At 35.7% G+C, this 57,671-nt stretch carries 56 protein-coding genes, 1 other RNA gene and 2 pseudogenes (1 of these 59 only partly in view); 42 read left to right on the top strand and 17 right to left on the bottom strand.

Annotated features, from left to right (window positions below; all coding sequences use genetic code 11):
• The 14 genes and pseudogenes from FD31_RS14560 to FD31_RS04500 all read left to right on the top strand — a co-directional run.
• A pseudogene (locus FD31_RS14560) lies at window positions 1-861 on the top strand (leucine-rich repeat protein) (its annotated part extends 2,356 nt beyond the left edge of the window); the annotation flags it as partial.
• A gap of 1 nt (window position 862) precedes the next feature.
• Window positions 863-1,213, top strand: a pseudogene (locus tag FD31_RS14385) (hypothetical protein); the annotation flags it as partial.
• Between the two features lie 113 nt (window positions 1,214-1,326).
• On the top strand, window positions 1,327-2,061 hold the full coding sequence (locus FD31_RS04555; protein ID WP_057891582.1) for a YebC/PmpR family DNA-binding transcriptional regulator: 735 nt from the start codon (window positions 1,327-1,329) through the stop codon (window positions 2,059-2,061).
• A 75-nt stretch (window positions 2,062-2,136) separates the two neighbouring features.
• Entirely contained in the window at window positions 2,137-3,105 is a 969-nt protein-coding gene (gene comGA, locus FD31_RS04550) for a competence type IV pilus ATPase ComGA (RefSeq protein ID WP_057891581.1), read from the top strand.
• Complete coding sequence (locus tag FD31_RS04545; protein WP_057891580.1) at window positions 3,071-4,084, top strand: type II secretion system F family protein; 1,014 nt, start codon at window positions 3,071-3,073, stop codon at window positions 4,082-4,084. Before comGA ends, FD31_RS04545 begins: the two co-directional genes overlap by 35 nt.
• Entirely contained in the window at window positions 4,084-4,464 is a 381-nt protein-coding gene (locus FD31_RS14515) for a prepilin-type N-terminal cleavage/methylation domain-containing protein (protein ID WP_057891579.1), read from the top strand. The genes FD31_RS04545 and FD31_RS14515 overlap by 1 nt, the downstream gene beginning before the upstream one ends.
• Complete coding sequence (locus FD31_RS04535) at window positions 4,451-4,894, top strand: prepilin-type N-terminal cleavage/methylation domain-containing protein (RefSeq protein ID WP_083483584.1); 444 nt, start codon at window positions 4,451-4,453, stop codon at window positions 4,892-4,894. The genes FD31_RS14515 and FD31_RS04535 overlap by 14 nt, the downstream gene beginning before the upstream one ends.
• On the top strand, window positions 4,881-5,159 hold the full coding sequence (locus FD31_RS04530) for a hypothetical protein (protein ID WP_057891577.1): 279 nt from the start codon (window positions 4,881-4,883) through the stop codon (window positions 5,157-5,159). Before FD31_RS04535 ends, FD31_RS04530 begins: the two co-directional genes overlap by 14 nt.
• The gene (locus FD31_RS04525; protein WP_057891576.1) at window positions 5,137-5,574 is read left to right on the top strand and encodes a competence type IV pilus minor pilin ComGF; all 438 of its coding nucleotides are present in this window, start codon (window positions 5,137-5,139) and stop codon (window positions 5,572-5,574) included. Before FD31_RS04530 ends, FD31_RS04525 begins: the two co-directional genes overlap by 23 nt.
• Before the next feature lie 265 nt (window positions 5,575-5,839).
• Window positions 5,840-6,853: a class I SAM-dependent methyltransferase gene (locus FD31_RS04520; protein ID WP_057891575.1), complete on the top strand. Its 1,014-nt coding sequence runs from the start codon at window positions 5,840-5,842 to the stop codon at window positions 6,851-6,853.
• A gap of 10 nt (window positions 6,854-6,863) precedes the next feature.
• Window positions 6,864-8,060 (top strand): acetate/propionate family kinase, encoded by a 1,197-nt coding sequence (locus tag FD31_RS04515; protein WP_057891574.1) that lies wholly within the window; start codon window positions 6,864-6,866, stop codon window positions 8,058-8,060.
• Between the two features lie 376 nt (window positions 8,061-8,436).
• Window positions 8,437-10,113 carry an oleate hydratase gene (locus tag FD31_RS04510; protein ID WP_057891573.1) on the top strand — a complete coding sequence of 559 codons (1,677 nt, stop codon included), beginning with the start codon at window positions 8,437-8,439 and terminating at the stop codon, window positions 10,111-10,113.
• Window positions 10,114-10,402: 289 nt separating this feature from the next.
• On the top strand, window positions 10,403-13,012 hold the full coding sequence (gene adhE / locus FD31_RS04505; protein WP_057891572.1) for a bifunctional acetaldehyde-CoA/alcohol dehydrogenase: 2,610 nt from the start codon (window positions 10,403-10,405) through the stop codon (window positions 13,010-13,012).
• A 473-nt stretch (window positions 13,013-13,485) separates the two neighbouring features.
• Complete coding sequence (locus FD31_RS04500) at window positions 13,486-14,727, top strand: MFS transporter (RefSeq protein ID WP_057891571.1); 1,242 nt, start codon at window positions 13,486-13,488, stop codon at window positions 14,725-14,727.
• A gap of 35 nt (window positions 14,728-14,762) precedes the next feature.
• On the opposite strand, the gene FD31_RS04495 is transcribed toward FD31_RS04500, so the two are convergent.
• The 9 genes from FD31_RS04495 to FD31_RS04460 form a co-directional block, all read right to left on the bottom strand.
• Window positions 14,763-16,622, bottom strand: coding sequence for a glycosyltransferase family 39 protein (locus FD31_RS04495; RefSeq protein ID WP_147007280.1), 1,860 nt, complete (start codon window positions 16,620-16,622; stop codon window positions 14,763-14,765).
• A 20-nt stretch (window positions 16,623-16,642) separates the two neighbouring features.
• Window positions 16,643-17,026 carry a hypothetical protein gene (locus FD31_RS14375; RefSeq protein ID WP_235805329.1) on the bottom strand — a complete coding sequence of 128 codons (384 nt, stop codon included), beginning with the start codon at window positions 17,024-17,026 and terminating at the stop codon, window positions 16,643-16,645.
• Between the two features lie 81 nt (window positions 17,027-17,107).
• Entirely contained in the window at window positions 17,108-18,484 is a 1,377-nt protein-coding gene (locus FD31_RS04490) for an ABC transporter permease (protein ID WP_235805328.1), read from the bottom strand.
• Between the two features lie 14 nt (window positions 18,485-18,498).
• A complete protein-coding gene (locus FD31_RS04485; protein WP_057891570.1) occupies window positions 18,499-20,484 on the bottom strand; it encodes a glycosyltransferase family 2 protein in 1,986 nt (661 codons plus the stop codon).
• Complete coding sequence (locus FD31_RS04480; protein WP_235805327.1) at window positions 20,477-21,556, bottom strand: bifunctional glycosyltransferase family 2/GtrA family protein; 1,080 nt, start codon at window positions 21,554-21,556, stop codon at window positions 20,477-20,479. The genes FD31_RS04485 and FD31_RS04480 overlap by 8 nt, the downstream gene beginning before the upstream one ends.
• Window positions 21,557-22,168: 612 nt before the next feature.
• Window positions 22,169-22,426 (bottom strand): DUF3781 domain-containing protein, encoded by a 258-nt coding sequence (locus tag FD31_RS04475; protein WP_268872416.1) that lies wholly within the window; start codon window positions 22,424-22,426, stop codon window positions 22,169-22,171.
• The gene (locus FD31_RS04470) at window positions 22,417-23,280 is read right to left on the bottom strand and encodes a glycerophosphodiester phosphodiesterase (RefSeq protein WP_057891568.1); all 864 of its coding nucleotides are present in this window, start codon (window positions 23,278-23,280) and stop codon (window positions 22,417-22,419) included. The genes FD31_RS04475 and FD31_RS04470 overlap by 10 nt, the downstream gene beginning before the upstream one ends.
• Before the next feature lie 91 nt (window positions 23,281-23,371).
• Entirely contained in the window at window positions 23,372-23,620 is a 249-nt protein-coding gene (locus FD31_RS04465; RefSeq protein ID WP_057891567.1) for a hypothetical protein, read from the bottom strand.
• Between the two features lie 87 nt (window positions 23,621-23,707).
• Window positions 23,708-24,028, bottom strand: coding sequence for a DMT family transporter (locus FD31_RS04460; protein ID WP_057891566.1), 321 nt, complete (start codon window positions 24,026-24,028; stop codon window positions 23,708-23,710).
• A gap of 144 nt (window positions 24,029-24,172) precedes the next feature.
• On the opposite strand from FD31_RS04460, the gene FD31_RS04455 reads away from it, so the two are divergent.
• Both FD31_RS04455 and FD31_RS14555 read left to right on the top strand, forming a co-directional pair.
• The gene (locus FD31_RS04455; RefSeq protein ID WP_057891565.1) at window positions 24,173-24,595 is read left to right on the top strand and encodes a GNAT family N-acetyltransferase; all 423 of its coding nucleotides are present in this window, start codon (window positions 24,173-24,175) and stop codon (window positions 24,593-24,595) included.
• A 4-nt stretch (window positions 24,596-24,599) separates the two neighbouring features.
• Window positions 24,600-24,806: a DUF3923 family protein gene (locus tag FD31_RS14555; protein ID WP_057891564.1), complete on the top strand. Its 207-nt coding sequence runs from the start codon at window positions 24,600-24,602 to the stop codon at window positions 24,804-24,806.
• Between the two features lie 37 nt (window positions 24,807-24,843).
• On the opposite strand, the gene FD31_RS04445 is transcribed toward FD31_RS14555, so the two are convergent.
• Window positions 24,844-26,025 (bottom strand): MFS transporter, encoded by a 1,182-nt coding sequence (locus FD31_RS04445; RefSeq protein ID WP_057891563.1) that lies wholly within the window; start codon window positions 26,023-26,025, stop codon window positions 24,844-24,846.
• 307 nt (window positions 26,026-26,332) lie between these two features.
• Here FD31_RS04445 and FD31_RS04440 point away from each other — a divergent pair, with 307 nt between their 5' ends.
• Window positions 26,333-26,971, top strand: a complete 639-nt coding sequence (locus FD31_RS04440) for a GNAT family N-acetyltransferase (protein WP_057891562.1) — start codon at window positions 26,333-26,335, stop codon at window positions 26,969-26,971.
• A gap of 161 nt (window positions 26,972-27,132) precedes the next feature.
• Here the strand turns inward: FD31_RS04440 and FD31_RS04435 are convergent, their stop codons facing one another.
• Both FD31_RS04435 and FD31_RS04430 read right to left on the bottom strand, forming a co-directional pair.
• Window positions 27,133-29,601 carry an isopeptide-forming domain-containing fimbrial protein gene (locus tag FD31_RS04435; protein WP_057891561.1) on the bottom strand — a complete coding sequence of 823 codons (2,469 nt, stop codon included), beginning with the start codon at window positions 29,599-29,601 and terminating at the stop codon, window positions 27,133-27,135.
• Window positions 29,602-29,907: 306 nt separating this feature from the next.
• On the bottom strand, window positions 29,908-32,370 hold the full coding sequence (locus FD31_RS04430; protein WP_057891560.1) for an isopeptide-forming domain-containing fimbrial protein: 2,463 nt from the start codon (window positions 32,368-32,370) through the stop codon (window positions 29,908-29,910).
• A gap of 380 nt (window positions 32,371-32,750) precedes the next feature.
• Between FD31_RS04430 and FD31_RS04425 the strand changes: the two genes are divergently transcribed.
• The 3 genes from FD31_RS04425 to FD31_RS04415 all read left to right on the top strand — a co-directional run bounded on the left by FD31_RS04425 (window position 32,751) and on the right by FD31_RS04415 (window position 35,671).
• A complete protein-coding gene (locus tag FD31_RS04425; protein ID WP_057891559.1) occupies window positions 32,751-33,518 on the top strand; it encodes a hypothetical protein in 768 nt (255 codons plus the stop codon).
• Window positions 33,519-33,622: 104 nt separating this feature from the next.
• Window positions 33,623-34,783 (top strand): MDR family MFS transporter, encoded by a 1,161-nt coding sequence (locus FD31_RS04420; RefSeq protein WP_057891558.1) that lies wholly within the window; start codon window positions 33,623-33,625, stop codon window positions 34,781-34,783.
• 246 nt (window positions 34,784-35,029) lie between these two features.
• Window positions 35,030-35,671, top strand: a complete 642-nt coding sequence (locus FD31_RS04415) for an NAD(P)H-binding protein (protein WP_057891557.1) — start codon at window positions 35,030-35,032, stop codon at window positions 35,669-35,671.
• A gap of 77 nt (window positions 35,672-35,748) precedes the next feature.
• Here FD31_RS04415 and FD31_RS04410 read toward each other — a convergent pair whose 3' ends face one another.
• Window positions 35,749-36,072, bottom strand: a complete 324-nt coding sequence (locus tag FD31_RS04410) for a helix-turn-helix domain-containing protein (protein ID WP_057891556.1) — start codon at window positions 36,070-36,072, stop codon at window positions 35,749-35,751.
• Between the two features lie 304 nt (window positions 36,073-36,376).
• Between FD31_RS04410 and FD31_RS04405 the strand changes: the two genes are divergently transcribed.
• From FD31_RS04405 to FD31_RS04390, 6 genes are all read left to right on the top strand, one after another.
• Window positions 36,377-37,072 (top strand): Fic family protein, encoded by a 696-nt coding sequence (locus FD31_RS04405; protein WP_057891555.1) that lies wholly within the window; start codon window positions 36,377-36,379, stop codon window positions 37,070-37,072.
• The gene (locus tag FD31_RS14460) at window positions 37,069-37,200 is read left to right on the top strand and encodes a hypothetical protein (protein WP_268872415.1); all 132 of its coding nucleotides are present in this window, start codon (window positions 37,069-37,071) and stop codon (window positions 37,198-37,200) included. Before FD31_RS04405 ends, FD31_RS14460 begins: the two co-directional genes overlap by 4 nt.
• Before the next feature lie 132 nt (window positions 37,201-37,332).
• Window positions 37,333-37,698: a transfer-messenger RNA gene (ssrA, locus tag FD31_RS13880) on the top strand.
• A 215-nt stretch (window positions 37,699-37,913) separates the two neighbouring features.
• Window positions 37,914-38,144: a type II toxin-antitoxin system RelB family antitoxin gene (relB, locus tag FD31_RS04400; protein ID WP_057891554.1), complete on the top strand. Its 231-nt coding sequence runs from the start codon at window positions 37,914-37,916 to the stop codon at window positions 38,142-38,144.
• On the top strand, window positions 38,141-38,404 hold the full coding sequence (locus tag FD31_RS04395) for a type II toxin-antitoxin system RelE family toxin (RefSeq protein ID WP_057891553.1): 264 nt from the start codon (window positions 38,141-38,143) through the stop codon (window positions 38,402-38,404). The genes relB and FD31_RS04395 overlap by 4 nt, the downstream gene beginning before the upstream one ends.
• Window positions 38,405-38,649: 245 nt before the next feature.
• Window positions 38,650-39,300 carry a DUF3862 domain-containing protein gene (locus FD31_RS04390; protein ID WP_057891552.1) on the top strand — a complete coding sequence of 217 codons (651 nt, stop codon included), beginning with the start codon at window positions 38,650-38,652 and terminating at the stop codon, window positions 39,298-39,300.
• Window positions 39,301-39,366: 66 nt separating this feature from the next.
• On the opposite strand, the gene FD31_RS04385 is transcribed toward FD31_RS04390, so the two are convergent.
• Complete coding sequence (locus FD31_RS04385) at window positions 39,367-39,972, bottom strand: YitT family protein (RefSeq protein ID WP_057891551.1); 606 nt, start codon at window positions 39,970-39,972, stop codon at window positions 39,367-39,369.
• Window positions 39,973-40,178: 206 nt separating this feature from the next.
• Between FD31_RS04385 and FD31_RS04380 the strand changes: the two genes are divergently transcribed.
• Window positions 40,179-40,880, top strand: coding sequence for a DPBB and LysM peptidoglycan-binding domain-containing protein (locus FD31_RS04380; protein WP_057891550.1), 702 nt, complete (start codon window positions 40,179-40,181; stop codon window positions 40,878-40,880).
• A 72-nt stretch (window positions 40,881-40,952) separates the two neighbouring features.
• On the opposite strand, the gene FD31_RS04375 is transcribed toward FD31_RS04380, so the two are convergent.
• On the bottom strand, window positions 40,953-41,546 hold the full coding sequence (locus FD31_RS04375) for an SAP domain-containing protein (protein ID WP_057891549.1): 594 nt from the start codon (window positions 41,544-41,546) through the stop codon (window positions 40,953-40,955).
• 714 nt (window positions 41,547-42,260) lie between these two features.
• On the opposite strand from FD31_RS04375, the gene FD31_RS04370 reads away from it, so the two are divergent.
• The 9 genes from FD31_RS04370 to FD31_RS04330 all read left to right on the top strand — a co-directional run bounded on the left by FD31_RS04370 (window position 42,261) and on the right by FD31_RS04330 (window position 48,529).
• A complete protein-coding gene (locus FD31_RS04370) occupies window positions 42,261-43,085 on the top strand; it encodes a MetQ/NlpA family ABC transporter substrate-binding protein (protein ID WP_057891548.1) in 825 nt (274 codons plus the stop codon).
• 334 nt (window positions 43,086-43,419) lie between these two features.
• Window positions 43,420-44,478, top strand: a complete 1,059-nt coding sequence (locus tag FD31_RS04365; RefSeq protein ID WP_057891547.1) for a methionine ABC transporter ATP-binding protein — start codon at window positions 43,420-43,422, stop codon at window positions 44,476-44,478.
• Between the two features lie 3 nt (window positions 44,479-44,481).
• Window positions 44,482-45,171, top strand: coding sequence for a methionine ABC transporter permease (locus tag FD31_RS04360; protein ID WP_057891546.1), 690 nt, complete (start codon window positions 44,482-44,484; stop codon window positions 45,169-45,171).
• A 158-nt stretch (window positions 45,172-45,329) separates the two neighbouring features.
• The gene (locus FD31_RS04355) at window positions 45,330-46,151 is read left to right on the top strand and encodes a MetQ/NlpA family ABC transporter substrate-binding protein (protein WP_057891545.1); all 822 of its coding nucleotides are present in this window, start codon (window positions 45,330-45,332) and stop codon (window positions 46,149-46,151) included.
• A 203-nt stretch (window positions 46,152-46,354) separates the two neighbouring features.
• Complete coding sequence (locus FD31_RS04350; protein ID WP_057891544.1) at window positions 46,355-46,642, top strand: hypothetical protein; 288 nt, start codon at window positions 46,355-46,357, stop codon at window positions 46,640-46,642.
• Between the two features lie 96 nt (window positions 46,643-46,738).
• Window positions 46,739-47,557, top strand: a complete 819-nt coding sequence (locus FD31_RS04345) for a helix-turn-helix domain-containing protein (RefSeq protein ID WP_057891543.1) — start codon at window positions 46,739-46,741, stop codon at window positions 47,555-47,557.
• 75 nt (window positions 47,558-47,632) lie between these two features.
• Window positions 47,633-48,052, top strand: a complete 420-nt coding sequence (locus FD31_RS04340) for an SRPBCC family protein (protein WP_057891542.1) — start codon at window positions 47,633-47,635, stop codon at window positions 48,050-48,052.
• A gap of 81 nt (window positions 48,053-48,133) precedes the next feature.
• Entirely contained in the window at window positions 48,134-48,319 is a 186-nt protein-coding gene (locus FD31_RS04335) for a PspC domain-containing protein (protein ID WP_057891541.1), read from the top strand.
• A 15-nt stretch (window positions 48,320-48,334) separates the two neighbouring features.
• The gene (locus FD31_RS04330) at window positions 48,335-48,529 is read left to right on the top strand and encodes a PspC domain-containing protein (protein ID WP_057891540.1); all 195 of its coding nucleotides are present in this window, start codon (window positions 48,335-48,337) and stop codon (window positions 48,527-48,529) included.
• A 325-nt stretch (window positions 48,530-48,854) separates the two neighbouring features.
• Here FD31_RS04330 and FD31_RS04325 read toward each other — a convergent pair whose 3' ends face one another.
• Window positions 48,855-49,646 (bottom strand): HAD family hydrolase, encoded by a 792-nt coding sequence (locus FD31_RS04325; RefSeq protein WP_057891539.1) that lies wholly within the window; start codon window positions 49,644-49,646, stop codon window positions 48,855-48,857.
• A 73-nt stretch (window positions 49,647-49,719) separates the two neighbouring features.
• Between FD31_RS04325 and FD31_RS04320 the strand changes: the two genes are divergently transcribed.
• From FD31_RS04320 to lpdD, 6 genes are all read left to right on the top strand, one after another.
• The gene (locus FD31_RS04320; RefSeq protein ID WP_235805325.1) at window positions 49,720-50,676 is read left to right on the top strand and encodes a LysR family transcriptional regulator; all 957 of its coding nucleotides are present in this window, start codon (window positions 49,720-49,722) and stop codon (window positions 50,674-50,676) included.
• Window positions 50,633-52,963, top strand: coding sequence for a UvrD-helicase domain-containing protein (locus FD31_RS04315; protein ID WP_057891538.1), 2,331 nt, complete (start codon window positions 50,633-50,635; stop codon window positions 52,961-52,963). The genes FD31_RS04320 and FD31_RS04315 overlap by 44 nt, the downstream gene beginning before the upstream one ends.
• A 45-nt stretch (window positions 52,964-53,008) precedes the next feature.
• Window positions 53,009-53,284, top strand: coding sequence for a LasU family protein (locus tag FD31_RS04310; RefSeq protein ID WP_057891537.1), 276 nt, complete (start codon window positions 53,009-53,011; stop codon window positions 53,282-53,284).
• A 461-nt stretch (window positions 53,285-53,745) separates the two neighbouring features.
• Window positions 53,746-55,218, top strand: a complete 1,473-nt coding sequence (locus tag FD31_RS04305; RefSeq protein WP_057891536.1) for a UbiD family decarboxylase — start codon at window positions 53,746-53,748, stop codon at window positions 55,216-55,218.
• 12 nt (window positions 55,219-55,230) lie between these two features.
• A complete protein-coding gene (locus FD31_RS04300; protein WP_057891535.1) occupies window positions 55,231-55,803 on the top strand; it encodes a UbiX family flavin prenyltransferase in 573 nt (190 codons plus the stop codon).
• The gene (lpdD, locus tag FD31_RS04295; protein ID WP_057891534.1) at window positions 55,803-56,210 is read left to right on the top strand and encodes a prenylated flavin chaperone LpdD; all 408 of its coding nucleotides are present in this window, start codon (window positions 55,803-55,805) and stop codon (window positions 56,208-56,210) included. The genes FD31_RS04300 and lpdD overlap by 1 nt, the downstream gene beginning before the upstream one ends.
• Before the next feature lie 31 nt (window positions 56,211-56,241).
• Here the strand turns inward: lpdD and coaBC are convergent, their stop codons facing one another.
• Window positions 56,242-57,432 carry a bifunctional phosphopantothenoylcysteine decarboxylase/phosphopantothenate--cysteine ligase CoaBC gene (gene coaBC, locus FD31_RS04290; protein WP_057891533.1) on the bottom strand — a complete coding sequence of 397 codons (1,191 nt, stop codon included), beginning with the start codon at window positions 57,430-57,432 and terminating at the stop codon, window positions 56,242-56,244.
• Between the last annotated feature and the right edge of the window lie 239 nt (window positions 57,433-57,671).

The following is a 57,671-nucleotide window of genomic DNA, read 5'->3' as shown; positions in this document are numbered from 1 at the left end:
TCGATACATCTACTGCTGGAACTCATAAAGTGGTCTATTCATATGGTTCGAATAGTACGACCGTTACTGTTGATGTGTATAAACGTTCTGGAACATACAGTTTAAGTGGCACTAGCTCAACAACTTACAATGGTAAAAGTCAGTCCGTTGATAGTAGCGGGTACCAGATAGTTTTATCTAACGGAACTGTTTATACGCTTCAAGACGGAGATTTATCTTTTGTATCAACTGGTGATACTAAGGACGCTGGTTCATATACCGTTCAATTGACGGATCAAGGAAAAAATAATATAGAGAACTTTAGTCAAAATAATTTGTATGATTGGACTGTTGGCTCTGATACAGCTGAATTTACTATTAACCCAGCTCCAGTAACTATTACTGCTAATAATGCTACAAAGGTTGCAGGAAGTAGTGACCCTGATTTGAGTGCAACTGTGACGGTACCTAGTTACGTTGAGAATGGGGATGCACTGAATTATACCGTTAGCCGCGAACCTGGCGAAACTGCAGGGGATTATAAAATTATCGTTACAGCAGGTAATAACCCTAATTACAGTGTGCAGGTTGAAAACGGTAATTTTACTATAACTGCCTCTAAACAAAGTATTAATGGTAGCGACTACACAATGCATATAGGTGATTCCACTCCAACTGCAGCTGATTTTCAAGCCTCAGCTACTGATTCAAATGGGAATCCGTTGGATGTTTCTGTTGATTTTGGAACAGCAGATTTAACTACAGCCGGAACGTATGAAGTTACTTTGAAATCCAGTGATTCACAAACGAAAACAGTTCATTTGATTGTTGAAGATGCAATAGATCCAGATCCTAAACCAAGTCCAGATCCAGACCCAGGAANCCAACAGATCCAACAGATCCAACGGACCCAACGGACCCAACAGATCCAACGGACCCAACGGACCCAACAGATTCAACAGACCCAATAGACCCATCGAAACCAATTATTGAAGCTGACTCCAAGCAAAATGGACAACAGGCTGTTTCTGAATCCGTTTATTATATTCCCGGAATTAGTGGTAAAAACTCAGGTACATTAATAGCAACAGATTATCAACCAACCTATCAAAAATCTGGTGTCGCAACGTTCCCACAAACAGGAAACGAAAGTGGTGTCGGAATGCAAATATTAGGTGTAATAATCGCAATTTTGACGTTTGGTGTAATCGATATCAAGAAAGTTCATCATTAAGGCTAATATCTGGAATAATTCATGGTTATTTATCCCGCAAATATTGAAATAAAACGATTACTTTGATAAAATAATATGCGGTTTACAATTAATCATGAAAGAAGGAAACAGAAATGTCAGGACATTCAAAATGGCATAACATCCAAGGTAGAAAAAGTGCCCAAGATGCCAAGCGTGGTAAAATCTTCCAAAAGTTGTCTAGAGAATTATTTATGGCAGCTAAGGCAGGTGGCTCCGATCCTAACGATAATGCTGCCCTTCGTTTAATAGTAGATAAAGCTCGTGCAGCCAATATGCCAAAGGACAACATTAAACGTGCCTTAGACAAGGCTGATGGCGGTAGTGATGAACATTATGATGAAGTTACATACGAAGGCTACGCTCCAGGTGGAGTTGCAGTTTTAGTAGAAGCTTTGACAGATAACAAAAACAGAACTGCTTCTGCCGTACGTGTTGCATTTACCCGTAACGGAGGAAGCATGGGCTCAAGTGGTTCAGTTGCTTACATGTTTGACCGTAAAGGTTATATCGTTCTTGACCGTTCAAAGAACTCTCAAGATGAAGATACTGTTTTAATGGATATCATGGATCTTGGCGCTGATGATCTTCAAACATCTGACGACGCTTATGAAATCTACACTGAAGCAAAAGAATTTGCTGCAGTACGTGATGGATTGATCGAAAAGGGATACGAACTTGCCGACTCTGAGTTGACAATGATCCCTCAAAATACGACACCAGTACCAGAAGATAAACAAGAACAATTCGAACACATGATCGACCAATTGGAAGATGATGAAGACGTTTCAGAAGTTTATACTGCTGCTGCAGATGACGATGACGAATAATTCAAATAATTAAAGACCACAGACAAAAGTCTGTGGTCTTTTTTTGCGTAATCTTTTGTGAAAGGGGGTCGTTGTATGACGGCAGAAACAATGGTTAGCAATTTACTAACCGAGGCTTGTACGAATAAAATTTCTGATATTTATTTTTTACCACGCGATAATTTTTATCATTTGGAAGCACGTAATTCGTTACAAAGCTATACCGTAGCTGATTTAACGATTGAAGAAACACTGGCTATTATGAATTATCTAAAATTTAATTCAGGGTTGGATGTTTCAGAGCGACGACGTTCACAGAAGGGAGCTTTTAATTTCGTTTATCAAAATCGTAATATTTTTATTAGAATTTCTTCGGTCGGTGATTTTAAAAATCGAGAGTCAATGGTGGTGCGTTTGATTTATCCCCCAGAGTTAACTTCTAATATTGACGAGACCATAATTGATGAATTATTACCGATTTCTCAGCGTAAGGGCATGATGATTTTTGCCGGTCCTATGGGGTCAGGGAAGACTTCGTTAATGTACGCGTTAGGTCGGCGATTAAGCTGGAATAAAAAAGTTATGTGTATCGAAGATCCTATCGAAATTGTGGAGGATAACTTTTTACAATTGCAAGTTAATGCTGAAGCGGGGATGACCTATGAGGAATTGATTAAAACTAGCTTACGGCATCGTCCTGAAGTGCTGATTATTGGAGAGATTCGTGATAGCCAAACTGCTCGACAAGTGGTGCAGGCGGCTATTTGTGGCTATACCGTAATGACAACGATTCATGGGAAATCTAAGTATTCAGTAATCCAACGCTTACGGCAATTTGGAGTCAATGACACAGAAATACTGAATGCAGTGAACTATATTTCTTATCAACGATTAGTTCCAACGGAAAATGATTTGAAATTATTTCTCGATGTGATGGAAAATACTGAGATTAAAAATTTTATTGAGCAACAAATTATTGATGATAATTGGCAACAACTTTTACAAAAGTCATATCAAATGGGTCAGATAAATGAAGATATCTATCAAGAGTTCATTTTCGGGTAAGAAGTTAAAAACAAGTCAACAAGCTGAATATTTATTGATCATTAGTAAATTGTTGAAGAATGGATTTTCACTAAGTCAGTCAATTAACTGTTTACGCTTACTTGATGAGGATGAAAAAGTATTTACAAAAATCAATCGAGACTTACAAAGTGGTGCGATGATTTCACAATCGTTGAAACATTTGCAACTACCAACTGTGATTTTCAATCAATTAGTTATTGCCCAAGAACACGGCAATATTGCTCAGACATTGGAACAAACGGGACAACTATTGCAGAGCCAAGCTCGTCAAAAAACAAAATTGAAGGAGCTTTTGGCTTATCCGTGTTTCATCTTAGCCTTTCTAGTAACGATGTTAGTAGGGATGAAAATATATATTATTCCACAGCTAGAAATCGCTAATGGTGGGAAAAATATCGATTTGTTTTTACAATTAATCCTTTTAATACTTGTGATTATCTTAATATGCGGTTTGATGTTTGCTTGGAAATTGAGGCGGAAACCTGAATATCAACAAGCTTTAGTACTTGTGAAATTACCAACAATTGGAGCAATCTATTTAAGCTTTTTCCAGTTTTTGATTTTACAAGGTCTCGGAATGCAACTAGCTAGTGGAATGAATTTATATGATATTTGTGAATCAAATAACCGCTTTCAAAAGGGATCAATTCAAGTGTACTTGGCTAATAAATTTGTTAATGATTTAACGGAAGGTAAAAGTCTCTTGCAGTTAATTGATGATGAACCATTGTTGCCAAAGCAGCTACGAGTGCTTTTACAGGCTGGTGAAAGTGGCTCACAGTTGGCTGCAGATCTGTTATTGATGTCAGAGTTAAAGTTCGAGGAAACGCAACGAGGTTTGAAAAAGCTATTGAATTTGGTGCAACCAATATTGTTTGGAATCATTGCGATAGTAGTGGTTGTCACATATTTGATGGTATTACTACCAATATACGAAATGATGAAAGGGATGTCCTAATGAAAAAAATTCGTAAAGGTTTCACATTAATTGAAATGGTTATTGTATTGTTTATTATCTCGTTGTTGCTGTTGATTATGATTCCTAATTTAGCAGCACAAAGAGATAATGCAACTAAAAAATCTGAACAAGCATTTAAAACAACATTAGTAACTGAAGCAGGACTATTTTTAGAAAATAATCCAGATAAAGATGGGGCAAATGTGGAAAGCAAGTCTAAAGTTACAATTGAACAACTAGCCAAAAACGGTTATATCACAAAGTCTCAGGTAGAAAGAGCTAAAAAAGTGGGAATTAATGAAACAGATAATATTTTTGATCATACTGAAGATATAAAAATAGGTGAAGGTAAAGGTAAGAGTATGAATGGAGCATCCTAGAAAAGGATTTACTCTTTTGGAAGTATTACTTGGTTTATTAATATTTTGTTTTTTAACAACAATTTCTTTATACAATATCAAAGATTATCAGGCCAGAATTGAAGAAAAACAATCATTAGAATGGTTCAAAAACACATTTAAAACAGCCTTTAACCGAGCTTATTTAACGGGGCACGAGAGCACATTCATGATAGAAAAAAATAATACGATTATTTTTGATGTTCGTGGTAAATATGAAAAAACAAAGCAAATTGAAAGAAAGTTACCTTCTTGGTTGTCGTTTTATGAAAATTCAGGAAGTATATATAAAATTTATGGTTCAGGGGAAGGTTCTCCAGTAACAATAACTGTAAATTCTGCATTAACTCATAAAGAATATATTTATAAAGTTCAAATGGGATGGGGAGAAATCATTGATGAAACGACATGATGGTTTTGTTTTGCTTGAGTCTTTGACCGCCTTTTTTATTTCTTTGTTGATACTTTTGACTTTGGTATATTGTGTTAATGAACAATTCAATTTATTGAATCAATGGGAAGAAAAGGTCAGCTCAGATAAGATTATTTTATTGCATTTAAAAAGCGATAAAATTCCTAATCCCTTAATAATTAAAGATAAAAAATATTTTTTTTCACAAGAGTCGAATACTTACCAAGTGAAAGTGAATGGACATGTTTATCAAATTAAAAAATAAACATCGAGGTTTCATTTTATACGAAACAGTTGTGGCCTTGATGATAACGATAATGACATTAGGAATTTTGCAACAATCACTTCAAATTTTGCATTCGGTGCAAAAAACATCGTTTCGAGATCAAGTAAGATGGCATATTACACAGGAAAAGCTTCAAGATTTGCTGGGTCCCCGGAAATTAAAAAGTGTTTTGGACGATAAGGTTTATTATTTTGATGACGAAAATAAGACGATGGTCTTAGAGAATTATCAATCACAAATGTTAAGGATAACCACTGCTACTGAAGGAGGACATTTACCAGTAATGACAAATATCCAAAAGATTAACATTGAAAAAATTGAAAATTTAGTTATCATTACAACAGAGAACAAAGCCGGTCAAAAGTCACAAATGTGCATAATCAATGATCCGTAAGCTAATTTTCGACAATCAAAAACATAGCGGAACTGTGTTACTAAATAGTATATTAGTACTTATGGTTTCAATTATGGTTGTCGGTTATAGTACGTCTTATTTAAGCGAACAGATCAACGATTACCGGCAATTAGATAAGATATACAAGCAACAAATTAACAAAGAAATTAATAAAAGTAATAAAATAGACTATTGAGAATTTAGGAATCCTTGAATAAAATCGGTTCCAACGTTAAAATTTTATTATTAAGCAAAGAGGTTAACTATGTCTGAAAAAGATATGCAATCATATTTTGAAAAGCTAAACGAAGCCAATTCAATTTTGGGTAAGTCCTTGAAGGTCGGCAATATTGATTCACTTGCTGAAACATTGACGAACATTTCTGACGGTAAAGTTTACGTGGAGAATGATGTCCCCGATAAAGAGACCGTTAGTAAACTAGAGGCGATTTATCAAGAATTAAAAGATTTGAATTTAACGCCTTTACAATTAAAGCAAGCTATCACTGTTGCAATTATTAAAGCTCAAAAGGATGACAAAACCGAAGTCAATAAATTAATGACTCCGGATGCGATTGGTTTGATTGCCAGTCTCATTGCTTATGAGGTACTCAATGTTCAAAAGAAGACGAGCGTAAACATTGTTGATCCAACAGTGGGAACAGGTAACTTATTGATTGAGTTTATTGAACAATTGAACATGACAGATAAGTTCAAAATCAATGCAGCGGCACTTGATAACGATGAGACTTTAGTATCTTTAGCCAAGTCTTTTAGTGAAGTGATGAATCTCAATTTGGATGCTTATCACCAAGATAGCATTGCTGAATGGGATATCACCGATATTGATATGGCCGTGGCTGATTTACCAGTCGGTTATTATCCAGTTGATGAAAACGCATTGAAGTTCAAGACGAAAGCTGATAAGGGCCATTCTTATGCTCATCATTTATTAATTGAACAGACGATGAAAAATTTAAATGATGGTGGAATCGGTATATTCATTGTACCTTCACAAATTTTCCAAACAGATCAAGCTAAGAAATTGTCCGAATGGATGGTTTCAAGTGTTTATTTACAAGCAGTACTTGATTTACCTGCTACATTATTTGCTTCCAAAGAAGCTCAAAAAGCGATTGTTGTTTTACAAAAACACGGTGGTAATGCTAAGCAAGTAGGAAACGTTTTGATGGGCACAATACCAGATACCAATAATCCAAAATTATTTGAAGGGTTTAAGGACCAGTTGCAAGACTGGGCGAAAAATTTTAAAGGTTAGGTGAGATTAAATGTCTAAAATCATGGCCGTTAATTCTGGTAGCTCTACATTGAAGTGGAAACTATACACAGTACCTGATGAAAAAGTTGTTGCTAAAGGGATGGTTGATCGTTTAGGCCTGTCTGACTCTGTTTTTGAAGTTGAGTTCGATGGCAAAAAGATTAGTGAAATGGGCGATATTCCTGATCACACTACAGCCGTTAACAAGATGCTCGATAAATTGATCGATTTGAAAATCATTGATAATTACAATGAAATTTCAGGTGTTGGTCATCGAGTAGTTGCCGGTGGTAGTATTTTTAAGGATTCTGCTGTTGTGACACCACGTGTTATTCAACAAATTAGAAATCTTTCAGAGTTCGCTCCATTACATAACCCCGGGCAAGCTGCTGGTATCGAAGCATTTGAAAAAATTCTTCCAGATGTACCACAAGTAGCTGTTTTTGATACCTCATTCCATCAAACAATGGACCCAGTCAATTACTTGTATAGTATTCCTTACGAATATTATGAAAAATATGGCGTTCGTAAATTTGGAGCTCATGGAACAAGTCATAGATATGTCTCACAAGCTGCCGCCGATTACTTGCACAAGCCACTGAATGATTTGAAGATTATTTCATGTCACTTGGGAAGTGGTGCCTCAATTGATGCGATTGAAGACGGAAAATCTGTTGATACATCAATGGGATTCACACCATTAGCTGGTATTACGATGAGTACGCGTTCAGGTGACATCGATCCATCATTAGTTGCCTATTTGATGCAAAAAATGAAGATAACTGACCCAACTGAAATGGTAAAAATTTTAAATACAAAATCAGGACTACTTGGAATTTCAGGAGTTTCACCAGATATGCGTGATTTATTAGCAACCAGAGATGAAAATGACCGTTCTGATTTAGCCATTAAAATTTATATCAACCGAATCGTAAAATATATCGGTTCATACATTGCTTTGCTCAGCGGAGTAGACGCATTGATTTTCACAGCCGGAACAGGGGCTCAAAATGCCGAAATTCGTGCAGATATTGCCAATAGTTTTAACTATATGGGTATAAAAATTGATAAAGAAGCAAACGAAAATGGTAACGGAACTCGCGTTATCAGTACAAAAGATTCAACCGTTCAAGTCCTTGTAGTACCAACAGATGAGGAATTGATGATTGTTAGAGATGTGGTTAGATTGACTAAGTATAGCGATTAGAATAGAGGGCGAAGGACGACGCTTAGCTTATAATGATTTGCCTAGCTTCACGAATTGCACACCGGTTTTGTGTGCGATTTGGGAAGCGTAGCAAATTATTATAAGCTGTCGTCTGTAGCCCGTTTTAGAGCCACTGCATGCCCAATCTAAAAAACAACTGAATATATAAAATCCAAATAGCCAGAACAATCTTTTTTGATTGCTCTGGCTATTTTTAAATTAAAAAAAATAAATGCCACAAAATCCCAAAAATGTACCAAAAAATAGATTACAATTGTTCAATATATCAAAAATGAAAGCCTTTACTTTTTGTCTGGAACTGCTATATTTAAGGTGTATAGATGAAATAGGAAGATTTGAATGGAGGTCAGTTATTATGACAAGAAAAGCCTACATGATTGGTACTGGTATTGGAAACTTAGCTGCTGGTATCTATTTGATTCGTGATGGCGGCTTCAATGGTGAACAAATCACTATGATGGGTCTAGAAACACACGGTGCCAATGATGGTGCCCCAGTTAAGGACTATGAGGATGAATATAGCAACCAAGCTTTGAGTAACAGCAAGGGTTATTTAGCTAAGGGTGGTCGTATGTTGAACGAAGAAACATATGAAAACCTTTGGGACTTATTGCGTTCAGTTCCATCATTGGACAACCCCGGTCAAACTGTTACCGACGATATCTTAAACTTTGACCACGCACATCCAACACACGATGTTGGTCGTTTGATGGATGACGATGGTCCTCGTAACAAACAAAATAAAGATAACTACAGACACATGCAATTTACTAACAAAGAACGTTATTTGCTAAGTAAGTTGATGTTAACGCCGGAGAAGGATGAGGAAACTTTAAACAACATCAGTATTGCTGAATGGTTCGAAAGTACACCACATTTCTTCACAACTAATTTCTGGTACATGTGGCAAACAACTTTCGCTTTCAAACGTGCTAGTTCTGCTATGGAATTACGTCGTTACATGAACCGTATGATTCTTGAATTCAGTCGTATCAACACTTTGGAAGGTGTTACAAGAACACCATATAACCAATACGAAAGCATTATGTTACCAATGCGTAAGTATTTGGAAGACCGTGGCGTAACCTTTATCAATAACCGGAAAGTTACTGATTTGGAATTTAAAGATACACCTCTTCAAGATGATATTATCGTAACAGGAATCAAGTATGAAGAAGTCGACAATGACAACAAGGAAGGTCACATCGACATCGCTGAAAACGACTTAGTCTTTGATACTAATGGTTCAATTACTGATAGTTCATCAATTGGTGATTACGACACACCTGTTAAAGAAAATATGGAATATGCACCAAGTGCTATGCTTTGGAAGAAAGCCGCCGAGAAGTTCTACTCACTAGGTAATCCTGATAAATTCTTTAATGATCGTACACAAAGTGAGTGGATGAGTTTCACAGTTACAACAAATAACCACTACTTGGTCAACGAAATTTCACGTATCACCCAACAAGAACCTGGTAATGCTTTGAATACTTGGATTCACAGTACACCATTGATGTCACTTGTTGTACACCACCAACCACACTTCAAGGCACAAAAGCCTAATGAATCAGTCTTCTGGGGATACTTCATGTATCCAAGAAGAAATGGTGATTACGTTCAAAAACCAGTTATCGAAATGACTGGTAAGGAAATGCTTGAAGAATTTCTTGGTCAATTAGCCGCTGTTGATCCAAGTAAAGATGGTATTGCTAACCACAAACAAGAAATTATGGACAGCATTGTCAACGTAATTCCTGTTCACATGCCATATGCTAGTGCTTTGTTCAATCAAAGAGCTGTTGGTGATCGTCCAGATGTTGTGCCAGAACACAGTAAGAATCTAGCCTTCGTCAGTCAATTCTGTGAACAACCATTTGATATGGTCTTTACGGAACAATATTCATTCCGTGCTGCCCAACGTGCAGTTTACACATTGCTCAACATTCCATTATCAGAAATGACACCAATGCACCACTACGAGAAGGACCCTAAGGTCATGGCTCGTGCTACAAAGACAATGTTCAGATAACAAAATAATTCACAAACTGGAGCTGGAAATCAATTCAGCTCTTTTTTTGTGAATTAAAAAAAGCCGATATCAGTCACTTTGTGAAGATTTTTTCACAATTGGATACTAAATTTTAAAGCTGTGAAATTAATTATAATCACAAACTATTGCTGATACGTGTTGATATATCAACGTGAATACGTTTACATTAATTATTTAGAATAAAACGCTTGAACAAAAGATACACAGTGATAAGATAAAACGTGAATTAGTTAACAAATACAGTTTTTTTATTCTTGGAGGTAATCAAATGTTGAAAGGTTCCAAAGATACAAAGGTTGAAGAAAAAGAAGACGTCAAACCAGTTATTGACGCCATGGTTGCTAAAGCTCACAAGGCTTTGGACATTATGGATAGCTTTACTCAAGAACAAGTTGATCACATTGTTCACCAAATGGCTATTGCTGGTTTAAATGCTAGTTTTGAATTAGCTAAGTTGGCTCACGAAGAAACAGGTCGTGGCTTGGTTGAAGATAAAGTTATCAAGAATATGTTTGCTACCGAAGAAATTTGGCACTCAATCAAACGTGATAAAACAGTTGGTATCATTGAAGACGATAAAGAACATCGTTTAATCAAGGTCGCTGAACCACTAGGTGTCTTAGCTGGTGTTACACCTGTTACGAACCCAACTTCAACAGCTATGTTTAAATCATTGATTGCCTTGAAGACACGTAACCCAATTATTTTTGGATTCCATCCTCAAGCTCAAAAATGTTCTGTTGCTGCAGCTAAAGTTATGTTGAAAGCTGCTGTTGACGCTGGTGCTCCCGAAGGTGTCATCCAATGGGTTGAAAAACCAAGTATCGAAGCTACTTCATACTTGATGAATAACGAAGGCGTTGCTAGTGTCTTGGCTACTGGTGGTCCTGGAATGGTCAAGGCTGCTTACTCAACTGGTAAACCTGCTTTGGGTGTTGGTCCTGGTAATGGTCCTGCTTATATCGAAAAGACAGCTAACATCAAACGTGCTGTTAACGATATTATGATTTCTAAGACTTTCGATAATGGTATGGTTTGTGCCGCTGAAAACAGTGCCATCGTTGATGCTGATATTTATGACGAAGTTAAGTCATTGCTTGAAAAGAACAAAGTTTACTTTATCAAGAAGTCAGATTATAAGAAGTTAGCTGAAGCAATGTTTAGACCAGAGGGCGGCGTTAAAGGTCCTATCGCTGGTCGTTCAGCCTTAGAAATTGCTGATCTTGCTGGCATTAAAGTTCCTGCTGATACTAAGGTTATCGGTGTTGAAATTAGCAAGGTTGGACCTGACGAACCACTTTCAGCTGAAAAACTTTCCCCAGTTCTTTCAGTTTATAAAGTTGCTGGTCACAAGGAAGGCTTCGAAAAGGCTGATGAACTATTGCACTTTGGTGGTTTAGGTCACACAGTTGGTATTCACACCATGGACGAAGATTTAGCTACTGAATTTGGTATCAAGATGAAAGCTAGTCGTGTACTAGTTAATACTCCTGCTGCTATTGGTGGTATTGGTAATCTTTATAACGAAATGATTCCATCACTTACTCTTGGTACTGGATCATGGGGGAAGAATTCTATTTCTCATAACGTATCTTCATTTGATTTGCTTAATATTAAGACAATCGCTAAACGGAGAAATAATATGCAATGGATTAAACAACCAAGAGTTTACTATGAAAAGACATCAGTTCGTTACTTAGAGGACCTTGAAGGCATGAAGAGAGCCTTTATCGTCTGTGATCCTGTAATGGTTCAACTAGGTTACGTCGATACAATTACTGATGAATTGAAGCGTAGTAAAGTTAACGTTGAATATTCAATGTTCTCAGACGTTGATAACATTGTGACAACTGATATCGTTCAACGTGGTGTGACACAAATGAACTTGTTCAAGCCTGATACAATTATTGCTTTAGGTGGTGGCAAGACTATGGAAACTGCCAAGGACATGTGGCTATTCTACGAACACCCAGATGTTGATCTCTTTGGTGCAAAGCAAGGCTTCATTGATATTAGAAAACGTACTTACAAGTTCCCTAAGCCTGAAAAAGCTCAATTCGTTGCTATTCCAACAACCTTTGGTAATGGTGGACAAGTTACACCATTTAGTTCAATTATCGATACTAAGACAGGTACTAAGTACCCAATCGCTGATTATGCATTGACCCCTGATGTTGCTATCATTGATTCACAATTTGTTGAAACAATGCCAAAAGACATCATGGCTGAATCTGGTATGGACGTATTGACTAACGCCATTGAATCATACGTTGCTAACATGGCCTCAGATTACACAAGACCATCAGCACTCCAAGCTGTTAAGTTAGTCTTTGATAACTTAGAAAAAGCCGTTGCTGGTGATAAAGATGCTCAAGCAGAAATGCACAACGCTTCAACATTAGCAGGACTTTCATATGGAAATGCCTTTGCCGGAGTTGCACACTCAATCACTGATGCATTGACAAACGTCTATGGTATTAACCATGGCTTAGCATCAATCATAGCTTTGCCACAAGTTATTAATTATAACTTTGAACAACCAACTAAGATGACAATGTGGCCTGCATACGAAAGCTTCAGAGCCGATTCAGACTATGCTGCAATCGCCAGTTACATTGGTTTGAGCGGTAAAGATGAACGAGCATTGAAAGATGCCCTAGTTAAGAAAATCGTTGATCTAGCACATGCCGTTGGCATCAAGTTAAGTCTTAAAGATAACTACATTGATAAGAAAGACTTCGATGGCAGATTAGACGACTTAGCAGAAGCAACATTCGGAGATCAATTCTCATTTACTAACCCTAAGGAACCATTGATTGCTGAATTGAAACAAGTATTGAAAGATGTTTACGTCGGAAAAGGAATCGAAAGTAAATAGAGAGCGGAGACAGGGCGGTCAGCTCCCGAGCATTTTCGTAACTATGTGAATTGCACGCTGGTTTTGCGTGTGATTTGCATAGTTATGAAAAGCGGAAGGAGTTGCCCTGTCGTAGCTCGTTTCAAAATAGAGAGCGGAGCAGGCCCGGGAATTTCCGAGCATTTGCATGACTTCACGAATTATCCGCGCTCCTTGCGGATGATTTGGGAAGTTAGGCAAAGCGGAAGAAATTGGCCTGTGTAGCTCGTTTCAGAGCCACTGCCTACCCAGCCGCTCTAAAATACAACTGAATTAAAATAATAAACATAAATAGCGTCGGTAATCTAAATTTAAGAGATTACCAACGCTATTTTTCTATACCCCAAAATCAATATATTCATAAAAAGTTATACCAACAACCCAATAAAAACCCCACTCCAACTAAGCTATACTGAAATAACTGGGGGAGAAAGCTCTGAAAAGGGGTTGTCTATTTGAGAATTAATAAAGAACAGTGGAGTTGGATTTTTTATGATTGGGCAAATTCAGCATATGGGATTATTGTTACAACAGCAGTTTTGCCAATTTATTTTAAATCCATTGCCCAAACACAACATGTTTCGGCAGCTGGATCAACAGCGATTTGGGGCTATGCAAATAGTTTTAGCACCTTATTAGTTTCACTATTAGCACCATTTTTAGGGGCATTAGCTGACTATCCACACTTTAAAAAGAAAATGTTAAATATCTTTTGTTGGCTGGGAATTGTCATGACTTTGGGATTGGCGTTGGTTCCCGCTGACCAATGGCAGTGGTTGCTAGTTATTTATGTTTTTTCAGCTATTGGCTATTCAGCCAGTAATTTGTACTATGACAGCTTTTTAATTGATGTAGCTGATGATAAAGATATGAACAGGATATCCACACACGGGTATGCATATGGCTATTTAGGTGGTGTGATTGCTTTCATGTTCTTCTTAGTACTACAGTTGACCAATGGTTTTGGTAAGTTAGATGGGACTGGAATTGCTAGGTGGAGTTTTGTAATTGCAGGTGTTTGGTGGATTATTTTTTACATTCCTCTACAGAAGAATGTTCATCAAAAGTTTTCAGTTGCCAGTAATTCAGCACCGTTGGCTGATAGTTTAAAACGTGTTTTACAAACAATTCACCACATTAAGCAATATAAGAAAGTTGCTTGGTTCTTAGTCGCGTACTTCTTTTATATTGATGGTGTGGATACGATTTTTACGATGGCTACGGCGATTGGGATGGATATTGGTATTAAGACTAATGAATTGATGATTGTCATGCTAGTCGTCCAATTAGTGGCATTTCCGTTCTCAATTTTCTTTGGCTGGTTAGCTGATAAAACATCAACTCGTAAAGGTATCTTATTAGGAATCAGTGTGTATTTCATTATTTGTTTGTATGCTTTGAATTTGAAAACTAGTCGAGACTTCTGGATCTTGGCATTACTTGTGGGAACGAGTCAGGGTGGATTGCAAGCCTTGAGCCGTTCATACTTTGGAAAAATTATTCCGAAAGAATCCGGTAGTGAGTTTTATGGCTTTTATAATATTTTAGGAAAATTTTCGGCCGTCATGGGTCCATTTATTGTGGCTTTTGTGACGCAAATGACTGGAAAATCAACAATCGGAGCAGCATCAATTAGTGTACTGTTTTTGATTGGATTAGTGGTTTTTGCGTTGTTACCAAGGATTACATCGAAATAAAAAACGTCGAAATTCTTCGGCGTTTTTTTTATACATTAATTAATTTTTTTGGTAGCTGAAAGTCGGACTAGATGGTGTTTGTTGACTTTATAGAAACCAGTTCTAATTTTTTGATGATAAAACTTTTTCATTCCCCGAGTGAACTTCTTATCATACTTTGGCACAGCCACATATTCGTACTGCTCCAGGTCCTTTTGAAAGACAGCCTTTTTATTGCTAAAGACTGCCTGTCCAGTAGCGTTATTAGTGAAGAAATAGTAGTTCGCTAAGTAACCAGCATAATAAGTCGTAACTTCAACTTTTTGGGGATCAACAATCAAGATCTTAGTATCATTCAACTTGGTCCATGGTTGAGCAACTTTCGTCAACATCACGGGTAGAGTTCTACGGTTATAGTTATTGGTAAAGTTTGTCCCGTTGATTTCCGAATACATCATAATAATGGCAAAAAACATAACTAAGAATGAGGCTAATTGGTAACCATTTTTCGTCCAAATAGATTGAAAGTTTCTTGGACCACGAGCTGACATATCTTGTTCATAAAATGTCTCGTCAATCACACGAACTAATGCGATGGCTCCAATAAAGAGATTTAGAACCACTGTGGAGGACATATACCGTTCAAAACCATCTAGGGTGATGGCTTCGGCAAATGGCATAGAAAGGACATACATTCCTAATAAACTAAAGTAGTAAAGTAGTGAAACTAAATCAAGCCAGCCAAGGAGTTTTAAGAGATTATTCGGATGGTGACAAGTGTACTTAATAATTGCCCAGCCACCAATCATTAGGATATTTAAGACTAAAAATCCCTGTGTGGACAGTGAACCGAAATTAAATATTTGTTTCAGAAATTGCTGACCAATGACAATAAATCCATGCATGCCATCTTGTGATAATTGGTGAGAATAGGCATTAGCACTAATTTCATGCTTAGATTCGGTGAACGTTAATTTAACGTGAATTTCCCACCAGATGAAAGGTAAAGCACCGACTAACAAACTACCTAACCAAGTAACAATAATGTTTGTAATTTGTTTTAAATGGTTCTTATTGGTGATTCTGTGAATCAACATGTATAAGTAATAAACAGCAATTATAATAACGAAAAAAGCGGCCGAATTTTTGACAAGTAATAATGAACCGCTAAACAGGGCGACATGAAGAAACTGTAATTTAGGTTGTTGTTGATAAACAAAAATACCAACTAACGCTGCCACGGTGAGAATGGCTAAAACATAATCAACTAGTAAATTATTTAAACGAATATTGATGTTGAAAACGTAAGAAATAGCGATTGTTAGGCAGAGCAACATGGAATTTAAGCCACGAGTCCGGTCACGTAAGGTTGCAAAGATGGAATAACTGGCAGCCCAAATCAAAGCAAATTGAGCAACGAGCATTGTCCCTGAACTAAAGCCGACGAAATTGACGAATTGAGTAATAAATAAAGCTGTTGCTGGTGGGTAAGAAGTGAAGGAAATAATTGTATCACTAGGAGTTGGCAAGTGTCCGGTGTAAGTCATTAGTTTAACAATCGTAGCCCAGTGTGAGAAATTATCGTAATGGATTAACGGACTACGATATAAAACTAACGCCATGACAAAACCTAGAAAAATCATCCAGCCGTCAAATAGATGTAATCCTTCATAATGGAAGGATACTTTGCCTAAATAACCTAAAACCAATCGGGCAGCCAGTAATAGTACGCCCAAGGTTGTGACTATCCAAATGCCAGCTTTTAACCAACCTAGCATAGCAAAGATATAGAGCAAAATGATTTGAACTAAGATGCCAGTGATCCACGTTAAATAAGGGTTGACGTGTAGCCATCGCATAAAACTGCTATAACCAATTATGGCTAGTGAGAAGAAAATTAAACCAAAGAATGCCAAGTTGGAACCTCCTTGTTAAATTAATGAATCCGTTTTAAACCATGATTGGTAATTTTAAAGAAACCAGTTATGACGTGTTGATGATAAACCTTTTGCGTTAAGACGGTGAAAGTTCGGTGAGTTTCAGGAATGGCAACATAGTCATATTGTTCGACAGCTTGTTTAAAAGCTTCTGGAGTCATCATAAAGTTTTCTTGACCGACAGCTTTGTCAGTAAAGAAATAATAACGTCCAACGTAGCCAGCGTAATAATCATCGACGTCGACTTTCTCTGGATCAACGATTAACACTTTTTTGTGATTTAGATGATACCAAGGTTTGGCAATCCGACTCATTTGTAATGGTAAAGTATTGTGATTCATTTTATTAGTGAAATTAGTCCCAGTAATTTCGGAGTACATCATAGTAATGGCGAAGAAACCAACGACTAATGTTGAAATTTGATAAATATTTTTAGTGGAAGCACTCTTGAATGACTGCGTATTTCATTTTTGAAAGTTTTGTTCAAACTGCAGTCGATCAAGTACCCGAACTAACGGAATGGAACCTAACAGTAGATTAGCAATAACCATGCTTCCCATGTAACGTTCAAACCCATCTAAGACAATGGCTTCAGCGTAAGGCATAGAGAGGATATACATTCCAAAAAGGCTTCCATAATAGGCAATGAAGACGAAATCTAGTAGTATTGCCATGCCCAAAAGGTCGTTATGTAGTCCCTTCAATAAACGTGCATAAATCCAAGTTCCAATCAAAACGACATTAATTAGAATAATCCCTTTAGTTGAAAGTGAACTTAAACTAAAAATCTGGTCGATAAACTTATGGAAAATTTTGAGCAATTCTTGATGACTCTCGCCATTCAATTGTTTGGAATATGCTTGAGTACTAATTTCATGTTTTGAAATAGTGAAAGTTTGTTTGACATGCTGGTTCCACCACAAAAATGGCAAGATTCCGATGCCGATAGAGCCAACTAATTGTACTGGGATGGCAATAATTCTCTCATACCAGTGACCACGAGCATTAGTAATCAGAATGTACAGCAGATAAACGCCAATCATCACGACATAGAAGGTACCTGAGTTTTTCACTAGCATTAAGGCACCGATAAAGATTGCCGTGTGGAAACACAATAAAAGGTGTTGCTTGCGATAAACGAAAATCCCAACAATTGCGGCTACTGTAATAATTGGAAGTACATAATCAACTAGTAAATTATTTAACCGAATTGCCACGTTGAAGACAAATGTAATCGCCAAAGTAAAGCAAAGTGCAAAACTAGTTAGCGCTCTTGAACGATCACGTAGACCAGCAAAAATTGAGTATCCAGCTGCCCAAATCAAGAGAAATTGAGCAATCAGCATTGTACCGTCACTAAAACCAGTCCAATGAACGAACTGAGTAATGTAAAGAGCTGTCGCTGGTGGATAAGATGTGAAAGAAATTAATTTGTCTGCGGCACCAGGTAGGCGGCCAGTGAATGTCATAAATTTTACCATGACGGCCCAATGTGAAAAGTTATCATAATGAACTAAGGGACTGTGAATTAAAGTAGAACACATCACACCCCCAAGTCCCAGCATCCAAAGGTCAAACAAGTGAATCCCTTCAAATTTCAATTGACCTTTATGCCAGAAACTTAAGCCGGACCACATAATCAATAATGCAATACCTAAGTATGTAACCACTTTGATACCAAGGTTGAGCATGCCAGTCATAGCAAAAACGTACAACATTAAAATTTGAACCAACATGGCCGTGATCCACGCCAAGTAAGGACTAACACCGAATCGACGTAATGTTCCGTTGTAGCCGGTCAGCCCTAATAAATATATAAGAAAACCAATCCAAGCATTCATTAAAAATATTCCCCTTAAAAGCGATTAAAGTAACGGCTAATTTTACGTTCATAAGTTCTGACTCGTACAATCAAGTTCATATAAAGTTCGTCAAATGGTGTGACCCAAGTATCTTGAACACTTGGTAAAGTCTTATTGGCACCATCATAAACCAGCTGTAAGTAATGATTTTCATTTTCGTCTGATGGAACTTGGACTTGAACACTGTAAATCGTAGCATTGTCGCGATGACTCGTTCTGACAACTTTACCTGATAACTTAATATCATAATCTTTGTGTTTAACTGTTAAATTGACATTGTCGTTTTCAGCAATATCCGTTACTGGTCCGTCAGTAGTAGTAAAAGCAATCCCACCTTCAGAGACATCTTCTGTTTTCATAGGATGCCATTTGCCATCATCGCCTTGAATTTTGCCGTTAACACGCCGAATAAAACGTTCATTTTTTCGATAAACGGGACGTCCCATTGAGATGAACAAACACATACTGAGATTGATAAAGTGCATCAGTAGCCAAAATGTTATGACACTACCGACTAAAATTTCTGAACCGTATTTGCCATAGTTAAATTTAATAATTGCCACTAGAGTAATTGTCCAAAGAATTAAATAAGGTAAAATATAAAGTTTGTCTTTGATTGAGTAGGTAACATTTTTCGACGTCACTTTGAATTTTTTGGCTTTAATACCAATTGATTCGAGAAAGACAGGAATAAACAAGTAGGGGGCAAAGAATGTTTCTTGAACTTCACCCCAGCGTTCGTTTCTAATTTTGGCCTTGTCGTGCATGCCAGAAGTATCACCCATTACGTAATGTAATAGGAAATAACCCGGTGCCCAAATGACCATTAGAATCCAAAAGTTAGCATTAACAACTTGAATTTTGAAGAGGGCATAGAGAATTGGAGCAATCATATAAATCATGCGCCGGAAAAATGCCCACCAATAGAAATACGCGTTTATTAAAATGATTCGATTGACGAAGGATAGATGAGGATTAGTAAAGATATGCAAATTACGACAACTTTGCATAACCCCACGAGCCCATCTCGTCCGTTGTTTAATTACACCCTTCATGTCAATCGGAGTCATACCACTTGATTGCGGAATCTTAGTAGCGAGACTGATGTAACCTGCCATATTGAGTTTAGTACCTAGTTCAAAGTCTTCAGTAATGGTATCAGTCGGAAAGTCGCCAACTTCATCAACGGCTGAACGTAAGAAGACAGCATTTGACCCTGTAAATAGGGCTCGATTGTTACCGCCATTTAAAACGTTGATATCTCGGGAAAAGAAGTCTTGCTCGTTAGGGATGATTTTCTCAGAGAACAAATTAAATTGAAAAATGTCGGCATTGTAGAAACTCTGTGGTGTTTGGACGAATCCTAATGGATCGGTATGATCTGGATCATCTTGTAATTGTTGGAAATTTTCGGTAAAAAGTGGCACGGTATTTCTGAGAAAACCGGAGAAAGGAATCATATCGGTATCAAAAATAGCGAATAATGGCGAGTCTAACTTGGCTAAAGTATGGTTAATGTTACCTGATTTAGCTTGTTTGTTATCTTCCATGCCAGAATATTGGACGTGGTACTGTTTTGCTAAAGCTTTAACTTCGGGACGATTACCATCATCAGCAATCACAATATGAACTTTACTTTTGTCTGGATAATCAATGAAAGTAGCCGCATTAACCGTTTTTCGAAGCAATTCAACTTCCTCATTATGAGTAACGATAATAATATCGACGTCAGGTAAAGGTTGAGTTTTGCTATAATCGGGCATCTGTAAGTTCCATTTTTTCTTGGTTGAAAGCATACGGAAAAAAATCAGAATAAAACCAGTTGTATTGGAGAGAATTTCACTAAGAACTAACAATAAGGCAAAAATTAGTGTAAAGATATTGGAATGCCAAGGAATAGTGAAAAAGATTCTCCAAATCAGATAAATTACTGACAAAGCAATGGCTAAAAAGTAAAGAAAACGCCGACGATTAGACATTCTGAGGACCTTCCTTAAAGATGAAATTACTTTGAATACGATAGCTGACCATGAAGAGTATAAAATCAACAATCATTTTGGCAATCGTTGGCATAATCGGACCGTTGGTAGCAGGGAGCAGTGTTGTTAAAAGATCTGTAAAGAATCCAGAAGCAAACATTTGAGCAACAAAAAGGATTGCGTATTTAATTAACGTTTGATGTCCAGCGTTATTAAAGACGACCTGATGATTGATCATATAGTTTGCAATTGAAGATAATACTCTTGAGACGATGGTAGCAATCATAATACTGTTTAAAACATTGTTGTTTAAGATAAAAAGGACAAGATAAAAGAGACTGATATCAATTAAAAAGGATATTAGCCCACTGGCAGCAAATTTTAAAAAGCGTGAATAAATAGCGATTGAATCACGAATGACTCGGAAATGCGATGAGGCATTACCATCTAAATAAATAGTAGGAATAGGTTGTTCTACGACCTGAATGTCGTATTTTTTAGCCTGTAATAACATGTCAAATTCAAATTCGAAACGATTACCTGGAAAGTCGATTAAATTAGCTGTGTAAGCTATCGGAATAATTCTCAATCCAGTTTGAGTATCGGAGATATTCTGACGTGTCAAAATGCGAACCAATCCACTAGTCAAAAGATTGCCGAATTGACTTCGAAAAGGAATATTATTGGTAAAATGACGAACACCGATGATTAGTCGATCAGTATTTAAAGAAAATTTATCCACGCAACTTTGTAAAGCAGCGACAGTATGTTGTCCGTCTGAATCCATTGTTGCTACACCATCTACGTCTGATAGATGATTCTGAATATAGCTAAAAGCTGTTTTTAAGGCAGCACCTTTACCGCGATTGGTTGGATGATGCAAAATTGTTAATTCTGGATAGTGCAGGGTTAATTCGTTAAAAATATTTTTGTGAAGCTTATCACTGCCGTCGTCGACAATTATGATTTGTTTAATAATATTTAATAAAGTTACTGTACTGGTAATCTCGCTGATTAATTGAATCAATTTATCATCAGGATTAAGTGCTGGAATAACAACGTCAATTTTCAAAATAATTCCCCCCATTTCCTCATTGAATACTAAGTAGTATATAAGTGCTTGGTGATAGTTAAATTCTTGCTCTTTCCAGCTAATTCCTTATTAATTAATGGTAATTTTTTATAGTTTTACCATAATTACCTAAAAAATAAGATATATCCATACTTTGAATTTACTAAATCGCACAATAAATTAACTAGCGCCACGCGTTATATAAGTAAGAAGTGTTGTACCCTCATACAAAACACTTTTACTAAAGTTGAATCTAAATATTTATCAGTTGTGCGGACTGCATCGAGTTGAGGTGTCGAAGTTTGATCTGAGTTTTATAGCTAAAATCATCAAATATGTTCGTACTAATACCTTTTAATTTAATAGATTAAAAACTGCTTTTAAAAATAAATACTGAATAAATATCGAAATATATATCAGTGCATACAAATTTATTGTAATCCTTAAAGGAGTAAGAATCAGCAAATAAATTGATTTTGTTATTGTTATATATAATTAAATATATTAATGAAAAATGAGTGTCATAATGTTGCAAAAATTAGTGTTAAAGGCAAAAAAAACTCTGCAAAATCAGATTTGATTTTACAGAGTTTTTTACTAGTTATGGTTAGTTTAGATTTTGTTAGCAGTAATTAATCGATAGTTAAATGAATTAATAACCAATTCAACAGTACCATTTTGCAAATAATAGTTTTTGCCATTTTTAATAATAGTGGTGGTGTCATCCTTGATGATTTTATCAACTAAATTTTTAATTTCTTCACTGGATAAATTTTGTTGAAGTTTCTTATTCACACGACCAAAAACAAGTGGTGTATAACAAACATTTTCTAAAAAAATATTACGTTCAGGTATTATAATTATTTCCACCGATTGATTAATTGTGCAGTTTCCTTAGTGTTATTAGTGAAGACACTGTCCAATTTCAAAGTATTTAGGGCATCGTAATTATCATTGTAAGTATTCAAAATCCAACCATTTGTTTTGAAACCATTTTTGTGTGCCAATTTAACTAGTTTTGGTGTCCATTGATTCAAACGAATCGAAATGAATTTGATATAACGAGGGGCATTTTCAATTTGTTCGCTGTATTGGCGCTCGGTTACAGAATCTAATAGCCAAAGTGTGGGTACATCTTTTAAAGCTTTGTGAACAGCTTCAATACCGGGCAAGCTCTCATCTTGCATAATAACGTTATTGGTCATCTTAGCTTTTTTCAATTCTTTGATCAAAGCCTTTTCAGTATCAGTGTTGTCGCCAGCATTTTTCTTTGTTTCAATAATATAATGAACTTTTTGACCATATCGTTTGAAAACATCCTTCAATTGGTGAATCTTCTCGCCATTGTGTAATTTAACTTTATCAATTTGGCTTGAATTAGATGTTGAAATTGTGACGTTGTGACCAGTGGATTGTTTGAGATTATCATCGTGAGAAACGTACAATTTGTTGTCTTTACTGAGCCAAACATCTTGTTCAATGTATTGCGTACCATCTTTGATGGCTTGATTATAACCACTAAATGAGTGATCAGGATTGTTATAAGGACTACCACGATGTGAAAAAATTATCGGTGAGTCGGGTGCGGCATGGTTGATACTTTGTGTTACTGAAGTAAGGTTTTTAGCTTTGGGAGTAGCCGCTGCTTGAGCACTGGTAGCAACGAGTGGCAAAGTTAAAACAGTCAAAAGCAACAAGATTGATGCAATTTTTATTTTCTTCATATTTTCCCCTCTGAAGCGATATTGTTAACCATATTTTACTCATAAAAAAAGCGTTACCGCAAGTTATAGGTAACGTTTTTAGGATTAGTTATTAAAATTTAAATGACCGGCGGGTTTTTTCTAGGTGATGGCCTAATGCTAATTGCTTAGTTTTTTCGCGTTCAATTTTAAGTTTCTTTTGAAGCTGGCGATTCTTCCAAAATCCATGAATGCAAACTGCAACTGGTAGGGTTGTTAAAGCAATGGTAGCTGGAATCAACCATGGATTTTCGTGCAGCATTTCCATATTAAATTCTTTATTTTCTGTCATTTCTTGATGTAGTTCCTCAGGTGTCAACATAATATCGCATCCTTTCGACTTTGCTTAAAGCATAAGCTAAAATGTAACCGATGTCATTAGTTAAGGCTGAAAAATGATAGAATTAATTTAACTACCAGAAGTAAATTTAATACCAACGATGCTAACTAGTAATAAGACGACGAAAACCCAAGTTAGTGGTGATAGTTTATCGCCAAAGAGAACAACACCGACGATGATTGAGCCGACGGCACCAACGCCAGTCCAAATGGGGTAAGCCAAGCTCATTGGCATTTTTTTAATAGCTAAAGCGAGCAGTCCCATACTTAAAGCTAGTCCAACAATCGTCATAATGGTGTAGTTTAATTTTGTGAAACCGTGACTAAGTTTCATAGTTGTGGCCCAGACGACTTCAAAAAGTCCAGCTGTGATTAAATAGATCCAATTCATAATATTTTCCTCCAAAAAAAATAAGTACCCCTATCAATTCCTTCTTTGGCCTAATGGAATTGGTAAGAATACTTTTTTAAGTGACACCCGGCGGTGTTTAATGATTTCAGGCTATTTTAGCAAAAATAAGGATGGATGGCAAACATGATTCGAAAGATGAGACAAGATGAAATTAATGTAGTAGGTGAAATTTGGCTCCATGGAAATTTAGAAGCACATGATTTTGTGGATAAAAACTATTGGTTGAACTATTTAGATGATGTTAAGGAACAATTTAAGCAGGCAGATATTTATGTTTATGAAGAACATGGTATTCAAGGATTTGCTGGCTTGAAAGATGATTATATTGCAGGAATTTTTGTTAATAAGTCTGTCCGCGGTCAAGGAATAGGCAAAAAGTTGTTAGATTATTTGAAGCAACGTTATGCTAAATTAACCTTAGATGTTTATGCTAAAAATACTGGTGCGTTAAAATTTTATCAAAAGAACAATTTTAAGATTGCATTTGAGGATGTTGATAAAGATAATGATGAAAAAGAATTTCAAATGATTTGGACTAAGGAGTAACTAGATGAAGGTTTGGCATGGACTTAATATATTTTGGCTGATAATGTTTCTTATCGGCGCTGTCTTTATAATGGTACGAAACGTCGATGGTGCTGGAGCTGTTCAAACGCCGCAAGTTAAGTTGGTTTCGTTGGCAGTGTTGTTTGGATTTTATTTATTCATATGGGTGTGTCAGTTTATTACGCTATATTTTATAAAAAGTCACAAATAAAAAGCCAGAAAACTCAAAATGTTTTCTGGCTTTAGTTTTATTCTGCTTGAACAATCGGATGTTTCCGAACAACGAATGTTAATAAATATGATAACGCTAAAATAACTGTAACAACCAAGTAAGGATAATGTGTATTCCAATCCATCAAGGCACCGGACATCAAAGGTCCGATAACATTACCGACACTGGTCAATGACATGTTCATACCATTGATCAAGCCTTGATTGGAACGACTTGATTTTGTCAATAATGTTGTAATCGCAGGTCTCAACAAATCAAATGATGAGAAGATAACTAACGTTGCAACGATAACTTCGATGTGTGTATGTGCTTGGGTAATCCAGAAAACACAGACAGCACTGAGTAGGAAAGCAATACTGATCAAACGCATTTCCCCAATTTTACTAATGATCCAGTTGAACGCTGCCACTTGTAAGATTAAAGAAATAATTCCGTTTAATGTCAAAACTAATGCAATCGTACTCAAACCAAAGTTGAAGACTTGGTTAACGTAAATACTATAGATACTTTCGAATCCTTGTAATCCAAAAGATGACACTAAGATCATTCCGAACAACATCACCATTGGTAAGGTTAAAATTGAACGAATTGAACCTTGTTCTTTGGCTTTTTCCTCAGCTTCTTTTTCCTCAAGTTCGATAACATCTTTGTTTTCTTTCAAGAAGATTTGAGTGAAGATAGCACTGGTAATACTTAACACACCAGCAACCCAGAAAGGTGTCTTATAACTGATACCAGCTAAAATACCACCAAGTCCTGGTCCTAAGATTAATCCACCACTAAAGGCAGCAGATAGCCAACCAATAACTTTCGCACGATCCTTCAAAGTTGTTAGATCAGACCCTAACGCCATTGAGGTTGGGATTACCATGGCAGCCGATAAACCACCAATGATACGAGAAAGGTTAAAGATAGGTAATGTCGTAGCGACCGCAAAGATGAATTCCGAAATCATATAAGTGAAAAGTCCGAAAACAATAACGGGTTTACGACCAATTTTATCAGACATCTTACCAACGATAGGTGATGCGACAAATTGTGCAAAAGCAAAGAGTGAAGTCATGACACCCATTTGGGATGTTGTGAAGTGATATTCATTCTTGATGAATGGTGTGACCGGTATGACCAAACCAATTCCTAAACAGATTAAAAAGTTACTAAATACTAGAATATAAATCGATTTTTTGTTTTTTCCCATATATTCCCCTCCTCGTAAATATTTGTACAGTTCAAAAAAACTACCATCTGCTGATAGTAGTTGATTATAAGAAAACCGATACCCTAAGTTGGACCTAGGTATCGGCTTGAACTGGAAATCTCACATTACTGATTAGCATACTATGGATTTATATTAATGTCTAATAATTTACCTAAACTTTTTTGTTAAAAATATATAACAAAAATGACTTTTGGCACATAAAATTATTTTAAATGGCTCGATTAATGGACATTTTGTATTTAAGTGCTTATTATAGGTACATGGCTGTTTAAAGGAGGTCATATTTTTGGATTTTCGAAGCGGGTTGAACAGTGATAAACCCCAGATAATAAATTTACTTACAGAATCATTTAAGGAATACATAACGACGAAGAACATGTTCCAACAAGAATTTCGCTCTAGTGCTAAATTCGACAAGTTGATGCGAAAATATTTTGCACTCGAAGTTAATGTATTTATGAAAAAAGGTTTGGTTTATGTTGGAGCTGACGGAAAGGGAACGCCTAGAGCAGTTGCGCTAATTGAATTTAATCAAGGAAGACAGATCAGCAATTGGGACTATCTAACAATGGATGGTTTGAAGTTGTTGCCTGAAATCTTAAAGAGTGGATTCAATGGTTTCAATGCATTCGATATCTTTAAGTTCGAAGATCTTTTCGATAAAGTCAAAGGTAAGAAAAAGTGTGTTGTTGAATACTTAGCTGTGGATAAATCCTTGCGTGGTCAAGGTATCGGTAGCAAGATGTTGAACAATCACATTAGTCCTTACGTTAAGAAGATTGGTTACCGGAATATTATTTTGGAAACTAATACGAAAAAGAACGTAACATTTTATAAGAAGAATAATTTCGCCGTTCGTTCAGTTAAGAAAGTTAACTTGAGCCACGGGGATGTTAAAGATTGGGTCTTGTCAAAGGCCATTTAAGTCAAAAGAAAAAGTCGCTCACAATTTGTGAACGACTTTTTTTAATAAAAACAACTGATTCCTACGAGTTAAGAATACCAAATTGTTTTGTTTTGATTACTTTTATTAAGGAAACTTAATTTTTATTACGAATTTATAAAGAGATAATAGTGCAAGATTAATTAGACTGATTCAGTTAATCCCCAAGTTAAGGTTCCCTTGTAAAGTCCTGATGGGGTATTTGCGGCTAACTTTATTCTCCAATCATTTATTCCAACGTATTTAGTTAGATTCAATGATTGTTGGTTTCCCTTGAAGGAAGCTGTTTGTATGGGTGTTCCACCAGGCAGAATTGGTTGCCAAGTTCCAATGTCTTCAAAGGAGTTATTTCTTTGTTTAATAAAAAGTAAATTGGAGTCATTAGTTGGAATTGTTGCACCATTTGAATTGACCATATGGTTATGTTGATTATCGTTATCATAGAAAACGTTAACTTTAAAATTGCTATTATCTGGGTGTGACACAATTAAATTACCGTCAGTATAGATGTTGTTGAGAGTGATTGGATTTCCATACATATGTGTGGAACCAAAATCAATATTTTTAGGTGTACTTATGAATCCATTCATATTTCGAATATTAAGGATTGCGGCCTTGGCAACTTGTTCAGCGTAAGTAGTATTTTTTTTATTACTATCAAAAGGTTCGTTGGTTTCTACGTTTGTAATGAATGCGTTATTGGCGAGTGTGCCTATGGCCGAAGAAGAAACATTTACTTCGAACTGAGTTGTTATTTGTTGGCCAGGTTTAATCGTATTTACTGTACCTGTATGGATTCCCCAGTCTTGGACATACCATTTTCCATTAACGCCTTGGGTTTTGATACTTTTTGGGTCTAGAAGCAGTCCATCAGGTAGCTTATCATCCAAATTGTCGGCTGTGACTAAATCAAAACGGCTATCGGGTTCTACTCTATATATAGTTTGATAGCCGATTCGATCACCAATTTTTGCATTTGTAGATTCTCGATAATCTTCATGGTTGGTTATGTTTTTAATTTTTGTTTGGAAGGTGTATTTAAAACCTGATGTTGAAACTGGAAAACTTGTCGAAGCTTGAAAGGTATCGGTCATATTAGATGAAACTTCCGCGTCAGATCCTAAAAAATAAGCAGTATTAGTGAAATTGGAATCGAGATCTAAGTTTTGAAGTGCATCAGATGTCAGTGTTGCTTCAAATGTGACTGTCTCTGATTTTCCATCGGTTAATTTATATGGTGTAGGCACGGTTAAGGTTCTTGTAGTTGGATCATAGTCTGTTGGTGATGATTGTGAATTTAAGAATGAATCTGATGATTGGGTGATAGAGCTTGAATCTATTTCTAGTCCTTCTGGAATATGATCAATTATTTCCTGAGCGTTCCATCGAGAATCATACCCGTTGTTAGTTAATTGAAGGGTGAATTTTAATTTGTCACCAATCCTATTAGTACCATCTTGTCTTGTTTCATTAATATAGGTTTTTGATGGTGTAGGAATTGAATAACTTTTTTTATTAACTCCTATTGCTGATGAAAAATGGGCAATTTTATTGGGGGCAAGAGTTTTAGAATTCCATTTTAGAATGTAGGCTGAATCGACTGCCCCAGTTAGTGGAGTACCTTTAGAATTATTGTGAATTTCGGCACCTGAACCTGTTACTAAACCATTAGTTAAACCAGAAGCCCAATTTGATACACGAGCTTGTCCGTTGTAACTGTCGAATCCATCAACTGTTTGATTAGTTACCATAAGTCGGTAATATTTGTCATTATTAAGGTCCTCAATATAAATGCCTTCTTTGTTTCCTAAATCTTTGACGACTACTGAATCATTCCCATACGTACTTTCGCCGATTTTAGTATCTTCACCAAATAATGTGACAAATTCAGCAGGTTTATTGTCTAGGTTTTTAACATAGAGCTCTCTTTGAACCATGGCTGAATATTTTGGTGAGGCCCGAAGTAATAATTCGACTTCAAAGTTGTAGTCTCCATTTTTGAATCCAGAATTATTTTTACGATTAAAATAACCCATGATTTTATATGCTGGATTACCTTTTTTGTCTTTACCCATAAAGAATTTCTTTGAAGATAAACCAGTATTACCGGTACCATTTATTGATTCTGGATTACCTAGGATGCTAAATGCAGATGAGGTAATCCCTTTGAAAGTATTAGAAGTACTTGGGGCAATCATAAAGTCTGGTGAAGTTTGTGAAACACCTTCTTTGTTACCGGCACCAAAATATCCATTCTGAAATATTGCACTTATATAGTTGTTATTATCATTAAGAAAAACATTCATTTTGGAGTAACTAGAAAGATCACCTGATGAAATTGAATTTTTTTCAATAGTATCATCACCACCGGTAGTAACTTTTCCAGAAGTGTCCTGTGCCAATCCAAATGCATATCCAAGTTTAAGATTTTCCTTAATGGGAAGTTCGCCGACATGATTTATAATATTACTGGGATAATACCAAGTGGAGATACCATCATCGAAGTCATAACGTCCGATAGCTGCGGTAATGGTATCTGTAAAACAAATAAACGATAATAATGCGGTAAAAAAACTAATAATAAATAATATTGAGGTAACTTTGAATTTCAATTGTAATCTCCCTTTGAATCGTTTTTAAGATTGATTATTAATGAAAATGTGACTGTATAATTGCTATGAGTAATGTTACTTTTTATGAAATTTTCAGAACATGCAACATCAATAAAACCATGATAAAGCATTATAACAATGATTATCCAGTGATTAATTGAGTTTTTTTAAATAAATTTCAGTTTTAATTAATAATTCAATTTTGATATTTTTAATGATTTAATTAGTGAATAAAATAACAATTGCTTAAACAAAAAGCCGTTCACACAACAAAGTGTGAACGACCTTTTTAACATGAAAATATATTTAAATTGATTCAGTAAGTCCCCAAGTCAAAGTTCCATTATAAGCACCAGGTACGGTATTGGAAGAAACCTTAAGTTGCCAATTACCTGCGCCGATATAATTTGTTAAGTTAACCGCTGTACTGTAATCCGTAAAGTTAGAGCTTTGAATTGACGTACCAGTTGGTGTGATTGGCGTCCATGTACCAACATCAGTATCTTTATCGGTTCTTTGTTTAATAAAAATTAAGCCTGTGGCATCTGTTGGCAGTGTATCGCCATTACTGTTAGTCATCTGTGAATCTGCACTATCGTTATCATAAGAAACGGTGACATTGTATGGCGTATTGCTTGGATGGGAAACAACTAATTCACCTAAAGTGCTGACATTGTGCAAAGTCTTATTTTGACCGTACATATTAGTTGATCCAAAGTCGATATTAGTTGGCACTTGAGTGATTGCATCAACGTTTTGAACATTGACATCAGCAGCAGTAGAAGTTTGTTTGGCAAAAGTTTGATTACCAGTCGTAGTAACATTGCTCATCGTTGCCGTATTGGTTAATTTTCCAACCGAAGAAGCGGTGACGGTAGCGCTGAATTCAACTTTAACACGTTGTCCTTTACCGATAGCATTAACTCCAGTACTAATGTGATCTTGATGATAACCACCATTGTCGTCGTCGCCAGGTCCCCAAATTTTAATTGAAGATGTATCGAGTTTGAGTCCTTCTGGTAGAACGTCATCCAATACTGCACCGGCGTTTACACTATCTGTACTTCCAGAATCGATTGAATAGATAATTTGATAATCAACAACGGCACCTTTTTTAGCATCAACACTTTGTGAATAAGCTATGTCACCATGCTTTTTGACTTGTTTGGTAAAAGTATAGTTAAGTCTAGCTGGCTGAACCTTAATATCAACTGAAGCAGGGAAGGTCTTCTGGACAGTTTCATTATTTCCAACATCGATACCACTAAAATCAGCTGTATTAGTTATTGTATTTTCGCCACCAGAACTCGTTAAGGCAGCTTTGGTTATTGTTGCTTTAAAAGTAATTGTGGCGTATTGATCATCAGTTAACGATATCCCAGGTGGAACAGTGATGGTATTAGTTGCTACATCATAATCGGATTCATCAAGTGGTTGTGAAGTTCCGCCATTATTGCTGATTGCCATTGATGAGGCGTCAACTTGTAAGCCAGCAGGTAATTTATCAACTAGTTTGTTATAGTTCCATTTAGCTCCATAACCGTTGTTGGTGATTTTTAAGTTGAATTTTAATGTATCGCCAACCATATTTGTTCCATCAGAACGAGTTTCGTTGGTGTAAGTTTTTTCAGGTGTCATGATTGAGTATGGCTTAGCAGTGACGCCCATGGTTGAACCAAAATGAGCTGTTTCGTTTGTTTTTAGAGTGGTTGGATTCCATTTCAAGGTATAGGCTGTATCACCAAATCCAGTCAATAACGTGCCTTTCGGATTATTATTAGCTTCAGCACCAGTACCAGTTACTAAATTATTAGCGAATCCTGTAGCCCAATTACTAGACTTGATTTGTCCGACGTAACTATTAAATCCGTCGGGTAAATTATTAGTTACGAATAGACGATAATTGTTACCTGAATATGTATCTTGAACATAAATTCCTTGTTTATTTCCGAGATCGTAAACTGGTACCATATCGTTGTTGATACCATTACTGTCACCTAGTTTAGTATCTTCACTGTAAAGTGTTATGAATTCGGCGGTATCAGTAGACAAATTTTTAACGTACATTTCTCTTTGAACAATTGCTGAATTGGTTGGTGAAGCTCGCAAGAGAATTTCTACTTCCATGTCGTAAGTTCCATTTTTGTATCCGGAATTATTAGTTCTAGTAAAGTGACCCATTATTTTATAGGCTGGGTGACCGTTGGCATCTGTTCCAACATAATATTTCTTGGATGTCATACCAGTATTTCCGGTACCATTATTATTAGCACTAGGGTTTCCCAAAATGTTATAAGCTGATGAGGTAATCCCTTGTAATGATGATGGTCCATTAGGGGCAATCATAAAGTCCGGAGAAGATGGAGAAACATTTTCTCGATTAGTTCCAGTACTAGTATATCCACCTTGAAAGACCGAACTGATATAGTTGCCATTCTGATTTAGAAAAATATTGACTTTAGAATATTGAGATCTGTCACCAGAGGAAATACTATCGGAGGCAATAGTACCGTCGCCACCAGTAGATACTTTGCCTTTAGTATCTTGAGCTAAACCGAAAGCATACCCCAATTGAAGATTGGTGCCATCAATAGGGATATTGGCAACTTGATTAGAAGTAAATTGACTCCAATTGGTAATGCCGTCGTCAAAATCATAAGGTCCAATAGTAACAGACGCAGCTGATGCAGTTTGTGTAAAGCAAATTAAAGTTAAAAAAATTGAAAAAATACCAATTAAAAATAACTTGAAATTTTTATTCATTCCCATAGTTATTACCCCTCGCAGGTTAGATTTAAGTATTTAGTATGGTTATATTTGATATAGTGATTATTAAACTAGTTTTTATTTCAAAACTATTTCCTCAATTTTTAATAACCAATAATCGTATCAATGCCCTTATCATGATATATTATATAATCTATGTGAGGGGATTAGATTTCATTTTTTATAAACCATGTTATATAATGTTGGAATTTGTTAAAAAATATAATTACTTAATATTTAATTATTGATTTTATTATAAATTCAATAATTGTTGGGACTTAAGTGATATTTATCAATGATTAATTTTGGTAACAGAAATTATCACAGTTGACTATGGTAAACTTGAATGAATGTCTTAATAACAAATATTGGAAGGTAAATATATGACAACAGAATTTTCGGGCGATTTTTCAGATCAGAGGCTTACTTTCAAATTAGATAACTTGGGTGAAGTTAAGTATTATAAAAAGCAACCGACTGAAGTTGATGATGAAGCCATTTTTATTATTATCAAAGAGAATTTAATGGCCGGTTTGAGTTATGGCAGTTTAGAGGATTGGTCAGAGGATAGCAATTTTGTAGAAATAGATGTGCCAGAAAATATTATTGCATCTGATTTCTTCTATTTTCTGACAAAAGAATTTGATCAAGCAGGGTATGAATTGAGTGTCGGTTATGAAATGACTATTTCTCCGGAATCAATTAATGTTTATTCTGAATACTTGGAGAAAATTTTACCTTTGTTGAGTTTTTTTGGTGTTAAGATGGTAAAACCAAAAAAGGTAGCCATGAAGCCACGTCATAAATATGTGAAGTCGTTAACTGATGTGCCATTTTCGATTGATTATAAAGGTAGTAAGGCGACAGTTTACTGGGTCAAACGAAATGAGTTCTTAATTAAAGCTGGAGCTAACTTATTAGAAACAGCACCATTAACGAAAGCTGGTGTAATTGGATTTGCTGGAAAATTCGGTTTACGCTTGCGTGAGGAACATGCTGACCAAATAAAAAATAACGTCCTTATACAAGACGTTAAATTACGTAGTGTCAATGAAGTAGGAACGTTCCTATATTTTGCGGGAACCAATAGCTGGCTACAGTTGAAATCACCTGAAGGTAAGACTTTACACGAATTGACGGTTGTTAAATAAAGCCTGTATTGACAAGTTTTTTTAGAATGATAGAATTTTCTCATAATTAGTAAGATCGTTAGCTTAGTGCTGGCGGTCTTTTTTTCAAATGGGGAGATTTGCTGATGAAAAGAGTAAATGCGCAAGTTTTGATACTTGGAGCTTTTCTAGAATCAGTCGGGGCTAGCTTTATTTGGCCAATTAATACGATTTTTATCCACGATTATTTGCATAAATCATTAGCCGTTGCCGGAACAGTTTTGTTCTTTAACTCGATTCTGACATTTATGGGAAATTATGCTGGAGGTAAATTATTCGATAAAATCGGCGGACATAAAACAGTCATGATTAGTACGATGATTGGGATGTTGGCATTAGTAGGATTAATTTTTGACCATGGTTGGCCAGCGTATCCGATTTTGTTACCAATATTAGGTTTTGGAGTCGGAAGTGCTTTTACCGTAATTAATTCCTTTGGGGCACAAATTGATGAAGTCGATAAATACAAAATGTTTAATGCTATTTATGTGGGAACAAACTTGGGTAATGCGATTGGAACGGCTCTTGGCGGTTATATTGCCGGTATTCAAATGACTTGGGTCTTTATTGCTAACTTCATTTTTCTCAGTTCATTCTTTCTCTTGGTTGTATTTTGGTATGGGAATCGTGATGTGAAACCTAAGCATGTGACTCCAGATCAGCCTAAAGTTAAAACTAAATTACGTTCAGGAACAGCTTTAATTGCTATTTTTTTGGGAACAACATGGGTTTCATATTCTCAATGGAATAGTAATATTTCGGCGCACTTAACGAAATTAGGTATTCCTGTTAGTAAATACAGTTTATTGTGGACGATAAATGCCATCGTTATTGTCGTCTTTCTTCCATTAATAAATCATTTGATAGAGAATCAAACTTGGTTTAAAAAAATTCAGATTCCAGTGGGTGTTGTTTTCTTTATTATTGCATTTGGTTCCTTGATTGGAGCGACCAAATATTTAGCCTTCGTAATTGGGATGGTGCTGTTGACGCTAGGTGAGATGCTCGTTTATCCGGGGATTCCAGCATTGATTGGTGAATCAACGCCTAATTCTGAAGCGGGGCGTTATCAAAGTATTATTAGTATGGCCGCGACTTTTGCTCGAGCGATTGGACCGTTGTTGGGTGGGATGCTGATCATGCGCAGTTCTTATGACGTGATGTATTTGGCCGCAATCGGTGTGTTGATTGGTTCGCTGTTTATTTTCCAACGTGGGCATAAAGAATTGGTAGCCAATGTGAAATAAGAATTTGACAAAACATGCTCAGCTTTCGAGCATTAAGGCAAGTAAGAGCAGTAATCCGATTTTGGATTGCTGCTCTTACTTGGTTTAAACGAAAAAATCTATGGTTTGGTCACAGACAGATGCTTTTTTATCCATAACAAAAATGAATAGATAATGATTAAATCTAAGCATTAGACATGGTGACTATTAAGATTTAAGGTATTGTCAGTAGAAAACAGAAACTAAATGACAAAAGAAGGTTTTTAAATGAAAAAAGTAATGATTATTGGTGCACACGGTGCCACAGCACAAATTTTGGCAAAGCGTCTTTTAGCAGAAACTGACGATGAATTGATTTTATTTCTCAGAAATGTCCAACGATTGGCAGAATATTCTGACAATAAGAGGGTAACATTAGTTGATGGAAATGTTTTGAAGACAGCTGAATTGGCTAAAGCAATGGAACCAGCTGATATTATTTATTCAAATGTTGGTGGAACAGACTTGGCTGATCAAACGGCAAGTATTTTAGCAGCAATGAAACAGGCTGATAAACAACGTTTGATTTTTATAAGTGCTTTAGGAGCCCGTCACGAAGTTACAGGTAAGTTTGGCGAATGGAATGAACAGGCGATTGCAGCATTTTTACAAGGTTTTCGCAAGTCAGCTCAATTATTAGATGATTCTGACGTAATTTATACCGAGATCCGTCCGTCTTGGTTAACAAATAACGAAGAAGTTGCTTATGAAGAAAGAACTTTAAATCAAACATTCACAGGAACTGAGGTTTCACGTGCAAGTGTGGCTGATTTTGCTTTGAAGGTTATCAATGATCCAAATCAATATCAAAATGAAAGTATTGGTCTAAATAAACCTAATACTGACGGCGATAAACCAAGCTGGATGTAAAAATAATACAAGATGATTGAACAGTAAAAAGGTAAAGATTCACTCGAAAACGAGGAATCTTTACCTTTTTTGTATTTCTATAAGTTATTCATAGCAGATAATAAGGCAAGAATTTTTTCAGATAAATCCTCACGTTGTTCTCGAGGAAGTCCCGCAAGAAAGTCTAATAATTCTAGATACTTAATACCGTTGTTAGCAGGTTTATCAAAGAGGTCTGCTAATTTCAAATTCATTGCGGTAGAAATTCGGTCAAGCTTATTGATTGAGATATTGCTGTTAACACCGCGTTCCAATTGTGAAACTAAACTCTCACTGACATCGGCTTTTTCTGCCAGTTGTTCAATGGTTAAGCCAAGTGATCGTCTCTTTTCACGTATTATTTTACCGATTTCGTTAATCATTCATATGCACCTCAAATCGTCATTATTCCAACCTTAGTAGAGATGATGAGTGATTTGAACAGATGATAGTACAGACTTTGGTGAATAAGATGTAATATAATGCATTGTTGGATGTGATAAATCAATGAAAATAATGTATTATATTGTTTGTTTTAACAGAATAATACACTTTAGTAGCTTTGTATACGGAGATATAGCAAAATTTTAGTTAATATAATTAGGCTTTTTTAACAGTTAATAATAACCCTGAGAAATTTCCTTTTCAATTCAAACAAGAAAATATAATTCTTGTTACAATAGCAGTATGAAAAATCATAAAATACGATTTAGAAAAAAAACATATCAAGGGGTTATTTATTGGTCGTATCAATCTGATAAAGAATTAAATGATTTAATGCATATATTGGAACGTCAGGTGCGTGAGCAGTTTAAAATCAGAAAAAGGATAGTTGTTACAAGTGTTCCGATAGATAGTGAACATGGTGAGATTGAGTTAAGAATTGATAATGTAGTATTTAAGAGGTATTTATTACTAGGGATTGAAACATTGTATTTGAATGTTGACGATATGATTGAATATAATGGTGCTGCACAGGATATTTTTAAAGAGGAAGGGGTTTATGGAAGAAAAGGTGTTACAGATATCAGCACCCTTGAATATACTATTGAAGATGTAAAAAATTCAGTTTATTTCGGAGTTGATAGAAGTCCATCAATAGCCCTTAAAGCAGCCAAGTATTGGCACAGAACAGCATATTATCAAGCTTTTTCCAATGGTAATAAACGTACGGGATTACTTGCCGCGTTAATGTTTTTGTATTTGAATTATTATATTTTTGATGAAGAACAAAGCAAGGCGGATTTGTATGAAAGCATTTCTGTAAAGATTGCTAATAGAAAACTTTCAGAGTATGATGTCTACATGTTTATAATTAACAATGTTAATTATGATATTGAACGATCAACGAAGGATTTTATTATGAGAGGTAAATCAAAATGAATAAAATTGTAAAAGTTTCAAATATATACACTGAAGAACAAATTAAAGAAAATAAAAAAAATGCTTTAAAAGAAATTTTAAGCCAATCTACAGTAATTGAAGCTTTAAAAAAATTATCAACCCAATAATGAAAAAAATAAGCTATCAACCTTTAGTAATGGGCTGATAGCTTATTTATGTTATGAAATGAATTATTTTAATAAGTCATACGATTTGCTATATTCAATAAAATTAGCTATGATATTTAAGTGAACATTCTTGGGGGTGTTCTGGATTCGACATGTGTAGTAGCGTGCAGGCTGCATTTAGGGTTTCGTGTCCCTCTAAAAACACACAGTTTATTATAACTGCAAAAAATAATAATAACTACGCATTAGCTGCCTAAAAACAGTCTAAGCGTGATCCATTCTAATTTCGCCCGAGGGTTGGAAATGGGTCTCAAAATTATTGGGCTACGTTTAACTGTGCATTCTGAATAGTTAAAAAGAGATCATCGGAATAGTCACTGTGGTTAGCCTTGTTGTATGGCGTTCAGAGTGGCGAAACAATAAATGATACAACTATGAGTGTAGATGCTTGCATAGCATTATGCTTGGACAGGGGTTCAATTCCCCTCACCTCCATTTTGCAGATTTAAGCCAGTTATATCAGGTGCTAAAAGCCTTGATGTGACTGGCTTTTTGAGTTTTAAGTATTGCTTAATAACATCTTTTTGGTAGTCAATTAGATCACAAATAATATTATTGGTCGGGCGGTTGTCATCACATTCTTATGTGGTGGCTTTTTCGTTGCCTATTTTATTACTTCGTATTACAATGTATTACAAATGGAGGCGTATATAATGGCAATGATTACTATAAGGGTTTCCGACTCTGAAAAAGAATGGTTACAATATATGGCTGATTTTTACGGTATAACTTTATCTGAATTATTAAAAAAATATTCTATGGATCAATTAGAAAGTCAGTACGACCAGCAAACTGCCGATTTAGCTCATAAACGCTGGATTGAGGATAATAAGGAAACTGTTTCCATGAAGGACATAATGGATGAATTTGGCGGTCTTTCATGAGCTATAAACTGAAATTTACACACGATGTACAAAAAACTCTTCGAAAAATGGATAAGCATCAGGCAAAGTTGATTGTACGATGGCTCTATCAAAATGAAGATGACATTGATAATCCTAGATCAATTGGTAAAGGATTAACTGCTAATCGTTCAGGACAATGGCGCTATAGAGTTGGCAACTACCGTGTGATTGTTGAAATTGATGACGGTAATATGATAGTTGTGGCAATTAACATTGGTCATCGTCGAAGCATTTATTAATTAGCTACTCATGTTGTGGGTGGCTTTTTTTTATTGCTTGAATAATTTCAATATAGAATATTTGTCTATGAGTAATTTAATTTTTAAGGATGATTTAATTTTAAGAAAAAAATAGATCAATATCTCGATGTCTAATGACGTAAGGTGTTGACTATATTTTTATGGGTATATTAAAAAATAATGCGTTAAAGATGCTACTTAACATGAATATTGTTAAAATACACTATGTGAACGGAGGTATGCAAATGATGGATGAAAAAGATAGCAAACCTTTCTACCATAGAAACTGGTTTTGGATTACGATTTTTTCTATCTTTATTATAGTGTCAGCCACAACATACGTCGCAAATTACTCATTTTACAAGGGTCAAGCTGACAAAGCTACTGTTAGTCAAAGTAAAAGTTTAGCTGAAAAAAAGAAAATTGAAGATAATCCTTCAATCGTAGCTAAATATAATTCTATTAAAACTGGTAAAAAAGGTTTCGATAAAGATGAAATTGTTCAATTGTTAGGGCAGCCCACAACAACGCAACAATTAGATGTCAATAATCCAATCAAAACTATGATTTGGAACGGAACAGATAGTAATCAAAATATTACTATTCAAATTACATTTGAAAAAGATAAAGCAACTTCTAAATCCATTCAAGGTTTAAACATAGATAGGAAGAAAGTTTTAACTTCTTTGGATTACGATAAACTTCAAAATGGTGATAGTTATAACAAAGTTATTAATACGTTAGGTGATCCTGACGATTATTCTGATGTGAATGGTGTCAGAACTTTAACATACGAATCAGATCTTTTGGAAGCTGATCCAACGGCTGATGCGATGATTAAAATTGAAATTTCTAATAATCAAGTTATTTCTAAGGAACAACAAAATTTAAAATAGACCAAACAAAAAAGGTGCATATGTCAAAATACTCGAATTTCGATACTTTGATATGTGCGCCTTTTATTATGCTTGTGCCAATCTTCTTGCATGAATGATTCCAAAGCCCTTAATTGAAAGACTTGAAATTCCGACTGACATGACTGCTAATAGGAAAGAAACGATATCTGTTAAAGCAATGTTTCCTAAGCAGACAATGGCATCGATGATGAACAAACTAATATATTTGTCGACCCCGAAGTTTTTATGGATGATCATTGGCGGAACGGTTGTCCCACCACTTGACATATTGAGTGTATATAAAATTGCTAAACCTATTCCGAAAATAATACTTCCTACTATTATAGAAAGAACTCGACTGTTAGGAATCAAGTTATAGACGGGTGTGATATATAACAATAACGGAAGCATGAAACTTCCAAGTGCTAGTTTAACCGTTGTTTGACGGTCTAAATGTAAGTAGGCCAGTACTAACATCACAATATTTATGACAAGAACCGAGATGAATGTTGGGATTTTCCATCCTGCTTGCAACAAGATAGCAATTCCGGTAGCTCCACCGGCTGCTATACTGTGCGGCTCGAAGAACATATTTAGACTAAATGCGATAAGTTCCAAAGCGACTAACATTATTAGTAGTTTTGCGGACAATCTTGTTTTCTTATTCTTCATATATATAACTATAACATGATTATATCTCCATGACAATAAAAGTCTGAGTTACCTTAAATATTTAATATTTCACTAACATTACTAAGATTACATAATATCTGGAAAATGTAACTTTGCGGACGTTGTTGTGTAATATTGAGCTGTTAGTATAGCACCATAGCAATTGAGAGAAATTAAATTTTAAATATTAAGGATGTAATTAATTTATGAAAAAAGTTTTATCTATCGCTTTAGTAAGTGCAATGGCTTTGACAGGAGTTTTAGCTTCAACAAATACAGCCCAAGCTGCCGTAACTAACGGAAACAAGGTTACAGTTGAAAAGGGTGATTCATACAAGAGTATCGCCGAAGCTAACGGAATTAGTATTTCTGCTCTAGAACAAGCTAACGGACGTGAAGTTGGCGGATTTGACTTAATCTTCCCAGGTGAAACAATCACATTGCCTGGCGCTACAACTACAACCGCAAATACAAATACAACTACAGATACAACTACAGATACATCTGCTGATACACAAGCTGCCGCAACAACTGATACAACAGCCGCTTCAACAGACACAACTACAGATACTACACAAACACAACAAACAACAGATACAACTTCACAAGCTACAACACAATCAGCAAGTACAACTGGTACTTCACAAGGAACATTCAAGATTTCTTTCTATGATCCAGCTGTTTTAGGTTCAAACATGGGTTACAGTGGTGTTGCCGCTAACCTTTCAGTATTCCCTAAGGGTACACAATTGAAGATTACTTTATCTGACGGAACAGTTCTTTACAGAACAGTTAATGATACAGGAACATTTGCTAACTCTAACTCACAACAATTAGATGTTGCTATGCCTAGTTCATCAATTCCTTCATATGGTGTTACAACAGCTTCAGTTGAAGTTTTATCATAATTTAGGGTAGAATATAGATGCAACAGACAATTGCCGAAAAAGACTTTCTATTAATTTAGAAGGCCTTTTTTGTTATGACAAATGTTTCAAAAGTTGATGGGAATAACGTTTATCGGGTTGATTTTTAACGATTTTCCATAAAATAGCTGCTGATTTTAACTTATTACTGAATTTTTGAGTAGCAGAATCAGCACAGAAATCCTTAACAAATTGATTCCATTGATAGCTCACATCATCTTTTTTGGTATCAATTAAAAGTTTTCTATCGTGAATATCAATAAGTGTTTGAATTGTAACCGTTGAATCATTTGTTTTTTTAGCATTACGGATAGCCACAGCCATTTCTTTTGAAAATTTGAAGAATTCTTGGTGGTAATGTTGTGCGAGAAAATCACGTAAAGTTTGGTTCAATTTAACACCATCAATGATTGAGGTGTCTAATGTTAAAACTTTAGAAACCGTATGCTGTTTTTTCATGACAATAATAGGTTGTGTTTCTGAATTTAAGTAATTAATAATTCGCTTATTTAGATCGTATTTAGTACCAGTAGTGTTTAAATCTAAACTACGACAAATAGATTGCAATTCAGTTTTATAAAAATATTTAGATTCAAAATCGGTTTGGGTAATTTGACGAGATTTAATACTATCAATTGGCAGAGACATTTAATTATCCTTTGGTGGTCGAATTTTAGTTTTATTATCTCATTTATTTGAAAATTATATATGAGTAGTAAAAGGAATATAGTTATTTTAGTTGATAATATCATTATTAGTAAAAATTTAATTTTACTAATGTAAATTCTAAAATGAAAAGATATTTATAAACTTTTTATTTCTACAAAAATATCATTAGAACGTTATAAAACGCATAACGGCAAACCTCAGAAACCATTGAAAAGACGGGACTTCTTTCAATATCATGTTATAAATACCATTTGGCATATAAATATAAAATTAGAAAACTAACTGAAAAAACTTATTTTTATTGATTGACATTTCAAAAATTAGATTGTATTATCTAACCAACGATTAACAAAAGATATTTATTAAACAATTTGATCGGGGGAAGTAATTCAGCCTCGTTTGTACAGAAAACCTCTATTTGCTGAGATGAGGGCAACGACTTGAATGAAAATGACCCGTGATTGGTGCGCTGAATCTTCGGATAAAGATGCAATGGTTGGTACCCTTTACAGTACACGCATATAGAAATTTTGTATGTTGTTAAGGGGATAAGTGTAAATTTATTCCGAATTAGAATGGTACCGCGAGGAGTCGCTTCTAAGATTGGACAGAGATGTTCAGTTTTGAAGCGACTTTTTTTGTTTCCATAAATATTTTTTAGTCGATTAGTATTAGGTAAGGTGGGAGAAAGATATGAGTAAAGTTAAGAAATTTGGTAAGGTGATTTTATTAGCCTTCACAGCATTATTTATTTTTGTACTAGCTGGTTGCGGTAATCAAAGTAAGACCCAAACAGTTAAAGTAGGAATCAACCCTTCAGATGCTCCAATTTGGAAAATTGTTCAAAAGAACGTTAAGAGTGAAGGCATTGATTTGAAGATTGTTCAATTCAACGATTACAATCAACCAAATACAGCCTTAGTTCAAGGGGAAGTTGACATTAACGCTTATCAACATACTGACTTCTTGAATGCCTGGAACAAAGCACACAAGAGTGATTTAGTTTCAATTGGTAAGACAGTTATCCAACCAATGGCTTTATATTCACACAAGATCACAAAGCTTAGTGAATTAAAGAACGGTGCTAAGATTGCTATTCCTAACGATGCTTCCAACGAAGCCCGTGCATTACAATTACTAGAATACAATGGTGTTTTAAAGCTTGATGATAGCAAGACATTACCTTCAACAAAAGATATCAAAGAAAACAAGCTTAACTTGAAGTTCACAACATTAGACGCAGCTCAAACAGCTCGTTCACTAGATGACGTTGATGCCGCAGTTGTTAATGGTAACGTTGCTAATGATGCTAAATTGAACCCTAAGAAAGCCGTTGTAACAGAAAAAATCAACAAGAACTCAATTCCTTGGATCAACATCATCGTTGCTCAAAAGAAGAACAAAGATAACAAGACTTACAAGAAAGTTGTTAAAGCTTTCCAAACTAAAGATGTTGAAAAAGAAATCAAGAAAGTTTACGGCGGAAACGAAATTCCTGCTTGGAACGCTAAGCTTTAATTAATAGTAGAAATAGGTTTTGAGAGTTTAGAATTTGGTGTTAGCTTTAGTTAGATAAAGTAAGCTGCAGTATTAATTAGCCGGAGGGAGTGATAGAATTTGCCAGCAGTGGCAGTGGTGTTAGAGCTTTAGCTCTTACAGCACAGGACGTGTTTTGAAATTCGCGTACTTTGCGAAGTTCAAAACCGAGTCTGGAGACCTTGGCTCCAGACGGTCCCACAGCAGGCAAATTTCTATCACTCCCGGAGGCCTACATGACTTTATGATTTGGGGATCGTTTAGTCACACAAACTATCGCGATTCAAAGATTTTAAGTTAAGGGAGTAATTATTAAATGGCAGAACAAAATGGGATAATTCAGCTTAAGAAAATAGATGTTACCTTTCAAAATGAAGGGAAAACAATTGAAGCCGTTAAAGATGTTTCAATTGACGTTAAGAAAGGCGACGTTTTCGGGGTGATTGGCTACTCCGGTGCTGGTAAGAGTACTTTGGTTCGTGTAATCAATTTATTACAAAAGCCAACAGCTGGGACAGTTATCGTGAATGGTCAAAACATGCTCGAATTAAGTCAAAAAGATTTGCGTACAGCTCGTCGTAATATTGGAATGATTTTCCAACACTTTAATTTAATGAATTCCTTGACCGTCTATGGAAATGTTGATTTTCCATTACGTGATTCAGGTTTAAGTAAGGCTGAACGTAAGCAGAAAATCGACAAGCTCTTGGACATTGTAGGCTTGTCAGATCGTGCTAATAACTATCCATCACAATTATCCGGTGGTCAAAAACAACGTGTGGCAATTGCGCGTGCACTTGCAAATGATCCTGAAATTCTGATTTCTGATGAGGCTACAAGTGCTTTGGATCCAAAGACTACCACTGAAATCTTGGATCTACTTGGTCGTTTGAACAAAGAATTAGGTATTACCATCGTGATTATCACTCACGAAATGGATGCCATTAAACAAATTTGTAATCGCGTTTCCGTCATGGAAAATGGTCGTTTAATTGAAGAGGGCGACTTGCTTTCAATCTTTGGTAATCCAAAGGAACAATTGACGAAGGACTTTGTTAATACATCAACACACATCGGTTCTGTCCTTGATGAAATTCGTGATAGTGGAATCGTTGATAAGCTTTCCGGTCGTCTGATTGAATTGAATTATATCGGTGATTCAACTAATGAACCAATTGTTGTTGAACTATATAAACGTTTCCAAGTTGAAGCAAATATTCTTTTCAGTAATATTGAAAGACTCCAAAATACCACAGTTGGAATTATGCTATTCGCTTTAACAGGTGATGATGACAAAGTTGAAGAAGCAATTAAATATTTAAATAGTTTAAAAGTTAATGTTAAAGAAATTGATTTAAAGAAAGAGGGCAAATAATTCATGACAGGATTAGTAAATAAGTTTTTACCCAACGTTGTTGCTAACTGGGAAGGCGATAATGGTTTCGTTACCGCTATCTGGCAAACACTTTATATGACTTTTGTCAGTGCCTTATTTGCCGGTATTATTGGTATCATCTTAGGAATTCTCTTAGTCGTTACAGCAAAAGACGGCATTACACCACATAAGAATTTCTACTATTGGTTGGATAAGTTAGTCAACCTATTCAGATCAATTCCGTTCATCATTTTGCTAGCGGTTATCGGACCGTTCACTAAGTTGATTGTCGGCCAAACAATTGGACCTACTGGTGCTTTGGTACCGTTAGTTATCGGAACAGCTCCATTCTTTGCACGACAAGTTCAATTGGCATTAGTTGAAGTTGACCCTGGTGTAATTGAAGCCGCTGAAGCAATCGGATTGTCACCAATGAAAATTATCTTCCGTGTTTACCTACGCGAAGGATTACCTGAATTGATTCGTTCCGGAACTTTGACAATCATTAGTTTGATTGGATTAACTGCCATGGCTGGTGCCGTTGGTGGTGGTGGTCTTGGTAACATGGCCATTTCCGTTGGTTATCAACGTTTCGAAAATGATGTGACAATTGTTTCCATGTTATTCATTTTAGTATTGGTTTTCGTTATTCAAGGACTGGGAGATCTCGCAGTTCGTAAGCTAGAACATTAATTTAATTGCAACTACCACAATAGCAATTGAATTAATTGGTATTTTGAAAAGTAAGTATGAGAAAGTTTGCTTTTAAATACCGCGTCATAAAAAGACGCTTCTATTTGGCAAACATTGTCCGATAGAAGCGTCTTTTTAATTTTGAGGAGGAAAAAATTATGAAGCGTCGAATTAAGGGGATATTATTATTATTCGTTACCACACTTAGTTTATTTATTTTAGCAGGCTGCGGTAATAGCAGTTCTGGCAAGACAGTTAAAGTTGGTATTTCTGGAGCCAACAATCCGGAGTTGGAAAAAGTTGCCCAGATTGTTAAAAAAGAGGGTATCAATATTAAAATTGTTGAATTTTCTGACTATAACCAACCAAATACCGCATTGGCTGCTGGGGAAATTGATATGAATGATTTCCAAACTTATACTTTCCAAAGTGATTGGAACAAGAAACATAAGACTAATATCGTAGCATTAGGAACAACTGTAATTGCTCCAATGTCACTCTTTTCTAAGAAAATCACTAACATCAGTCAATTGAAAAAGGGTGATAAAGTTGTTGTACCTAATGATGTGACTAATGAGGGTCGAGCATTACAATTGTTAGAAAGTGCTGGCTTGATCAAGTTGAATAACGCAAAGATTCCAAGTTTACGTGATATTACTGAGAATACACGTGGTATCAAAATTTCATCTTTGGACGCTGGACAAACAGCTAAATCATTAGACGATGTCACGGCTGCATGTGTTAACAGTGGAGTTGCCAGTGACGCTAAGTTGAACCCTAAGAATGCTATTTATCGGGAAAAGATTACTGCCAAATCAAAGCCTTATGTCAACATTTTGTCAGCTAATGCCAAGGATAAAGACAATCCAACTTTTAAGAAAATTGTAAAAGCTTACCATACTAAAGAAGTTGCTGATCTAATCAATAAGAAATTTAGCGGTTATGAAACTCCAGCTTGGACTCAAAAAGAGTTGCAATAATATATATTGTTCTAAATAATCTTTTTAACATTAATTCTAATGTTTTATTATATTTCAGAAATTCACAAAAATTAAATTTATAAAAGAACTAGTTCGCACAGCCAGTCCAGCTTTTCTCAGTTCAGAAGACGACATATTTAACTGACACTACATAGAGTGATAATATTAATCATGCGTTAAATATATAATTAAGGAGTGGACGCATGGAGGCTTTGGAATATAACTTTCCAGATGGTACGTACACATTTATCACGATGACGAGGTCCGTTTACAAAATAATTATTAAAGATTCAAAAGTCTTTTTAAATCGGCATCGGGATGAATTACGAGGTCGGCAGCTTAGAATGGATACTGAAAATATTGAGGTTTTGAATCAATTCAGAATCGAAGTTGGTCAACCAGCAATTTTAGCTTTACAACCACTTGATTCAGAAGCCGCTTTTACCACTCGAATTACTAGTCCAGTTGTAAAAATATCACAAGAAGATTAATAAGGAATTGCGAAAGCAGTTCCTTTTTTGTGTATTTATTGCTAATTTACTTTAGAATTGAAGTAAGTTATTAAATGTAGAATTCAGGGATTGTATATGAAAAACTTAGGGACTGTCTTAAAAGAATTACGTAAAGAAAAAGGACTGACACAAAAAGAACTTGCTGAAGGTGTTTGTGCCCAATCAATGTTGTCAGCAATTGAGAATGATGTTTATATTCCCAACGCTAATTTGTTGATCAACTTGGCGAAAAAACTCAATGTCGATTTAAATGAAATCAGTTTGGCAACTAATTACAACATTAGTAATCACGAGGATTTCAACCAAACGGTGGATAAGCTGTGCAATCAACATCAATATAAGGAATTGTTGGCTTTTTTACAGCAAGATGATGTAGTTGATCAACTGGAAACAGCTCAACAAATGCAAGCCTATTACTACTATTTAGGCGTTTCCCAGTTACAAACGGGTGCGCTCGATGAAGGATTGGCTTCATTTAAGCTGTCATTAGCAGAAGTTAATCACTTGCAACTGAATACAATTTCACGACTAGGCTATTTGGCGATGGGATGTATTGACGCCCTGCAAAATAATAAAACGGGTGCGGTTGATAATGTTGACTTAGCTTTTCGGAATTGGAATGAGTTTGCTTATGATGAGAATCAAAATATCATCTATTACTTGGCTGCATTAATTTATTTCAAGTTGAATGATTATCAAAATTCAACGGCTTATTTGGTTGATGGCATCAGTTTTATTGCTAAGCATGATTCACATTACATGTTGGCTAACTGCTATTTTCTAATGGCACGTTTGGCTCAAGAAGCCCATGATGACGATAAACGTTTGGAAGCTCATCAACGAAAAGATTTGTTTTCTGAGTTATACGGTGAGAAAATTTTTACAGATTTCTAAAATATCAGAATACTGATTTTTAAATAGACGTAATTTTTCATATGATTGCCTTATCAAATCAAGGGAGTAACAATCATGAAAAAACTATTTAGAAATGAAATTTTAATTAAAGCTGATAAAAAAGATGTTCAACAGTTCTTACTAACCGCTCCAAATTGGTTGAAATGGAATTGGGCAATTGGCAAAATTGAAACCGTTAATGAAAATACTTACGCTATTCATAGAGATGTTGATGCCTTAAATAAGGATGAAATCGTTGAAATCAAAGCTGTGGATAATAAAATTATTTGTCAAAGTACCACTGGTCGGATGGAGTATCAGTTAGTTTTCGAATTAACCGATCAAGCTGGTCTGACGAAAGTTACTGAGACACTTTATCCAACAAATAATTTACAATTGCCATTAACTTTATTAGCACCAATTGCCAAACATGCTTTTAATCAAAACCTTCAAGTGTTGAAAGAATTTTTAGAAGCACAAGTGACAAAATTGTAAGTTGGTTGTAAGTGAATTCAATGTACTATTTATTTAGAATCATTTATTATGTAATTAAAGATAAAGAGGGGGAAGTAGCTTATGCATATTTCAATTAGACGTTCTAGAAGTAATTACGTTTTCGCCGGTGTTATCGGTGGACTAGCTGAACATTTTCAATGGAATCCAACTATCGCCAGAGTTTTGTGGGTCGTCTTGAGTTTGACACCATTTCCAGGTATCATAGGCTACTTGGTACTCTGGATGTTAATGGAAAATCCTGAATAATAGAGGTTAATGACAATGCATATTCCTGTGAAGAGATCAAAAGACAATCAGATTTTAGGTGGAGTTATCGCCGGTTTCTGCGAACAATATGATTGGAATCCAGCTATTGGTCGGATTCTTTATGTAGCCATATCGTTGACACCAATGTTTCCGGGAATCATCGTTTACTTGATTCTATTATTATTGATGGAAAAACCTGATGAAAATTAAAAAATAAAGGGAGTTAGCAATCGTAAGTGATTGTTAACTCCTTTTTTGTGTTTGAATTGTGCCGCCTTCGAGAGCAAGAAATTTTGGCTGCTGTGGGGACCGACGAAAGCCAAGGTCTTTCGTCTCGATTTTGAACTTCGCAAAGTACGCGAATTTCAAAACTCGTCCCGTGGTGTAAGAGCTAAAGCTCTAACGCCACCTCCACTGCTGCCAAAATTTTTGCTCTTGAAGGCTAATGTATTTGTTGTTTTTTGATATATATATACTTTAGGCGAGTCCTCTAGCAAATAATGAACATTAATTATTCTTAATAGTAATTCAATAATTACAATTGAAAAAATTCTCCGATTGTATTCAAAACACCATCATGATTGTTATCATCTTTAGTAATTCGGTCGGCTGCTTTTAAAATTTGTGGTTTGGCATTCTTCATGGCGAAGCTTAGACCAGATTCCTGAAGCATTTCGAGATCATTAGTGTTGTCTCCGAAAGACATGACATTGTCTAAAGAAATATTTAGTTTTTCACAAAGGTGTTGTAGGCCAAGGCTTTTATTGACGTTGGCACTCATAATGTCGATACTGCCGAAGCCACTGACTGCTGCGTAGATTTTAGACCCGTATTTGTCATTTAGTAATTGAACACCTGCATCCAAGTCCTCATGCTCAAGCTGGATATTTAGTTTGAAAATTTCGTCGTCCACTTTAGTAAGATCATCGACACAAACGAGATTATTGATGTGGTAGAGTGGTTGATTTTCGGCTGTATTGGAGTAGCTAGCTTTTTTTCCTGATAGTGAAAGTGCTTTGAGATCTAAATCACGATTGAATGTCTGAATCATGTCATTTACTAACTCAGTTGGTAGTGTTTTTTCATAAAGTGTTTCGTTATCGTTGTAGATTTGTGAACCATTTTCCGCTATAAAAACGTCAATGTCTGGACTAGCTTGGAAAATTTTCTCTAAATGATCACGATTATTACCACTGGCCACAGCAAATTTAATTCCCTTTTGGCGTAATTTATTTAAATAATTATTTAAGCGCTTTACATCATAATTGTGTTCGTTATCAAACAGCGTCCCGTCAATATCGGTCGCTATTAATTTAATGTCAGTCAAAATATTTCCTCCTCTAATTAACATAAGTTAACCATACGGTTTCGGATTTAAATTATCAACCGGAGTTTAGAAAATGCTACAATTAATTCCAATGTGGAATAATTTAATCGGGGGTGAGATCTTGGACATTCAGAAGTTTCAAGTTTTGATCGATTTAGCGAAAACACTCAATTATACTGAAACGGCGGAGAATCTTTTTACTACCCAAGGAAATATTTCTAAGCAAATTTTAGCATTAGAAAAAGGTTTAGGGGTGACATTATTTAAACGTGCCCATCGCAAAATTGAATTAACGGCTGCTGGTAAATTAGTCTTACCTTATGCTCAAAAAATTTTAAAAGATTATACTGAAATGACTGTTGATTTGGCTGATTTTAAAGCTGCTGAAAATTTAACGCTTGAAATACATACCATACCAACGATGCCAAGTTATCAAAGTTTTGGCTTAATTAGTCAATTCTTACAGGATCATCCCGAAGTTCAAATTAAACTGAAGGAAGAGGAAAGTTATAATTTGCTGACGTCTTTGAAAGCAGGGAAATGTGAAATAGTTTTTGCGCGGACGTTTGGTTTTGATGATTCTGACTTGGAGCGTATCATCATGGAAGATGATAAATTTGTTGCTGTCTTGCCGTATAGTCATCCATTGGCTAAACAAAAACAATTGGATTTAAGTAATTTACGTACTGAAAACTTTCTAATTTTAGGTCCATCAACGAATCTTTATGAACCAGTGTTAAAACTTTGTCAGCAAGCTAATTTTCAACCAAAGATAACTTATCAAGGTACACGTGTGGACTTGATCATGCAAATGGTTCAAAATAATATGGGCGTGTCGGTAATGACAGCTAAAACAGCCAAACAGTTTGATAATCAAACAGTTGCTATTGTGCCATTGACGGCGAATATCGCAAATAAACTCTGTTTTATTAGAGTTAAGGGACAACATTCCCAAGCTAATAAGCTCTTTTGGGAATATATCCAAAATGAAAGTAATGGGGGACAAAACGATTCAAGAATTATCAACTAATGAAATAATTGATCTGATGGAATCAGGTCTAAATATGAAGTTCTCCGATGAACAAATAAGAATTTTAAATAATGATTTTACCAAACCGTTGCTAGTCAATGCATGTGCTGGTTCGGGTAAAACAACCATCTTTATTTTAATGGCGTTAATTGCTGTAGCGAAAGGTGATGCTGCTCCAGATGAAATTTTAGGAATTACTTTCTCACATAAATCGCGAGTTGATATGGGAGAGCGGTTCAATAAATTTGTCACCGATTTAGCTGATACGGGTTTGGAGTTTCCAATTGGACGTCCTAACTTCACAACTTTTCATGCCTTGTTTTATCAACTTTTACGACAAAATCCCGAATATCGTGATGCCCAGGTTTTAACGAGTTATCGAATGTTCATGCGCGATTTATCTGATCAAATCAAACATCCAAGTAACGTTATAACGAAAGCTGAAATGCTTGAGGAAATGTTTGATTTAAATGAATATATGATTAATCAGGGCTTAACAACTGATGGAATTTTGCCAACTGTAACTGAAAATGAACCGTTATCGCAATCAATTAAAGTTATGTCCGAATATTCACGTCAAAATCATGATGATGAATTTTATGAAGATTATGTTGATGTCATTGATAAGTATCAGGAATTGAAGCGTCGTAACGGTTATATTGATTTTAATGATATGAAGATGTTGCTGTTAGATAGTATGAATAATCCCGATTATTTGCAGTATTATCAAAATATCATGTCCCGTTATAAGATTGCGGTGATTGATGAGTTCCAAGATATCGACAATTTACAGTGGCAAATCATATCTAAATTACTCAGTCCTGAAACGATGCAGCATTTGATTGTCATTGGTGATGATGATCAAAGTATTTATTCGTTTAGAGGTAGTAATCCACAGTATATTTTAAATTACAAACGACTCTTGCCAGATGCTCAAAAATTAAATTTATCAACCAATTATCGGACAGGTGAGAAAATTTTGAAACGGGTAATTCCGTTAATTAAACATAATCATGTTCGTCTAGATAAGGATTTGTTATCTGGTCGTCCCGATGTTGGTAAGTTTGTCCTATATAGTAGTAAGAAATCAGGCTTTAGCCAAACTTCCAAGATGTTAAAGCGCCTAGTTAAGCAAATCAATGATCCGGAAATCAACAATAACAATATTGCAATTTTGGTTCGTTATAATTCTTCGAGAATGCTATTGGCTGATTGGTTAGCTAATCAAGAAATTTATTCAAATATCAACAATGCCGGTGCGATTCTTCAAAATAATTTAATTTATCTGATTATAACTGAATTGATGAAGGCTCTGTGGCAAGATAAATATAAGTACTTTGCCAATCAAGCGAACCGCATTGGTTTTCGAGCATACAAGGACCACACGACCAAAGTTGAAGCACGTGCCAATGATGAATTTCATAAGTTGAGCAAATATTTGTTGGCAGCTGAAGCGTATAACGCCGAGACAAATACACCTCATAAACGGACAGATGAACGTGTGCAAGTTTATTTCAACAGTGTTAAACGTTTTAAAGCACGTATGAATGATACTGATGACGAGGAAAAGAAACAAAAATTAGCGAAGAGTTTGATAAAGGATTTATACAAAGCTGCAACTAAATTGACTGATCGATACTTTGATTTTATGGAAGAGAAAAATTTCATGTCGAAGGTCGAAGTCAACGATATTAAGCAGTATCTCGAAGATGAGATTGAAACCTATTCGGATGTTGATGCTTTCTTTTTAGATGAAGAACATAAGAAAGATATTCTGTCGAGTCGGATGGAACAAGATAAACAAGAACATCGAATTCAATTTTTATCATTGCATCAGGCGAAAGGTTTGGAATTTAAGTATGTTTATTTGTATGGCTTAACAAATAAGGAAGTTGAAAGTGCCGGGGTGGCCTTGAATAATTGGTTCCCACCAGAAATGTCATTTGACCAATTTGTTAAAGAATGGAAATTGGTTTACAACAAGAGTTATGAATTTTTGGAACGTGCGTTGCAATCGGCTCATATTGATAACTACAAAGATATTACGAATAATAATGGTTTTAATCCGATTAATTTAGATAAAACTTTGGATAAGAAAAAAGAATTTTCAATGTTTCATATTTTCTATAAAGAAGTGGAAAATTACTCAGCTTTTATTGAAGAAGAACGTCGTCTATTGTATGTTGGCGTTACACGTGCTCAACAGGAACTATGTTTGCGAATTGCTCCTGATTCTAATCCATTGTTATTTGAATTAAAACTACCTAAGAAGAAGCCAAAAAAATAGTTATTAGCGTATGATAGTTGTATATACCAAAGATGGGGGAAAGTAATGAAAATTCGTCGTATTATTGAGGTCATTCCAACATTTGTTTTGATAGCACTTTATATTTATAGTATGTCAATAAGATTGTCAGGTGGTGTTTGGAAGACACCGTTTGTGCTTAGTATTACTGGTTTGAGTTTTTACATTCCAATCATTTCGTTTATTGAAGCAATGGTTAATTCATCGCGTAATTTGAAATATAAGAAGCAGAATAGATTGTTTTATGGTTATATGATTGCTGTTTGGGTTATTTCTTTGGTTGCAGCTGTTTTTTCTATGTAATGAAATATGCCGTCTCCAGGAACAAGAAATTTAGGTCGCTATGGGGACCGGTTCGAGCCAAAAAGCGGTCTCGAGCCTCGATTTTGAACCTCGCACAAACCGCGAGTTTCAAAACTCGTCCCGTGGTGTAATGGCTAAAGCCATAACGCCACCTTAATAGCGACCTAAATTCTTGTTCCTTCCGGCTAGTTTATTCTTTATTCCGAATTGTTAAAGTAACAAGATTTATAAATTATTTCACGATTCTGGGGACGGTAAACTAGCGTCACGCGTATATATGGTTTTTGTAATAAATTATTAGTCGTTAATACACACAATCATAAATAAATGTCAGTTGAAAATACAAAAATTATCAAATATAAAAGCATTCCATTATGGAATGCTTTTTGTTTTATCTTGAATTGTTCTGAACCCACCTCTAGTCCTATACTTATCACTGTTAAGAAAACGGAGGTAGTCGTATGTCAGAAGAATTGTATGATTTGCGAAAAGTTATTGATGAGTTAAAACAAGAGCCTGGTGAATACCATGAAACTGATGTTGAGGTTGATCCTAATGCTGAATTGTCTGGTGTTTACCGTTATATCGGTGCTGGTGGTACGGTTGAACGTCCGACTGCAGTTGGTCCTTCAATGATGTTTAACAACATTAAGGGTTTTCCCGGTGATCGAATTTATATTGGTTCAATGGCTAGTCGTAAACGTGTTGGTAAAATTTTGCATCACGATTATCAGACGCTCGGTCGTTTTTTGAAGAATTCGGTTGATAATCCAGTTGCTCCAGTAGTTGTTTCGGAAAAAGATGCTCCAGTTCAAGAAGTTATCCACAAGGCGACAGATGCAGATTTTGATATTCGCAAGATTTTGCCTGCTGCCACGAATACTGAATATGATGCTGGTCCTTATATTACGGTTGGTTTGGTTTTGGGTTCCAATCCTGATAAATCAATGAGTGATGTAACGATTCACCGGATGGTCCTAGAGGATAAAGATACTTTAGGGATGTATATTATGCCTGGTGGTCGTCATATTGGTCACTTCCAAAAGGAGTTTGAAAAGTTGAACAAACCAATGCCCATTACGATTAATATTGGTTTGGATCCAGCTATTACCATAGGTGCTACTTTTGAACCACCTACAACCCCACTTGGTTACGATGAGTTGAATGTTGCTGGAGCTTTGCGTCAACAAGCTGTTCAATTAGTTGCTGCTAAAACTGTCGATGAAAAAGCTATTGCTCGTTCAGAATATGTGATTGAGGCTGAAATTATGCCTAATCAAACGATGCAAGAAGATATAAATACTAATACTGGCAAAGCAATGCCTGAATTTCCTGGTTATGATGGGGACGCCAATCCAGCTGTGAATGTGGTTAAAGTTAAGGCAATCACGCACCGTAAGAATCCTATTTTCCAAACAATGATTGGACCTAGTGAAGAACATGTTTCTATGGCTGGTATTCCAACAGAAGCTTCGATTTTGGAATTAGTTGATAAAGCTATTCCTGGTAAGGTTACTAACGTTTACAATTCTCCAGCTGGTGGTGGTAAATTGATGACTATCATGCAAATTCACAAGGATGACGAGGCTGATGAAGGTCTCCAAAGACAGGCTGCCATTTTAGCATTGTCAGCATTTAAGGAATTGAAGACAGTTATTTTGGTTGACGACGATGTCGATATTTTCGATATGAACGATGTTATGTGGACTTTGAATACACGTTTCCAAGGTGATAAAGATATTATGGTTCTTCCAGGGATGCGTAACCATCCACTTGATCCTTCAGAACGTCCCGAATATGATCCTAAGTCGATTCGTTTCCGTGGTATGAGTTCCAAAACAATTCTCGATGGAACAGTTCCATTCGATATGAAAGATCAATTTGAGCGTGCCAAGTTTAAAGAAGTTAAAGATTGGCAAAAATATTTAGATTAAGGAAGTGTTAATATGTCACGGACGAGAAAAATTGTTATCGGTGTAACAGGTGCTTCAGGAACAATTTATGCGATTGATTTGATGAAAAAATTAAAGGCAATTGCAAATGTTGAAACGCATGTTGTTTTCAGTGCTTGGGCTAAGAAAAATTTACAGCTAGAAACTGATTTGTCATTAGCTACAATCAAAGATTTGGCTGATTATTTTTATAGTGATAGTGACCTTGGAGCAACGATTGCCAGTGGGTCATTTTTAACTGATGGCATGATTATTGTACCTGCTAGTATGAAAACAGTTGCTAGTATTGCTGTTGGTATTGGTGACAATTTGATTTCTCGAGCCGCTGACGTGACACTTAAAGAACAACGTAAATTAATAATTGTCCCACGTGAGACACCATTGAGCACGATTCATTTGGAAAATATGACTAAGTTGTCGAAAATGGGTGTCCAAATGATTCCGCCAATTCCTGCCTTCTACAATCAACCCAAAACGATTCAAGATTTAGTCGATCACCAAACAATGAAAGAACTAGATGCCTTGGGCATTGAAAATGAAATTAGCGGTCGTTGGGAGGGAATTTAATGAAATTCACTGTTACACAAGAAAATTACACAATGATAGCTGACGTGGAAGCCATCGGCAAAGATTTGTTAATTAAAATAACTGGTGGTGACACTCCACATATTGGAACCGTAACGACTTTGACAAAGATGACAGATTTAGAAACGATTCGTTATCCTAGTCATGATGGGCGGTTACATAAAGATGATGTTTTAGCCGTTCGAGTTGGCAAAATTATTCAAGCTGATTTACCAGGTAGTTGTACGATTACGGCTGGTGTGCATGTTAATCACATCTCAAAGAAACAGATCATGGTTTCAGCAATGATGTCGAAGAATCTTGGTGAACAAATCAAGGATTGGTTGAAACATATTGATTTTGATATACCTGAACCAATTTATTACAGCAACAATGAAAATCCACAATAAAAAAACATTCCCGATGAAGGAATGTTTTTTGCTATCTAGTCAAATAAAAATCCCAGAACTTCTTAGCAACATCAATTTTTGACATTAATGGCCAAGTCTCTGGCTGTTGATTCTTTTGTAATAAAGTAACGCGATTCGTATCAACATTAAAACCAGCGCCACTTTGAGCAACGTTATTAGCTAAAATGACGTCGGCATTTTTACTAGCTAATTTTTTTTCAGCATTGGTTAATAAATTTTGCGTTTCAGCTGCAAAACCAACGACAAATTGTTTGTCTTTTGTGGCAGCAACGGTTTTGAGAATGTCGGGATTCTTAGTTAATTTGATGGTGAAGATATCTTCGTCATCATTTTTTTTGATTTTTTGATCAGCTACATTAATTGGTTTAAAGTCAGCGACGGCAGCAGCCATAACTAAAACATCAGTTTCAGGGAAAGTATCTTGCAAATGTTTCATCAATTCTTCAGCGGTTTGGACTTGAATAATATTGATGCCACCAAGATCAGTGTCAACAGTGGTTAATAAAGTAACGTCAGCACCCAAATCACGAGCAACTTTAGCCATGGCAAGTCCCATTTTTCCAGAAGAACGATTGCCGATGAATCTAACTGGATCAATTGCTTCTTTAGTGCCGCCAGCAGTGACAATAACTTTTTTACCCGTAAGAGGGCGTGGTTGGAAGGTTTTCTCAATGGCACCCATAATAACAGGTAATTCAGGCAAACGACCTTTACCAGTCATTCCCTCAGCCAAAAAGCCAGTTGCTGGTTCAACTATTTTGATATCCATTTTTTTCAAAGTTTGTAAGTTGTTTTGGACAGCTGAATTATTGTACATATCAGTATTCATTGCTGGAAAAACTAATTTCGGTGCAGTTGTAGCCAACAAACTAGTTGAAACAATATCATCTGATAAACCATTAGCCATTTTTCCAATAATATTAGCAGTTGCGGGAACGACAATTGCAAGGTCAGTCCACAGAGATAACTTAATGTGCGGAATAAAGTCGTCTGAACTAGTTTGTGGTGTAAAGTTATCAGTAATTACTGGACGTTGGCTGAGTGTAGCAAATGTTAATGGGGTAACAAATCTTTGAGCAGCATCCGTCATAACAACTTGGACTTGAGCTTCCTGTTTAATTAGTTCACGAACAATGTTCAGCGATTTGTAGACGGCAATACCGCCAGTAACGTAAATGGCAATGTGTTTATCTTTAAGCATTTTTTCACCTCAAAAAATTTTGTTTAAGTTGTAGTTAAGCGCTTACTTGAATACTGGTATACGTATGGTGCTCATTAAATATGCCGTCTCCAGAATCGAGAAATAGTTACTGGCTATGCGGACCGGCCTGAGCCAAGGTCTCAGACCTCGATTTGAAGCCTCGCAAGCGAGTCTCCAAACACGCCCGGTGCTGTAAGCACGGGGAAACCACCCGTACTAACACCACTTTCATAGCCAGT

Source organism: Companilactobacillus nantensis DSM 16982 (assembly GCF_001435815.1).
Lineage (GTDB): Bacteria > Bacillota > Bacilli > Lactobacillales > Lactobacillaceae > Companilactobacillus > Companilactobacillus nantensis.
This window is presented reverse-complemented; position numbering and strand designations above follow the sequence as displayed.

What these genes read in the sequence shown, in the direction of transcription:
- FD31_RS04555 (WP_057891582.1), top strand. Translation starts at nt 1,327, where the DNA reads ATGTCAGGACATTCAAAATGGCATAACATCCAAGGTAGAAAAAGTGCC.
- comGA (WP_057891581.1), top strand. Translation starts at nt 2,137, where the DNA reads ATGACGGCAGAAACAATGGTTAGCAATTTACTAACCGAGGCTTGTACG.
- FD31_RS04545 (WP_057891580.1), top strand. Translation starts at nt 3,071, where the DNA reads ATGAAGATATCTATCAAGAGTTCATTTTCGGGTAAGAAGTTAAAAACA.
- FD31_RS14515 (WP_057891579.1), top strand. Translation starts at nt 4,084, where the DNA reads ATGAAAAAAATTCGTAAAGGTTTCACATTAATTGAAATGGTTATTGTA.
- FD31_RS04535 (WP_083483584.1), top strand. Translation starts at nt 4,451, where the DNA reads ATGGAGCATCCTAGAAAAGGATTTACTCTTTTGGAAGTATTACTTGGT.
- FD31_RS04530 (WP_057891577.1), top strand. Translation starts at nt 4,881, where the DNA reads ATGAAACGACATGATGGTTTTGTTTTGCTTGAGTCTTTGACCGCCTTT.
- FD31_RS04525 (WP_057891576.1), top strand. Translation starts at nt 5,137, where the DNA reads ATGTTTATCAAATTAAAAAATAAACATCGAGGTTTCATTTTATACGAA.
- FD31_RS04520 (WP_057891575.1), top strand. Translation starts at nt 5,840, where the DNA reads ATGTCTGAAAAAGATATGCAATCATATTTTGAAAAGCTAAACGAAGCC.
- FD31_RS04515 (WP_057891574.1), top strand. Translation starts at nt 6,864, where the DNA reads ATGTCTAAAATCATGGCCGTTAATTCTGGTAGCTCTACATTGAAGTGG.
- FD31_RS04510 (WP_057891573.1), top strand. Translation starts at nt 8,437, where the DNA reads ATGACAAGAAAAGCCTACATGATTGGTACTGGTATTGGAAACTTAGCT.
- adhE (WP_057891572.1), top strand. Translation starts at nt 10,403, where the DNA reads ATGTTGAAAGGTTCCAAAGATACAAAGGTTGAAGAAAAAGAAGACGTC.
- FD31_RS14375 (WP_235805329.1), bottom strand. Translation starts at nt 17,026, where the DNA reads ATGATGTACTCCGAAATTACTGGGACTAATTTCACTAATAAAATGAAT.
- FD31_RS04490 (WP_235805328.1), bottom strand. Translation starts at nt 18,484, where the DNA reads ATGAATGCTTGGATTGGTTTTCTTATATATTTATTAGGGCTGACCGGC.
- FD31_RS04485 (WP_057891570.1), bottom strand. Translation starts at nt 20,484, where the DNA reads ATGTCTAATCGTCGGCGTTTTCTTTACTTTTTAGCCATTGCTTTGTCA.
- FD31_RS04470 (WP_057891568.1), bottom strand. Translation starts at nt 23,280, where the DNA reads ATGAAGAAAATAAAAATTGCATCAATCTTGTTGCTTTTGACTGTTTTA.
- FD31_RS04465 (WP_057891567.1), bottom strand. Translation starts at nt 23,620, where the DNA reads ATGTTGACACCTGAGGAACTACATCAAGAAATGACAGAAAATAAAGAA.
- FD31_RS04460 (WP_057891566.1), bottom strand. Translation starts at nt 24,028, where the DNA reads ATGAATTGGATCTATTTAATCACAGCTGGACTTTTTGAAGTCGTCTGG.
- FD31_RS04455 (WP_057891565.1), top strand. Translation starts at nt 24,173, where the DNA reads ATGATTCGAAAGATGAGACAAGATGAAATTAATGTAGTAGGTGAAATT.
- FD31_RS14555 (WP_057891564.1), top strand. Translation starts at nt 24,600, where the DNA reads ATGAAGGTTTGGCATGGACTTAATATATTTTGGCTGATAATGTTTCTT.
- FD31_RS04445 (WP_057891563.1), bottom strand. Translation starts at nt 26,025, where the DNA reads ATGGGAAAAAACAAAAAATCGATTTATATTCTAGTATTTAGTAACTTT.
- FD31_RS04430 (WP_057891560.1), bottom strand. Translation starts at nt 32,370, where the DNA reads ATGGGAATGAATAAAAATTTCAAGTTATTTTTAATTGGTATTTTTTCA.
- FD31_RS04425 (WP_057891559.1), top strand. Translation starts at nt 32,751, where the DNA reads ATGACAACAGAATTTTCGGGCGATTTTTCAGATCAGAGGCTTACTTTC.
- FD31_RS04420 (WP_057891558.1), top strand. Translation starts at nt 33,623, where the DNA reads ATGAAAAGAGTAAATGCGCAAGTTTTGATACTTGGAGCTTTTCTAGAA.
- FD31_RS04415 (WP_057891557.1), top strand. Translation starts at nt 35,030, where the DNA reads ATGAAAAAAGTAATGATTATTGGTGCACACGGTGCCACAGCACAAATT.
- FD31_RS04410 (WP_057891556.1), bottom strand. Translation starts at nt 36,072, where the DNA reads ATGATTAACGAAATCGGTAAAATAATACGTGAAAAGAGACGATCACTT.
- FD31_RS04405 (WP_057891555.1), top strand. Translation starts at nt 36,377, where the DNA reads ATGAAAAATCATAAAATACGATTTAGAAAAAAAACATATCAAGGGGTT.
- FD31_RS14460 (WP_268872415.1), top strand. Translation starts at nt 37,069, where the DNA reads ATGAATAAAATTGTAAAAGTTTCAAATATATACACTGAAGAACAAATT.
- relB (WP_057891554.1), top strand. Translation starts at nt 37,914, where the DNA reads ATGGCAATGATTACTATAAGGGTTTCCGACTCTGAAAAAGAATGGTTA.
- FD31_RS04395 (WP_057891553.1), top strand. Translation starts at nt 38,141, where the DNA reads ATGAGCTATAAACTGAAATTTACACACGATGTACAAAAAACTCTTCGA.
- FD31_RS04390 (WP_057891552.1), top strand. Translation starts at nt 38,650, where the DNA reads ATGATGGATGAAAAAGATAGCAAACCTTTCTACCATAGAAACTGGTTT.
- FD31_RS04385 (WP_057891551.1), bottom strand. Translation starts at nt 39,972, where the DNA reads ATGAAGAATAAGAAAACAAGATTGTCCGCAAAACTACTAATAATGTTA.
- FD31_RS04380 (WP_057891550.1), top strand. Translation starts at nt 40,179, where the DNA reads ATGAAAAAAGTTTTATCTATCGCTTTAGTAAGTGCAATGGCTTTGACA.
- FD31_RS04375 (WP_057891549.1), bottom strand. Translation starts at nt 41,546, where the DNA reads ATGTCTCTGCCAATTGATAGTATTAAATCTCGTCAAATTACCCAAACC.
- FD31_RS04370 (WP_057891548.1), top strand. Translation starts at nt 42,261, where the DNA reads ATGAGTAAAGTTAAGAAATTTGGTAAGGTGATTTTATTAGCCTTCACA.
- FD31_RS04365 (WP_057891547.1), top strand. Translation starts at nt 43,420, where the DNA reads ATGGCAGAACAAAATGGGATAATTCAGCTTAAGAAAATAGATGTTACC.
- FD31_RS04360 (WP_057891546.1), top strand. Translation starts at nt 44,482, where the DNA reads ATGACAGGATTAGTAAATAAGTTTTTACCCAACGTTGTTGCTAACTGG.
- FD31_RS04355 (WP_057891545.1), top strand. Translation starts at nt 45,330, where the DNA reads ATGAAGCGTCGAATTAAGGGGATATTATTATTATTCGTTACCACACTT.
- FD31_RS04350 (WP_057891544.1), top strand. Translation starts at nt 46,355, where the DNA reads ATGGAGGCTTTGGAATATAACTTTCCAGATGGTACGTACACATTTATC.
- FD31_RS04345 (WP_057891543.1), top strand. Translation starts at nt 46,739, where the DNA reads ATGAAAAACTTAGGGACTGTCTTAAAAGAATTACGTAAAGAAAAAGGA.
- FD31_RS04340 (WP_057891542.1), top strand. Translation starts at nt 47,633, where the DNA reads ATGAAAAAACTATTTAGAAATGAAATTTTAATTAAAGCTGATAAAAAA.
- FD31_RS04335 (WP_057891541.1), top strand. Translation starts at nt 48,134, where the DNA reads ATGCATATTTCAATTAGACGTTCTAGAAGTAATTACGTTTTCGCCGGT.
- FD31_RS04330 (WP_057891540.1), top strand. Translation starts at nt 48,335, where the DNA reads ATGCATATTCCTGTGAAGAGATCAAAAGACAATCAGATTTTAGGTGGA.
- FD31_RS04320 (WP_235805325.1), top strand. Translation starts at nt 49,720, where the DNA reads ATGCTACAATTAATTCCAATGTGGAATAATTTAATCGGGGGTGAGATC.
- FD31_RS04315 (WP_057891538.1), top strand. Translation starts at nt 50,633, where the DNA reads ATGAAAGTAATGGGGGACAAAACGATTCAAGAATTATCAACTAATGAA.
- FD31_RS04310 (WP_057891537.1), top strand. Translation starts at nt 53,009, where the DNA reads ATGAAAATTCGTCGTATTATTGAGGTCATTCCAACATTTGTTTTGATA.
- FD31_RS04305 (WP_057891536.1), top strand. Translation starts at nt 53,746, where the DNA reads ATGTCAGAAGAATTGTATGATTTGCGAAAAGTTATTGATGAGTTAAAA.
- FD31_RS04300 (WP_057891535.1), top strand. Translation starts at nt 55,231, where the DNA reads ATGTCACGGACGAGAAAAATTGTTATCGGTGTAACAGGTGCTTCAGGA.
- lpdD (WP_057891534.1), top strand. Translation starts at nt 55,803, where the DNA reads ATGAAATTCACTGTTACACAAGAAAATTACACAATGATAGCTGACGTG.
- coaBC (WP_057891533.1), bottom strand. Translation starts at nt 57,432, where the DNA reads ATGCTTAAAGATAAACACATTGCCATTTACGTTACTGGCGGTATTGCC.